The sequence below is a fragment of the Sphaerisporangium cinnabarinum genome, assembly GCF_055567015.1.
The window spans coordinates 170946-228138 of sequence record NZ_JBVHRG010000008.1 but is presented as its reverse complement, the minus strand read 5'-3'; the positions used below and the strand labels follow the sequence as shown (position 1 = coordinate 228138).

The 57193-nt window shown below is 76.0% G+C and carries 48 protein-coding genes and 1 pseudogene (2 of these 49 only partly in view); 28 read left to right on the top strand and 21 right to left on the bottom strand.

Annotated elements, in window-relative coordinates; genetic code table 11:
• On the bottom strand, positions 1-855 hold the 5' portion of the coding sequence (locus ACZ4MO_RS13435) for a beta-ketoacyl-ACP synthase II (protein ID WP_175009762.1). The gene continues 351 nt to the left of window position 1, outside the view; 855 of the gene's 1206 nt are visible here — the first part of the coding sequence; the start codon lies at positions 853-855; its stop codon lies off the left edge, out of view.
• A 238-nt stretch (positions 856-1093) separates the two neighbouring features.
• Between ACZ4MO_RS13435 and ACZ4MO_RS13430 the strand changes: the two genes are divergently transcribed.
• Positions 1094-1942 (top strand): endo alpha-1,4 polygalactosaminidase, encoded by an 849-nt coding sequence (locus ACZ4MO_RS13430; protein WP_499279065.1) that lies wholly within the window; start codon positions 1094-1096, stop codon positions 1940-1942.
• Between the two features lie 334 nt (positions 1943-2276).
• Here the strand turns inward: ACZ4MO_RS13430 and hrpA are convergent, their stop codons facing one another.
• Positions 2277-7010 (bottom strand): ATP-dependent RNA helicase HrpA, encoded by a 4734-nt coding sequence (hrpA, locus tag ACZ4MO_RS13425; RefSeq protein WP_499279064.1) that lies wholly within the window; start codon positions 7008-7010, stop codon positions 2277-2279.
• A 108-nt stretch (positions 7011-7118) separates the two neighbouring features.
• On the opposite strand from hrpA, the gene ACZ4MO_RS13420 reads away from it, so the two are divergent.
• Together ACZ4MO_RS13420 and ACZ4MO_RS13415 are read left to right on the top strand one after the other, a co-directional pair.
• Positions 7119-7406, top strand: coding sequence for a FitA-like ribbon-helix-helix domain-containing protein (locus ACZ4MO_RS13420; protein WP_175009760.1), 288 nt, complete (start codon positions 7119-7121; stop codon positions 7404-7406).
• Positions 7403-7831, top strand: coding sequence for a type II toxin-antitoxin system VapC family toxin (locus ACZ4MO_RS13415; RefSeq protein ID WP_043659461.1), 429 nt, complete (start codon positions 7403-7405; stop codon positions 7829-7831). The genes ACZ4MO_RS13420 and ACZ4MO_RS13415 overlap by 4 nt, the downstream gene beginning before the upstream one ends.
• Positions 7832-7934: 103 nt before the next feature.
• Here ACZ4MO_RS13415 and ACZ4MO_RS13410 read toward each other — a convergent pair whose 3' ends face one another.
• The gene (locus ACZ4MO_RS13410; protein ID WP_175009759.1) at positions 7935-8885 is read right to left on the bottom strand and encodes an HTH domain-containing protein; all 951 of its coding nucleotides are present in this window, start codon (positions 8883-8885) and stop codon (positions 7935-7937) included.
• 138 nt (positions 8886-9023) lie between these two features.
• Here ACZ4MO_RS13410 and ACZ4MO_RS13405 point away from each other — a divergent pair, with 138 nt between their 5' ends.
• From ACZ4MO_RS13405 to ACZ4MO_RS13395, 3 genes are all read left to right on the top strand, one after another.
• Complete coding sequence (locus ACZ4MO_RS13405) at positions 9024-10163, top strand: alpha/beta fold hydrolase (RefSeq protein WP_175009758.1); 1140 nt, start codon at positions 9024-9026, stop codon at positions 10161-10163.
• 105 nt (positions 10164-10268) lie between these two features.
• The gene (locus tag ACZ4MO_RS13400; RefSeq protein ID WP_186810486.1) at positions 10269-11156 is read left to right on the top strand and encodes an SIP domain-containing protein; all 888 of its coding nucleotides are present in this window, start codon (positions 10269-10271) and stop codon (positions 11154-11156) included.
• A gap of 149 nt (positions 11157-11305) precedes the next feature.
• Positions 11306-12361: an NAD-dependent epimerase/dehydratase family protein gene (locus ACZ4MO_RS13395; protein WP_175009756.1), complete on the top strand. Its 1056-nt coding sequence runs from the start codon at positions 11306-11308 to the stop codon at positions 12359-12361.
• Between the two features lie 143 nt (positions 12362-12504).
• On the opposite strand, the gene ACZ4MO_RS13390 is transcribed toward ACZ4MO_RS13395, so the two are convergent.
• The 8 genes from ACZ4MO_RS13390 to ACZ4MO_RS13355 form a co-directional block, all read right to left on the bottom strand.
• A complete protein-coding gene (locus ACZ4MO_RS13390) occupies positions 12505-13596 on the bottom strand; it encodes an LLM class flavin-dependent oxidoreductase (protein WP_354052190.1) in 1092 nt (363 codons plus the stop codon).
• Between the two features lie 195 nt (positions 13597-13791).
• Positions 13792-14091 (bottom strand): DUF4190 domain-containing protein, encoded by a 300-nt coding sequence (locus ACZ4MO_RS13385; protein ID WP_175009754.1) that lies wholly within the window; start codon positions 14089-14091, stop codon positions 13792-13794.
• A gap of 170 nt (positions 14092-14261) precedes the next feature.
• Complete coding sequence (locus ACZ4MO_RS13380; protein WP_175009753.1) at positions 14262-15920, bottom strand: phosphatase PAP2 family protein; 1659 nt, start codon at positions 15918-15920, stop codon at positions 14262-14264.
• A gap of 136 nt (positions 15921-16056) precedes the next feature.
• Positions 16057-16557 (bottom strand): hypothetical protein, encoded by a 501-nt coding sequence (locus tag ACZ4MO_RS13375; protein ID WP_175009752.1) that lies wholly within the window; start codon positions 16555-16557, stop codon positions 16057-16059.
• A 134-nt stretch (positions 16558-16691) separates the two neighbouring features.
• Positions 16692-17564: a metal ABC transporter permease gene (locus tag ACZ4MO_RS13370; RefSeq protein WP_061267940.1), complete on the bottom strand. Its 873-nt coding sequence runs from the start codon at positions 17562-17564 to the stop codon at positions 16692-16694.
• A complete protein-coding gene (locus ACZ4MO_RS13365; RefSeq protein WP_175009751.1) occupies positions 17561-18325 on the bottom strand; it encodes an ATP-binding cassette domain-containing protein in 765 nt (254 codons plus the stop codon). Before ACZ4MO_RS13365 ends, ACZ4MO_RS13370 begins: the two co-directional genes overlap by 4 nt.
• Complete coding sequence (locus ACZ4MO_RS13360; RefSeq protein ID WP_175009750.1) at positions 18322-19290, bottom strand: metal ABC transporter substrate-binding protein; 969 nt, start codon at positions 19288-19290, stop codon at positions 18322-18324. The genes ACZ4MO_RS13365 and ACZ4MO_RS13360 overlap by 4 nt, the downstream gene beginning before the upstream one ends.
• Before the next feature lie 161 nt (positions 19291-19451).
• A complete protein-coding gene (locus ACZ4MO_RS13355; RefSeq protein WP_175009749.1) occupies positions 19452-20261 on the bottom strand; it encodes an IclR family transcriptional regulator domain-containing protein in 810 nt (269 codons plus the stop codon).
• Between ACZ4MO_RS13355 and ACZ4MO_RS13350 the strand changes: the two are divergent.
• From ACZ4MO_RS13350 to hutI, 6 genes and pseudogenes are all read left to right on the top strand, one after another.
• Positions 20260-20679, top strand: a pseudogene (locus ACZ4MO_RS13350) (helix-turn-helix transcriptional regulator); the annotation flags it as partial. The gene ACZ4MO_RS13355 and the pseudogene ACZ4MO_RS13350 overlap by 2 nt on opposite strands.
• A gap of 211 nt (positions 20680-20890) precedes the next feature.
• Positions 20891-21301 (top strand): VOC family protein, encoded by a 411-nt coding sequence (locus tag ACZ4MO_RS13345; protein WP_175009747.1) that lies wholly within the window; start codon positions 20891-20893, stop codon positions 21299-21301.
• Between the two features lie 238 nt (positions 21302-21539).
• Positions 21540-23924 (top strand): ATP-binding cassette domain-containing protein, encoded by a 2385-nt coding sequence (locus ACZ4MO_RS13340; protein WP_175009746.1) that lies wholly within the window; start codon positions 21540-21542, stop codon positions 23922-23924.
• Between the two features lie 240 nt (positions 23925-24164).
• The gene (gene hutH, locus ACZ4MO_RS13335) at positions 24165-25778 is read left to right on the top strand and encodes a histidine ammonia-lyase (RefSeq protein ID WP_175009745.1); all 1614 of its coding nucleotides are present in this window, start codon (positions 24165-24167) and stop codon (positions 25776-25778) included.
• A gap of 31 nt (positions 25779-25809) precedes the next feature.
• Positions 25810-27489, top strand: a complete 1680-nt coding sequence (gene hutU / locus ACZ4MO_RS13330; protein WP_175009744.1) for a urocanate hydratase — start codon at positions 25810-25812, stop codon at positions 27487-27489.
• The gene (gene hutI, locus ACZ4MO_RS13325) at positions 27486-28775 is read left to right on the top strand and encodes an imidazolonepropionase (protein ID WP_175009743.1); all 1290 of its coding nucleotides are present in this window, start codon (positions 27486-27488) and stop codon (positions 28773-28775) included. The genes hutU and hutI overlap by 4 nt, the downstream gene beginning before the upstream one ends.
• Before the next feature lie 33 nt (positions 28776-28808).
• Here hutI and ACZ4MO_RS13320 read toward each other — a convergent pair whose 3' ends face one another.
• Positions 28809-29825: an arginase family protein gene (locus ACZ4MO_RS13320; protein ID WP_175009742.1), complete on the bottom strand. Its 1017-nt coding sequence runs from the start codon at positions 29823-29825 to the stop codon at positions 28809-28811.
• A 47-nt stretch (positions 29826-29872) separates the two neighbouring features.
• Positions 29873-30772 carry a universal stress protein gene (locus ACZ4MO_RS13315; protein WP_186810484.1) on the bottom strand — a complete coding sequence of 300 codons (900 nt, stop codon included), beginning with the start codon at positions 30770-30772 and terminating at the stop codon, positions 29873-29875.
• 212 nt (positions 30773-30984) lie between these two features.
• On the opposite strand from ACZ4MO_RS13315, the gene ACZ4MO_RS13310 reads away from it, so the two are divergent.
• Entirely contained in the window at positions 30985-31713 is a 729-nt protein-coding gene (locus ACZ4MO_RS13310) for a response regulator (RefSeq protein WP_083384667.1), read from the top strand.
• Between the two features lie 142 nt (positions 31714-31855).
• Positions 31856-32329, top strand: a complete 474-nt coding sequence (locus ACZ4MO_RS13305) for a pyridoxamine 5'-phosphate oxidase family protein (RefSeq protein ID WP_083384665.1) — start codon at positions 31856-31858, stop codon at positions 32327-32329.
• 3 nt (positions 32330-32332) lie between these two features.
• Here ACZ4MO_RS13305 and ACZ4MO_RS13300 read toward each other — a convergent pair whose 3' ends face one another.
• Complete coding sequence (locus ACZ4MO_RS13300; protein ID WP_255437349.1) at positions 32333-33508, bottom strand: GAF domain-containing sensor histidine kinase; 1176 nt, start codon at positions 33506-33508, stop codon at positions 32333-32335.
• Between the two features lie 199 nt (positions 33509-33707).
• Here ACZ4MO_RS13300 and ACZ4MO_RS13295 point away from each other — a divergent pair, with 199 nt between their 5' ends.
• Complete coding sequence (locus tag ACZ4MO_RS13295; protein ID WP_175009740.1) at positions 33708-34511, top strand: tetratricopeptide repeat protein; 804 nt, start codon at positions 33708-33710, stop codon at positions 34509-34511.
• A gap of 215 nt (positions 34512-34726) precedes the next feature.
• On the opposite strand, the gene ACZ4MO_RS13290 is transcribed toward ACZ4MO_RS13295, so the two are convergent.
• Positions 34727-35299, bottom strand: coding sequence for a hypothetical protein (locus ACZ4MO_RS13290; RefSeq protein ID WP_085387096.1), 573 nt, complete (start codon positions 35297-35299; stop codon positions 34727-34729).
• Positions 35300-35474: 175 nt separating this feature from the next.
• Complete coding sequence (locus tag ACZ4MO_RS13285) at positions 35475-35993, bottom strand: hypothetical protein (RefSeq protein ID WP_175009739.1); 519 nt, start codon at positions 35991-35993, stop codon at positions 35475-35477.
• A gap of 197 nt (positions 35994-36190) precedes the next feature.
• Between ACZ4MO_RS13285 and ACZ4MO_RS13280 the strand changes: the two genes are divergently transcribed.
• From ACZ4MO_RS13280 to ACZ4MO_RS13250, 7 genes are all read left to right on the top strand, one after another.
• Positions 36191-38287 carry a D-alanyl-D-alanine carboxypeptidase family protein gene (locus ACZ4MO_RS13280; protein ID WP_175009738.1) on the top strand — a complete coding sequence of 699 codons (2097 nt, stop codon included), beginning with the start codon at positions 36191-36193 and terminating at the stop codon, positions 38285-38287.
• A gap of 241 nt (positions 38288-38528) precedes the next feature.
• On the top strand, positions 38529-40262 hold the full coding sequence (locus ACZ4MO_RS13275; RefSeq protein WP_175009737.1) for an ATP-binding cassette domain-containing protein: 1734 nt from the start codon (positions 38529-38531) through the stop codon (positions 40260-40262).
• 108 nt (positions 40263-40370) lie between these two features.
• Positions 40371-40904 (top strand): DUF2087 domain-containing protein, encoded by a 534-nt coding sequence (locus tag ACZ4MO_RS13270; protein ID WP_255437348.1) that lies wholly within the window; start codon positions 40371-40373, stop codon positions 40902-40904.
• A gap of 72 nt (positions 40905-40976) precedes the next feature.
• Positions 40977-41510 carry a YbaK/EbsC family protein gene (locus tag ACZ4MO_RS13265; protein WP_175009736.1) on the top strand — a complete coding sequence of 178 codons (534 nt, stop codon included), beginning with the start codon at positions 40977-40979 and terminating at the stop codon, positions 41508-41510.
• A gap of 359 nt (positions 41511-41869) precedes the next feature.
• Positions 41870-42244 (top strand): STAS domain-containing protein, encoded by a 375-nt coding sequence (locus ACZ4MO_RS13260; RefSeq protein ID WP_255437347.1) that lies wholly within the window; start codon positions 41870-41872, stop codon positions 42242-42244.
• Positions 42245-42310: 66 nt separating this feature from the next.
• Complete coding sequence (locus ACZ4MO_RS13255) at positions 42311-43585, top strand: exonuclease SbcCD subunit D C-terminal domain-containing protein (protein WP_175009735.1); 1275 nt, start codon at positions 42311-42313, stop codon at positions 43583-43585.
• On the top strand, positions 43585-46830 hold the full coding sequence (locus ACZ4MO_RS13250) for an AAA family ATPase (RefSeq protein WP_175009734.1): 3246 nt from the start codon (positions 43585-43587) through the stop codon (positions 46828-46830). Before ACZ4MO_RS13255 ends, ACZ4MO_RS13250 begins: the two co-directional genes overlap by 1 nt.
• A gap of 17 nt (positions 46831-46847) precedes the next feature.
• Here ACZ4MO_RS13250 and ACZ4MO_RS13245 read toward each other — a convergent pair whose 3' ends face one another.
• Positions 46848-47537, bottom strand: coding sequence for a TetR/AcrR family transcriptional regulator (locus tag ACZ4MO_RS13245; protein ID WP_499279059.1), 690 nt, complete (start codon positions 47535-47537; stop codon positions 46848-46850).
• An 84-nt stretch (positions 47538-47621) separates the two neighbouring features.
• On the opposite strand from ACZ4MO_RS13245, the gene ACZ4MO_RS13240 reads away from it, so the two are divergent.
• The gene (locus ACZ4MO_RS13240) at positions 47622-48050 is read left to right on the top strand and encodes a VOC family protein (RefSeq protein ID WP_175009732.1); all 429 of its coding nucleotides are present in this window, start codon (positions 47622-47624) and stop codon (positions 48048-48050) included.
• Between the two features lie 230 nt (positions 48051-48280).
• Complete coding sequence (locus ACZ4MO_RS13235; protein WP_157446563.1) at positions 48281-48445, top strand: hypothetical protein; 165 nt, start codon at positions 48281-48283, stop codon at positions 48443-48445.
• Positions 48446-48513: 68 nt separating this feature from the next.
• On the opposite strand, the gene ACZ4MO_RS13230 is transcribed toward ACZ4MO_RS13235, so the two are convergent.
• The 3 genes from ACZ4MO_RS13230 to ACZ4MO_RS13220 form a co-directional block, all read right to left on the bottom strand.
• Positions 48514-49329 (bottom strand): uracil-DNA glycosylase family protein, encoded by an 816-nt coding sequence (locus ACZ4MO_RS13230; RefSeq protein WP_175009731.1) that lies wholly within the window; start codon positions 49327-49329, stop codon positions 48514-48516.
• Between the two features lie 127 nt (positions 49330-49456).
• Positions 49457-50902, bottom strand: a complete 1446-nt coding sequence (locus ACZ4MO_RS13225) for a Bcr/CflA family efflux MFS transporter (RefSeq protein ID WP_175009730.1) — start codon at positions 50900-50902, stop codon at positions 49457-49459.
• A 78-nt stretch (positions 50903-50980) separates the two neighbouring features.
• Positions 50981-53656 carry a tetratricopeptide repeat protein gene (locus ACZ4MO_RS13220; RefSeq protein ID WP_499279058.1) on the bottom strand — a complete coding sequence of 892 codons (2676 nt, stop codon included), beginning with the start codon at positions 53654-53656 and terminating at the stop codon, positions 50981-50983.
• 232 nt (positions 53657-53888) lie between these two features.
• Here ACZ4MO_RS13220 and ACZ4MO_RS13215 point away from each other — a divergent pair, with 232 nt between their 5' ends.
• Both ACZ4MO_RS13215 and ACZ4MO_RS13210 read left to right on the top strand, forming a co-directional pair.
• The gene (locus tag ACZ4MO_RS13215) at positions 53889-54662 is read left to right on the top strand and encodes a DUF1266 domain-containing protein (RefSeq protein ID WP_175009728.1); all 774 of its coding nucleotides are present in this window, start codon (positions 53889-53891) and stop codon (positions 54660-54662) included.
• Positions 54663-54695: 33 nt separating this feature from the next.
• Positions 54696-54836, top strand: a complete 141-nt coding sequence (locus ACZ4MO_RS13210; protein ID WP_186810483.1) for a hypothetical protein — start codon at positions 54696-54698, stop codon at positions 54834-54836.
• A gap of 124 nt (positions 54837-54960) precedes the next feature.
• On the opposite strand, the gene ACZ4MO_RS13205 is transcribed toward ACZ4MO_RS13210, so the two are convergent.
• A complete protein-coding gene (locus ACZ4MO_RS13205) occupies positions 54961-55746 on the bottom strand; it encodes an LLM class F420-dependent oxidoreductase (RefSeq protein ID WP_175009727.1) in 786 nt (261 codons plus the stop codon).
• A 117-nt stretch (positions 55747-55863) separates the two neighbouring features.
• Between ACZ4MO_RS13205 and ACZ4MO_RS13200 the strand changes: the two genes are divergently transcribed.
• Positions 55864-56553 carry an LmeA family phospholipid-binding protein gene (locus ACZ4MO_RS13200; protein ID WP_209829012.1) on the top strand — a complete coding sequence of 230 codons (690 nt, stop codon included), beginning with the start codon at positions 55864-55866 and terminating at the stop codon, positions 56551-56553.
• 42 nt (positions 56554-56595) lie between these two features.
• A protein-coding gene (locus ACZ4MO_RS13195; RefSeq protein WP_175009725.1) for a DNA glycosylase AlkZ-like family protein crosses the window boundary here: on the top strand, positions 56596-57193 show its 5' portion. The gene runs 590 nt beyond the window's last position; only the first 598 of its 1188 coding nucleotides appear in the window; it begins with the start codon at positions 56596-56598; its stop codon lies beyond the right edge, outside the window.

Genomic DNA, 57193 nt, shown 5'->3' with positions numbered 1-57193 from the left:
GCCCGCCGACCGCAGCGCCATCGTGATGGTGCGGGCCTGGTTCTCGGGGTCGCCGCCGACGATGTCGTACGCGTCCGACGTCAGCGCCGCACCCGAGACGACGCCGTGCACGACCGCCCCGCGGGCCCGGGCGTGGTCCTCGCGCTCGAGCACGAGGAGCGTCGAGCCCTCACCCATGACGAAGCCGTCCCGATCCACGTCGAACGGCCGGGACGCGCGCTCCGGCTCGTCGTTGCGCGTCGACATGGCGCGGGCCGCGGCGAAGGCCGCGAGCGAGAACGGCTGGACGCCCGCCTCGACGCCCCCGCACACGACGACGTCCGCCGAGCCGGCGAGGATCATCTCGCGACCCATCGTGATCGCCTCCGAGCCCGCCGCGCACGCGCTGATCGGGGCGCGCGCACCGGCCTTGGCGCCGAGGTCGATCGACAGCCACGCGGCCGGCCCGTTGGCCATGAGCATCGTGACGGTGTGCGGGGAGACGCGCCGGTGGCCCTGCTCGTGCAGGACGCGCGACTGGTCGAGCGTCGTCGCGATCCCGCCGTTCGCGGAGCCGACGACGACGGCGAGGCGCGTCGGGTCGACGTCGGGCGACCCGGCGGACGCCCACGCCTCCCGGCCCGCGACGAGCGTGAGCTGCTCCGCCCGGTCGGTACGACGTCGCTCCCGGACGGAGAGCCCCTCGGCGAAGGCGTCGTCGACGCGCGCGGCGATGCGCACGGGCAGGTCGGCCGCCCACTCGTCGTCGATCGCCCGCACGCCCGGCTCCCCGCGCAGCAGCGCGTCCCACGTCTCGGGGGCGGAGCGCCCGACCGGGGTCACCGCCCCGTACCCGCTGACGACGACTCGTGTCATGGTGTGCCCCTTGCAGCCGAGTCGCCGAGAACGGCGACGGGTGTGGTCGATGGGTCTTATTCCAAGTCATCGCAGCGGCCTTTGTCGCCCTCGCAGCTGTGACGGTGCGCACGCCGGTCGCGTACGGTCGGCACAGCGGCCACCGTCGGGGAGGCCGGGTGACGAGGGCGGGGGAGCGGCGGTGCGGCGAGCGAGAGCGCGAGGGCCTGCTGCCCGACGGCGCGCGCACCGGGCCGTGGTGGCGGTCGCCGTGGGCGTCGTCGCGCTCGGGACCGGGTCGTGCACCGCCCCCGCGACCCCGGCGCCCGCGGCCTCTGGGCAGGCGGAGACGCCCGCCCTGCCGCCCACCGACGGCGTGCTCGACTACCAGCTCGGCGTCGCGTACGACGAGGTCGACGCGGGGGACGGGCCCGTGCGGCCGGACGTCGTCGTGCGGGACGCGACCGCCGAGCCCCTGCCCGGCGCGTACTCGGTCTGCTACGTCAACGGGTTCCAGACCCAGCCGGGAGAGACCGACCGGTGGCTCGACGACCACGAGGAGCTGCTGCTGCACGACGCGGACGGGACGCTCGTCGTCGACCCCGACTGGCCCGACGAGCACGTCCTCGACCCGTCCACCCCCGAGCAGCGCGAGGGCATCCTCGCGATCCTCGGGCCCGTCGTCACGGGCTGCGCCGACGCCGGCTTCGACGCCGTCGAGCTCGACAACCTCGACACCTGGACGCGGTTCGACGCCATCGACGCGGACGGCGCCCACGCCCTCGCCCGCGCGTACGTCGACCTCGCGCACGACGCCGGGCTCGCCGTCGCGCAGAAGAACGCGGCGGAGATCGCGTCCGTCGCGCACGACGACCTCGGCTTCGACCTCGCCGTCACCGAGGAGTGCGCCGTCTTCGACGAGTGCGCCGCGTACACCGACGTCTACGGCGACCACGTGCTCCAGGTCGAGTACCCCGACGCGCTCGCCGACGCGGGCCTGACCTTCGACGACGTCTGCGCCCGTGACGACCGCGCCCCGCTCACCGTGCTGCGCGACCGCGACCTCGTCGGCCCGGACGACCCGGGCTACGTCTACGCGTCGTGCTGACCGCGGTGTCGAGGAGTGGCGGCCGGCAGCGCCGGCTGCAGGCGGCCGCGTGCCGTAGCGGGGGCCCCGGCACTCCGGTGCACTGTCCGTCGTGAGCGCACAGACTCCTGCCGGGGCGGCTCTCCGGGCACTCGTCCCGGAGCTGATGGCCGGGTACGACGACGTCGTGTGGCAGCTCGACGACGACGTGTCCGACGCCCTCAGCGTCGTGGTGAGCCTGGTCGATCCTCTGACGTGTGCGACGGCGCCGACCTCGGCGAGAGCTACGCGACTTCCCCAGGCTCTAGCCTGCCCCTCCGTCTGCTCGCCGAGGCCCGTACCGGCGATCGAGCCGTCACCAGCCGTCGGGCGCGAGGAGCTTGCGGATGCGCTTCTCGCTCACCGGGCCGTCGGTGCCGAGCTGCTGCGCGAACAGCGACACGCGCAGCTCCTCGATGAGCCACCGGACCTCGGCCAGGTCGGCGGCGCGGACCGGGTCGGCCGGGCCCTGCGCGGAGGCGGCGCGGGCGCGCTGGTACGCGTCCTCGACGTCGTGCACGCGCCACGCGAGCTCGGCGTCGCGGTTCGGGTTCGACTGCGCCTTCTCCAGCCGGTACGACGCCGCCCGCAGGTAGCGCGTGAGGTGCGGCAGGCGCCGCGGCGGGGTCTGCGAGACGAAGCCGTCGTGGATCAGGCCCGCCGCCTGGTCGCGCAGGTCCGTGAGCGTGTTGAGCAGCGCGAGGCTGTTCGACGCGCGGATCTCCGCGTCGAGGTTCCGTGACGCGGTGAGGGCGGCGACCACGTGCCCGACCACCTGGTGCACGTGCTCCTCCAGGTGCGCGCGGACGAACGTGCGCGCGGCCGCGTAGGCCTGGGCGTCGCGGATCGTCGCGGCGTCCGGCTGCGCGCCGTAGGGCCCGCTGCCTCCGCTCGTCAGCGCGATCACCGCGGCGAGCTGCAGGTCCGCGACGAGCGCGTCCGTGTTCCGGTACGGGCCGGCGGCCAACGTGAGGGACTGCGTCCCGTTCCACCGGCTCGTGATGCGCCCCGTCTGGAGCGCCGTCTCGGCCAGCAGCAGCCGCCGCACGCCCCGCGCGTGCTCGCGTGCCTGAGCGGTCGCGTCGGCCAGCACGCGCAGCGCGACGACCGGCTTCCCCTTCGCGTCCTGCTCCTCGACGACCGCCGGGTACCCGCGCACCACGACCCCACCCCCGAGGTCGGTCGACACCGTCGCGGGCAGCTCGCCGTTCGGCAGCCCGTCGGGCCACGTGGTGAGCCCGCTCTGCTCGGTGACGAGCACGCTCGTGGTCGGGCTCGCAGCGCGCTCTCCATGTCGCTCCGGCGAGCCGGTGGCCGGGGCCGACCACCCGCCGTCGGGCGCCGTGGTCCGTCCCTCGGCCCCGGGTGAGCCGGACGCGGAGGTGGCGTCGGATGCGGAGGGTAGCCCGGGCATCGACACCCCCTCCGCCGCCGAACCCGACCCCGCGAGCTCCGATCCGGACGCTGCGGCAGCCTCGCGCAGCGCCGCACCCACCGCGCCCTTGACCGCCGCGCGGACCGCGGCCTGGTTCTGGGCGGCGAGACGGCGCTGGAGCGCGAGGAGGTCCTTGGACTCGTCGAGCACGACGGAGCCGCCGCGGCCTCGGGTGTCCTCGACCCGGAACGTCATGCGCAGGTGCGCGGGCAGGCGTGCCTCCTGCTCGGGGCCCCACGCGTCGTCGGGGATGACGACGTCGCGCAGCGCCCGCACGGCGCGCGTGAACGCGACGTGGAACGGCTCGGCCATGTCGCCCGCGCGGGCCATGTCCTCCCAGGCGGGCGTGTGCTCGCGGAGCCAGGCGACGACGTCGCGCGCGACGTCCGGCGCCGGCACGAGCTGGACGCGGACCGGCTTGGGCAGGGAGCGGATCGTCGCGGTGGCGAGCTCGTCGAGGAGTCCGGGCACCATCCAGTCGAACCCGTCGGGGACGACGCGGTTGAGCACGGAGATCGGGACGTGCACGGTCACGCCGTCGGCCTCGGTCCCGGGCTGGAACTGGTAGGTGAGCGGGAGCGTGAGCTCGCCCTGGGGCCAGGTCTCCGGGAACTGCGACGTGTCGACCTGCTCGGCGTCGGGCACGAGCTGTTCGAGCGTGAAGGTGAGCAGGTCGGGGTCGCGGCGCTGCGCCGTCTTCCACCAGCGGTCGAAGTGCGCGGCGGAGACGACGTCGTCGGGCACGCGGTCGTCGTAGAAGTCGAACAGCACGTCGTCGTCGACGACGAGCCCGCGCTGGCGCGAGCGCGCCTCCAGCTCCTCCGCCTCGGCGAGCAGCTTCCGGTTGTCGTGGAAGAACCGGTGGTGCGTCGTCCACTCGCCCTGCACGAGCGCGTGCCGCACGAACATCTCGCGCGCGGCCTCGGGGTCGACCTTCGCGTACAGGACCTTGCGGTCCGCGACGATCGGCACGCCGTACAGCAGCACCTTCTCGGTGGCGATCGCCGCGCCGCGCTTGGTCGACCAGTGCGGCTCGGAGTACGTGCGCCGCGCGAGGTCGCCGGCGAGGTCCTCGGCCCACTCGGGCTGGATCCGGGCGACGTCGCGCGCCCACAGCCGCGACGTCTCGACGAGCTCGCCCGCCATGATCCACGCCGGCGGCTTCTTGCTGAGCGGCGAGCCGGGGAAGATCGCGAACCGCGCGCCGCGCGCGCCGGTGTACTCGTTGCGGGCCTGCTTCTGCGCGCGCCGCAGCGCCTTGGCGCGGGCCTCGCCCTTGAGGTGCGCGACCGACGACGCCTTCACCTCGCCCGTGTCCTGCATCCCGATCTGGGACAGCAGGCCGGACAGCAGCGCCTTGTGGATCGTGTCGCCGTCCCAGGCGCGCTTGTAGGCCTGGGCGTCGGGGGTTGCGTCCGCGGTGGGGACGGCGTCGGTGCTCGGAGCTGCCGCGCCGTCGCCATGGTCGTCCGGCCGGGAGTTCACGAGCGCGGCTTGACGCTCTCTCGCATCCGACGCCGCCCCCACCGCTCGGCCTGCACGTCGCCGCGCGTCGTCACCGGCCGCGCCGCGTGCGCGCGGCTTGTACGACATGTCGATGCCGAGGGGCTTGGACATCTCGCGGAGCTGGGCGACGACGTCCTGCCACTCGCGGATGCGCAGGAAGTTGAGGTACTCGGCCTTGCACAGGCGGCGGAAGGCCGACGACGAGAGCTCGTGCTGCTGCTCGCGGACGTACTCCCAGACGTTGAGGTAGGTGAGGAAGTCGGAGTGCGGGTCGGTGAAGCGCGCGTGCGCCTGGTCGGCCTGGGCGCGGACCTCGGCGGGGCGCTCGCGCGGGTCCTGGATCGACATGACGGCGGCGATGATCGCGACCTCGCGCGCGACGCCGAGCCTCGAGCCCTCCCAGATCATGCGGGCGAGGCGCGGGTCCATGGGGAGCTGCGCGAGCACGCGCCCGACCTCGGTGAGGCGGGTGACGCCGTCGGACGTGGCGAGGGCACCGAGCTCGGTGAGGAGCTGGACGCCGTCGCGCACGGCGCGGGTGTCCGGGGGCTCGACGAACGGGAAGCGCGCGACCTCGTCGGGGGTCTCGACGACGCCGACGGAGATCATCTGGAGCAGCACCGACGCGAGGGAGGTGCGCAGGATCTCCGGCTCGGTGAACTCGGGCCGGGAGAGGAAGTCGTCCTCGGAGTAGAGGCGCACCGCGATGCCGTCGGCGACACGGCCGGAGCGGCCGGAGCGCTGGTTCGCGCTCGCCTGCGAGACGGGCTCGATGGGCAGGCGCTGGACCTTCGTCGCCTTGGAGTAGCGCGAGATGCGGGCCGTGCCGGGGTCGACGACGTAGTGGATGCCCGGCACCGTGAGCGACGTCTCGGCGACGTTCGTCGCGAGCACGATGCGCCGCGAGGAGTGCGCCTGGAACACGCGGTGCTGCTCGGCGGACGACAGCCGCGCGTACAGCGGCAGGATCTCGACGCGCTGCGGGTGCTTCGGGTCGGTGACGCGGTCCTTGAGGTGCCCGGTGAGCGCGTCGGCGGCGTCGTGGATCTCGCGCTCGCCGGAGAGGAACACGAGGATGTCGCCCGGCCCCTCGCGCATGAGCTCGTCGCACGCGTCGACGATGCCGGTCACGAGGTCCTTCTCCTCGGCGCCGGCGCGAGCCTTCGCCTTCCCGGAGCCGGAGCCGGGGTCGACGTCGGGGGACAGCGGCCGGTACCGGATCTCGACCGGGTAGGTGCGGCCGGACACCTCGACGACGGGCGCGGCGTCGGGCAGCGCGTCGACCACGTACTCCGGCGCGCCGCCGAGCTGGGCGAGGTGCGCGGGGGAGAAGTGCTGCGCGAAGCGCGCGGAGTCGATCGTCGCCGACGTGATGATCAGCGTGAGGTCGGGGCGGCGCGGCAGGAGCCGCGCGAGGTAGCCGAGCAGGAAGTCGATGTTGAGCGACCGCTCGTGCGCCTCGTCGACGATGATCGTGTCGTAGGCGAGGAGCTCCGGGTCGCGCTGGATCTGCGCGAGCAGGATGCCGTCCGTCATGACCTTGACGAGCGTGTCCTCGCTGGAGGTGTCGGTGAAGCGCACCTGGTATCCGACGACGCCCCCCAGCTCCGTGCCGAGCTCCTCCGCGATGCGCTCGGCGACCGTGCGCGCGGCGATGCGGCGGGGCTGCGTGTGCCCGACCTGACCCGTGCGGCCACGGCCGAGCTCGAGCGCGATCTTGGGGAGCTGCGTCGTCTTCCCGGAGCCCGTCTCGCCCGCGACGATGACGACCTGGTGGTCCCGGATCGCGGCGGCGATGTCCGCGCGTCGGGCGCTGACCGGGAGCTGCTCGGGGTACGTGATGGGCGGGACCGTCACGCTCTCGCGCGCCTGCGCGGCCCGCTCGAGCTGCGCCCGGCTCACCTGCCGCGGGCCCGACGTCGTCCGCTCGCCGCGCCCGCGCCGCGTCGGCGACGTGGTCGTCGAGGTGCCCGACGCCGCGCGCTCGCCCCGGCCGCGACCGCGGCGGTTCCCGCGGCGTCGGCGGCCCTCGCGCGGGGTGCCCTCGGCGGCGCCGTCCCGCTGGGGAGGGCGCGCGTCAGGCTGGTTCGCTGCGGGCTCGGTACTCACGACGGTCCATTCTCTCAACCTCTCGCAACTCCATTGCTCTCGAGGAGGAGCCGACCCTGGCGGACCGTGCTGTCACTTTGCTAGCGTCGTGCGTGGGAGGTGGTCCAGGTGGCGACGCTGACGATCCGAGGGCTCGACGACGACGTGCGCGAACGACTGCGGGTGCGGGCGGCGGAGCACGGGCGGTCCATGGAGGCGGAGGTGCGCGAGATCCTCACGTCCGCGGTGACGGCGCCGAGCGGGCTGGAACGGGGGCTGGGCACCTTCATCCACAGGTCGTTCGCGGACGCCGGGCTGGCGGTCGGGCTCGACCTTCCCGCGCGCTCGGAGCACGGCCGGGTCGTCGACCTCTCCGACGAACCGGGCACGCCGGACCGGGAGACCGCGGACACGTGATCGTCCTCGACACGAACGTGCTGTCCGAGGTGATCCGCCCGGTGCCCGAGGCTCGCGTGCTCCGCTGGCTCGACGCGCAGGCTCCGGAGGTGCTGTCGATCACCGCGGTCACCGTCGGCGAGATCGTCCACGGGGTGGCGCGGCTGCCCGAAGGGCAGCGCCGCGACCGCCTCGCCGCGCTCGTCGAGGAGCACGTCACCACGACCTTCTCGGGCCGGGTGCTCCCGTACGACGCCGACGCCGCGCGCGTCGGGGGCACGCTCCTCGCGCTCCGCGAGCGAGCGGGCCGGCCGATGAGCCTGGCCGACGCGCAGATCGCCGCGATCAGCCGTGTGCACGACGCGACGCTCGCGACGCGCAACGTCCGCGACTTCGCCGGTACCGGCGTGGCCGTCGTCGACCCCTGGGACCCGGCTCTGTCCTGACCGTCGCCCTCGACCGGCGCCGAGCACGGGATCAGCGACGGTATTCGTCGAGAAGAGGTCGCCAGCCCCGTGCTCGACGGCGACCGGGTGGGGGCGGGGTGGGTCACGGCGGGGTTGCGCGGGCGTAGCGGGTCGCCAGGGTGCGCACGTGGTCGACGAGAGCCTGCGGTTCTGTCACGTGGAAGTCGAGGCCCAGCATCCCGACCCACACCGCGACGACCTCGACGCTGTCGCCGCCGGTGACGAGGACGCAGCGGTCGTCGGCGAGCGGCTCGACCGTGCCGACCGTCGGGTTGATGCGCCGCAGCACCTCGTCGGCGGGCGCGTCCACGACGATCCGGGCGTGCACGGCCCAACCCGCGCGCGCGACCTCCCGGACGACGAGCTCGGTCAGGTCTCCGGGGAAGTCCACCGGCGCGAACCGCCGCCCGCCCGGCACGCGCAGCACGAGCCAGTCGACACGGTACGGAGCCCACGCGCCCGTCGTCGGGTCGCGGGCCACGAGGAACCAGCGGCGCTGCCACGCGACGAGGCGGTACGGCTCCAGCTCGAGCGGCTCGTCGCGGTAGAAGCAGCGCAGGCCCTGGTGGTCGCGCACGGCGTCCGCCAGGGCGGTCAGGGTGTCCGGGTCGACGACCGGGTCCTCGACGTTCGAGTCCGTGTTCGCGGGGCCGGCGGCGCTCGCGGACCGCAGCGCGGCGAGCCGACGGCGCAGGCGGTCCGGCATGACCTGCTCCAGCTTCGCGAGCGCGGAGGCCCCGGACTCCTCGAAGCCGGCGGTGCCGGTCGCGGCCCGCAGCCCGACGGCGACCGCGACGGCCTCGGGGTCGTCGAGCAGGAGCGGGGGGAGCCGGGCCCCGGCGCCGAGCCGGTAGCGGCCGCCCGGGCCGCGCACGGCGTCGACGGGGTAGCCGAGCTCGCGCAGCCGGGCGACGTCGTTGCGGACCGTGCGGTCGCTGACGTCCAGGCGTTCGGCGAGCTCGGCGCCCGACCAGTCGGGGCGCGACTGAAGAAGGCCGAGCATCGCGAGCATACGGGCCGAGGTGGAGGCCACGGGTCCCTCCTGGGGTCGCCGGACGACGGGAGAACTCCTCCGAGCACGGTCAGAATAACGGAAGGAAGTGTTCCTGAACCCTCCCTAGAGTCGACACCAGAGCAGGGCACGAGGCCCCGCCCGACCGAGGAGACCACCATGACCGCGTCGCACCTCTCCCCGTCCCTCGAGCACCGCCCGTTCTCCGTCGCCGTCCCGCAGGCCGACCTCGACGACCTCCGGTCCCGGCTCGAGCGGACCCGGTTCGCGCCCGCCGCTCCCGGCGACTCCTGGGACTACGGGACGCCCGAGTCCTACCTGCGCGACATGGTCGGGCGCTGGACCGCGTTCGACTGGAGGGCCGTCGAGGACCGGGTCAACGCGTACCCGGGCTTCCGCACCCAGATCGACGGCCAGCCGATCCACTACCTCCACGTGCGCTCGCGGCACGACGACGCGACGCCGCTGCTGCTCGCGCACACCTACCCGGGCTCGTTCCTCGACTTCCTCGACATGATCGACCCGCTCGTCGACCCCGTCGCGCACGGCGGCCGACCCGAGGACGCGTTCCACCTCGTGATCCCGTCCATGCCGGGCTTCGGCTTCTCCACCCCGGTCGTCGGGGACACGGACTGGACGATGGCGCGCGTCGCCCGCGCCTACGACGTGCTCATGCGCGACCTCGGCTACGCCTCCTACGGGATCCACGGGAGCGACGGCGGCGCGATGGTCGGCCGCGAGCTCGCGGTCCTCGACCCCGAGGGCTTCCTCGGCGCCCACGTGCTCCAGCTCTTCTCCTTCCCGTCCGGCGCTCCCGGCGAGATGGACGGCTTCGGAGAGAAGGAGCTCGCCGCGCTCGGGCACCTCCAGTGGTTCCAGTCCGTGGGCGCGTACAACACGATGAACGCGTCGCGGCCGCAGACGATGGCCGCGGGCCTCGCCGACTCGCCCGTCGCCGTCCTCGCCTACCACGAGCTGTTCGAGAGCTTCGGCAACGGGACGAGCCTCGTGAGCGCCGACCAGGTGCTCGCCCAGGCGACGCTCTACTGGCTGACCAACTCCTACCCGACCGCCGTGCGCTACCACTACGCGGAGCAGCGCTCCGGTGCGGAGCCGGTCGTGAGCCAGGGCCGGATCGGCGTCGCCGTCTTCGCCGACGACTTCCAGACGATCCGCGCGTTCGCCGAGCGCGACAACGCCCGGATCGAGCACTGGTCCGAGCACCCGCGCGGTGGTCACTACGCGGCGCTCGAGGTGCCGCTCGACGTCGTCGCCGACCTCCGGGTCTTCTTCGCCTGACGCCCGCGACCGTCGAGAACGGGGTACCGAGCGCTCGACCACGACGTCGCCGTCGTCATCGGCCGGATGACGACGGCGACGTCGTGCTCGGCGCAGAATGGGGCGGTGTTCTCCCGACCCGTGACCCGCCTCGACCTCGTCCCGCGTCGCGTCCGCGTCCACGCCGTCCGGGAGGCGTCCGGCGCGCTGCGCCGCATCACGTTCCGCGACGCCGTCCCGGCCACGCCCGACGACGGACGGCCGAGCGAGGCCTCGCTCGCGACGTTGCGCGTCCCGGGCCCCGACGACCACGTCAAGGTGTTCCTCCCGGACCCGGCCACCGGCGTCCTGCACGCCCCGACGCTCACGGACGACGGCGCCCTCCAGCGCCCGACGGGCGTCGTCTCGATCTCCCGCGAGCTGACCGTCCGGGCGACGCGGACCGTCGACGGGGCCGCCGAGGTCGACGTCGACTGGGTGCTCCACGGCGGTACCGACCCGGGCGCGCCGCCCACCGGCGAGGGCGGGCCGGCGTCGGCCTGGGCGGCACGGGCGACGGTGGGCGGCGAGGTCGTGCTCGCCGGCCCGACGACGAGCCGCGCCGTGCCGGACGGCGTCGGGCGGCTCCTGCTCGTCGGGGACGAGACGGGCCTGCCGGCGCTCGCGCGCTGGGTGGAGGCGGTCGGGGCCGACGTGCCGGTGACCGCGATCGTGGAGATCGGCGACGACGTCGACGAGGCGTTCGTCGAGGACGAGCTCGGGCGCGCGACGACCGAGCTCCTCTACCGCACCGACGGGCCGGGGCAGCTCGCCGAGGCCGTCCGCGCGCTCGGCCCGCTCGACGCCGACGAGTACGTGTTCGCCGCGGGCGAGGCGACCGACCTCGTCGCGGTCCGCCGCGCGCTGCGCGGCTCCGGGGCGCGGCCCGACCAGCTCGCCGTCCACGGCTACTGGCGCCGCGGCGTCGTCAACCTCGACCCCGAGGCACCCCTGGACCCGACCGACCCCGACTGACCCCAAGCCCCTCGGGTCGGGTCGTGCGGGTCAGGATGTCTGGCCAGCACGTGCAGCGGAAGGCTCTCGGGTGTCCCGAGATCTTCGGCGGACGTCTGCGGGCGGCGTAACGGGCTGCAAGCGGGCCGACGGCGCGCCACAGTGGGCGCATGACCCGACTCCTCGTGCTCGGCGGCTCCGACTTCGTGGGGCGCGCCGTCGTCGACGACGCCCTCGCCCGCGGCTGGGACGTCACCGTCCTCAACCGCGGCACCACGCCCGTGCCCGACGGCGTCCGGCAGCTCGTGGGCGACCGCACCCGGCCCGACGGCCTGGACGCGTTGCTCGCGGACGACGTCCCGCAGAAGTGGGACGTCGTCGTCGACACGTGGTCCTGGGCGCCGACGGCGGCGCGCGACGCGGCCCGGCTCCTCGCCGGCCGGGTGCCCGGTGACGACCGGTACGTCTACGTGTCGTCGCGCTCGGTGTACCCGTTCCCGCGGCCGCGCGGAGCCGACGAGACGTCGGAGCTCGTCGACGGCGACCCGGACGACACGACGTCCGACGACTACGCGCGCGCCAAGCGCGGCGCCGAGATCGCCGTGACCGACGCGCTCGGCGACCGGGCGATCCTGCTGCGCGCGGGCCTGATCCTCGGGCCGCGCGAGAACGTGGGCCGCCTGCCGTGGTGGCTGCGGCGCGTCGCCCGTGGCGGCCCGGTGCTCGCCCCTGGGCCCGCCGACCTGCCGCTGCAGTACGTCGACGCGCGCGACCTCGCCGCGTTCGCGCTCGACGCGGCGCTCGCGGGCGCCTCCGGGCCGGTCGACGTCGTCAGCGCGCCCGGGCACACGACCATGGGCGAGCTGCTCGCGGCGTGCGTCGACGCGACCGCCGCCGACGCGGCGGCGGCAGGCGACCCGCCCGCCGAGCTCGTGTGGGTCGACCCGGAGGTCGTCCTCGAGGCCGGGATCGAGCCGTGGACCCAGCTCCCGATCTGGCTGCCGCCGGGCGAGCTGCACGACGCGCTGCACGGTTCCGACACGTCGCGCGCGGCGGCGCTCGGCCTGCGCCCGCGCGACGTGCGCGAGACGGTGCGCGACACCTGGGCGTGGCTCCGCGCCCTCGACGCCGCGGGAGAGGCGACGCCGCAGCGCACGGACCGCCCCGCCGTCGGGCTCCCGCCGGACCTCGAGGCCGCCGCGCTGCGCGCCGCCGGCCGCGGCTGAGGCGCCGACGCGCCGACCCGCCGACGTCGAGCACGAGCCTCCCCTCAGCCGAACACGACGTTGCTGTCGTTCTCGCCCCGATGGCGACAGCAACATCGTGTTCGGCGAGGGGCTGGGCCGCGCAGCGGTCGGGCCGGTGGGGGTCAGCTCTCCGCGAGGAGCTCGCGGACGCGCGGGATCACCTGGGTGCCGTAGAGCTCGATGCTGCGCAGCATCGTCGAGTGGGGGAGCGTGCCGGTCGAGTACTTGAGGTCGAACCGGCCCGCGCCGAGGAGGCGGACGGTGCGGGCGATCTTGCGGGCCACGGTCTCGGGCGAGCCGACGTAGAGCGAGCCGTCGCGCACGTCGTGGGCGAACCGTCCGCGGTGGTAGGCGGGCCAGCCGCGCTCGCGCCCGATGCGGTTGTTCATCGCCGCGAAGTGCTCGTAGACCTCCTCCTGGGCCTGCTCGTCGGTCGCGGCGACGTGGCCCGGCGAGTGCACGCCGATCGGCAGCACGGGCGTGCCGAGCTCGTCCACCGCGCGGTGGTAGAGGTCCACGTAGGGACGGAACCGCTCGGGCTCGCCGCCGATGATCGCGAGCATGAGGCCCAGCCCGTGCCGCGCGGTCCGCACGACCGACTCGGGCGAGCCGCCGACCCCGACCCACGTGCGCAGGCGCCCGCTCTCGGTCTTGGGCCAGACCTCCTGGTCGGCGAGCCCGGCGCGCGTCGTGCCCGACCAGGTGACCGGGCCCTCGTCGAGCAGGTGGACGAACAGGTCGAGCTTCTCCTCGAACAGCACCCCGTAGTCGGCGAGGTCGTAGCCGAACAGCGGGAACGACTCGATGAACGACCCGCGCCCGAGGATGACCTCCGCACGCCCGCCGGACAGCGCGTCGAGCGTCGAGAACCGCTCGAAGACGCGCACCGGGTCGTCGGAGCTGAGCACGGTCACCGCGGAGCCGAGGCGGATCCGCGACGTCCGCGTCGCGATCCCGGCGAGCACCACCTCGGGAGCGCTGATGGCGAAGTCCGCGCGGTGGTGCTCCCCGACGCCGAAGAAGTCGACGCCGACCTGGTCCGCGAGCTCCGCCTCCTCGACGACGTCGCGGATCGTGCGCGCCCCGCTGAGCAGCACGCCGTCCGGCCCGGCGGTCACGTCGCCGAAGGTGTCGAGCCCGAGCTCGACCGTCGCGGGGTCCGGTGCGGCTGTCGCGCGCTCGGCGGGGATCGGGGAGGTCGTCTCGTCGGTCATGATCTGCTCCTGCGGTCGGGCGACCGTCGGGGGACCGGTGCTCTCACCGGCGGCGCGGTCGTGCGCCGTCTCAACCGTGCCCGGCCCGCGGATCTTCCGCGACCCGTGCGCGAGCGGCCCCGGCGGGGACGACGACGGCCGCCGCCCCGGGTGGGACGACGGCCGTCGGTGCCGCGCCGGCGGACCGGCGGGACGTCAGTACGTCGCGACGTCGCCGCTCGCGACGAGCGCCGCGATGGCAGCGACGTAGATGATGACGCCGATCACCCAGAGCACGGTGAAGACGATGCTGAGGATGAGGCCCCACTTGGCGAGCTGGTTGTCGAAGCCCGCCTCCTTGCTCTTCTTGCGCGCGATCGCGCTGACGACGATGCCCGCGACCGCGAAGACGAACGCGAGGACGAAGCCGACGATGCCGAGGGTCTTGCCCGGGTCCTCGATCGGGGCCGAGTAGCCGGCGGGGGCCTGCGGAGCGGCGGGGTACTGCTGGGCCATGGTTCTTCTGCTTTCTGGTGGGGCCGACGTGGTCGAGTCCGGACGGGGCGCGGACGGGGTGCCGTCCGCGCGACTGCGGGGCTCATTGTGGGGCATCGCGCATGTGCCTGAACAGGGGGAGTTCTCCCCGGCTGCCGTGAAAGAGAGGCATACCGGACACAGCGGACGGATCAACCCGCCGTCGGGTCGCTCGGGGCGTAGAGGCGCAGCGCACCGCGTCGCATGGTGAGACGCACCGTGACCGGCCCGTCGGGTGCGACGTCGTCGAGGGAGAGCGTCTCGCCGTCGTGCGCGAGCACCACGGGCGGCGACCCGGGGTGCCCGTGCTCGGTGTCGGGATCGCGGCGCGTCGTGACGGCCTCACCGTCGGGGCCCACGACCGCGCCGCGCGCGGGGAAGCGGAGCTCGAGCGCCGGGACCGACGTCGCGTCCACCACGAGGTGCCCGCGCACCCCGGGCACGCGCCGCGCGACGCGCGTCCCCGCGTCGCCCGCGGCGACCTCGAGGAACGTGCGCAGCCGGCTCGCGCGCCGCTCGGCCCGGGCCGTGCGGACGTCGAGCACGCCGTCGTCGAGGCGGTGCCGCTCGACCGGCGCGAGGCTCTGCGGGTAGTAGCGGTTCACGCCGGCGAACAGCGACCAGTACTCGCCCTCGTGCCCGTCGACGGTCATGCGCACGCGGTGCGCGCGCCGCAGCACGCGTGCCGCTGCGAGGACGGCGGCCGGCCACTTGCCCAGCCGGTGCTCGTGCTTCTCGCGCTCGGTGACGAGCTCCGGGTAGACGCCGGCCGAGAACGTGTTGAGCACCGTGCGGGGCGGCCTCTCGACCCCGTCGACCTCGAGGTCCGCGACGTCGATCGTCACGCCCGAACCGGTGCGGACCGCCTCGATCGTCGCGCGCATCGACGTGAGGTCGGCCGCGCGCGCGAAGTGGTTGAGGGTGCCGCCGGGGAGCACGGCGAGCGGGAGGTCGTGCGCGCGCGCCGCCGCGGCCGCGGTCGACACCGTGCCGTCGCCGCCGCTGATGCCGAACGCGCGGGCGCCCTGCGCGGCGGCGTCGTCGTACAGGCGACGGAGGTCGTCGCCCTCGGTGAGGACGTGGACGTCGGCGCGCGAGAGCCCGTCGCGGACCGCCGCGAGCGGGTCCTCCTTGATCAGCCGGCCGGAGCCCGCCGCCGGGTTGACGACGACGAAGAGGCCGGCGCCGTCGTCGAGCGCGGGGACGTCCGCGCGGGGGCCGGCCGGGACGTCGGGGCGCTGCTCGGCGCGCCCGGGGACGAGCACGCGCCCGGCGAGCGCCACTCCGACGCCCAGCGCCGCGCCCGCGGCGACGTCCGAGAACCAGTGCGAGCCCGTGTGCAGGCGCGAGTACAGGACGAGCCCGGCGAGCGGCGTGAGCGCCAGCCCGACCGTCGGCCACTCGATCGCGACGCCCGTGACGAACGCGGCGGCCGACGCCGAGTGACCCGAGGGGAACGAGGGCGACGTCGGCGGGTCCGCCACGCGACGCCACAGCGGGAGGCCGTCGAGCGACGGGCGGACGCCCCCGAACACGGTCTTGCCGACGACGTTCGCGAGGACGCTCGACACGAGCAGCGAGCCGTAGCCGCGCAGGGCGGCGTCGCGCCCGCGCCGCCCGGTGGCGGCGATCCCGACGGCGGCCCCGGCCCACAGCACGCTGTGGTCGGCCCACGTCGAGAGCCGCGAGAGCGCGGTGTCGGCGGCGGGCCCCAGCGCGCGGCGGTTCGTCCAGCGGTTCACCGCGCGGTCGAGGCGGGCGACGCCGGGGAGCGCCTCGTGCGGCTTGACGATCCCGGTGACACGAGGCATCTCGCCATCGTAGGAAGGGCGGTCGGGGACCGCGCGGCGACGGCGCCCCGCGACCCCCTGAGATCGGCCCGTGAGCCGCGACGGCGGCCCTCCGAGGGTCGATCCCGACCGCGCGGGTCGACCTCGTGATCGGGACTCAGGCCCCCGCGCGGCTCGTCTCGCCGCGCAGCGCGTCGATGTGCGCCTGCAGGCGCTCCAGCGCGACGGCCACGCCCTCGCCCGCGTCGTGCGCGAGGTCCGTCACGTGGCGGAGCTGGGCGGACGCCGCGTCGAGCGCGACCTGGGCGTCGGCGAGCGCGACGGCCGCGCGACCGTCGGCCGCCTCGTCGTCGTCGGTCGCGCGCTCGAGCGCGGAGCGGGCCTCGTCCGTCGCCGCCTGGACCGACTCCACGGCGTCGAGCACGTCGTTGCGGAGCACGGGGTGCAGGGCGGGGAGCTGGGCGTGCACGCGGTCGAGGTCGTTCCCGATGGTCTCCGTCTGGACCTGCGCGTCGGCGATGAGCTGCTGGACCTCGGCGGCGCTCGCCGTCGAGCACATCGGCAGCATCATGGACAGCGCGAGCAGGCTCGCCGCGGCGAACCGGGCAGACGTACGCGTGCGCTGCGGCGTCGTGGGCTCGCTCGTCCTCGCTGACATGGCCACAAGTCTCCCGGGCGAACCTGAGAAGCACCAGGGAATCGAGGGCGAATTCATGGAGATTTCGCACACAGCGCACGCAGGAGACGTGGTCCGGCGGTCCGGGCCGGGTCCGGGCCGCCGGACGCGGCCTCTCAGACGCGCGCGAGCCGACGGCGTCGGGCCGCCGCGACCCGCGTCCCGACGAGCCCGTGCCGCGGGCTGAACAGGTAGGCGAGCGCGAACGCCACGCCCAGCGCGACGACGACCGTCCCGCCCGACGCCGTGTCGAGGTAGTAGCTGACGTAGATGCCCACGACCCCGCACACCGCCGCGACGAGCGGCGAGATCCACAGCATCCGCGAGAAGCGGTCGGTGAGGAGGTACGCCGTCGCGCCGGGCGTGATGAGCAGCGCGACCACGAGGACCACGCCGACGGCCTGGAGCGCGACGACGACCGTCAGCGCGAGCAGGCCGAGCAGCAGAGCGCCGAGCCGTCGGGGCGAGAGGCCGATCGCGTGCGCGTGCGTGGGGTCGAACGCGTAGAGCGTGAGGTCGCGCCGCTTGAGCACGACGACCGCGAGCGTCACCGCACCCAGCGCCAGCACCTGGAGCAGGTCCGCGCGCGACACCCCGAGCAGGTTGCCGAAGAGGATGTGGTTGAGGTCCGTCTGGCTCGGCGTCACGGAGATGAGGACGAGCCCGAGCGCGAACAGCGTCGTGAACACGACCCCGATCGCGGCGTCCTCCTTGACGCGCGACGTGTCGCGCACCGCGCCGATGAGCAGCACGGCGAGCAGCCCGAAGACGAGCGCGCCGAGCGCGAACGGCGCCCCCACCACGTACGCGAGCACGACGCCCGGCAGCACGGCGTGCGAGACGGCGTCGCCCATGAGGGACCAGCCCACGAGCACGAGCCAGCACGACAGCACGCCGCACACGATCCCGGCGGTCACCGTGACGGCGAGCGCGGTGCGCAGGAACTCGAACGACAGGGGCTCCAGGAGGGTGGCGAGGAGGTCGGTCACGGGGCCACCTCCACGCCGAACGCGAGCGCGAGGTTCTCGGGCCGCAGGACCTCCGCGGGCGTCGAGTGCAGGAGGACGCGGCGGTGGAGCAGCACCGCCTCGTCGGCGAGCTCGGGCAGCGCGTGCAGGTCGTGCGTCGAGACGAGGACGGTCGCCCCGCCGGCCGCGAGCTCGCGCAGCAGCGCGGTGATCGTCGCCTCCGTGCGCTTGTCCACGCCGGCGAACGGCTCGTCGAGCAGGAGGATCGTCGCACCCTGCGCGAGCCCCCGGGCGACGAACGCGCGCTTGCGCTGCCCGCCCGAGAGCGCGCCGATCTGCCGGTCGGCCAGGTCGGTGAGCTCGACCCGCTCCAGCGCGTGCGCGACGGCGTCGCGGTCGGCGGGCCGCGTGCGCCGCGTGAAGCCCTGGTAGCCGTAGCGGCCCGTCATGACGACGTCGCGCACGCTCAGCGGGAACGCCCAGTCGACGTCCTCGCTCTGCGGCACGTACCCCACCGCCTGGGCGCGCCGGGCGCGCGCGGGGGGTGCGCCGTCGACCAGGACGGTGCCGCGGTCCGGCCGGACCATGCCCATCACCGCCTTGAACAGCGTCGACTTGCCCGAGCCGTTCATGCCGACGAGCCCGCACACCGTCCCCGGCCCGTGCGAGGACCCCAGGGCGAGGGTCGCGCCGTCGAGCGCGAGGACGTCGCCGTAGTGGACGGTGAGGGCGCGCACGTCGATCGCGGGCGTGCCCGACGGCGTCCGGCCGCCCGCGCTCACGCGTCACCGTCCGCGCTGGTGCCGGTCAGGCCCGCGACGATCGTCTCGGTGTCGTGCCGCAGGAGGTCGAGGTAGGTCGGCACCGGGCCGTCGGGCGCGGAGAGGGAGTCGACGTAGAGCGTCCCGCCGAACGCGGCACCGGACTCGCGCGCGACCTGCCGCATCGCGTCGTCGGAGACGGTGGACTCGCAGAACACGGCCGGGACGTCGTGCTGCTCGACGAACTCGATGGCGCCGACGACCGACTGCGGCGTCGCCTGCTGCTCGGCGTTGACCGCCCACAGGTACTTCTCGGACATCCCGGCGTCGCGCGCGAGGTACGGGAACGCGCCCTCGCACGTGACGAGCGCGCGGTGGCCCTCGGGCAGCGCGTCGAGCGCCGTCGTGAGCTCGTCGTGCACGGCGGCGAGCTCGGCCGAGTAGGCCGCGGCGTTCGCCGCGTAGTCGTCGGCGTGGGCCGGGTCGAGCTCCGCGAACGCGTCGGCCATGTTCTGCACGTAGACCTGCGCGTTCACGGGCGACATCCAGGCGTGCGGGTTCTCCTTGCCCCGGTACTCCTCGGCGGTGTCGTCGCCGAGCGCGATGGGCTCGATGCCCTCGCTGACGACGACGTGCGGCACGTCCAGCCCGTCGACGAACCGCCCGAACCACGCCTCGAGCCCCATGCCGTTGTCGAGGATCAGGTCGGCGTCCGCGGCCCTGCGGACGTCGCCGGGCGTCGGCTCGTAGCCGTGGATCTCCGCCCCGACCTTGGTGATCGACTCGACGCGCAGGTGGTCGCCCGCCACGTTCTCCGCCATGTCGGCGAGCACGGTGAACGTCGTGAGCACGACGGGCCGGCCGTCGTCTGGCGCGGTCGCCCCCGCGTCCGTGGCGCTCGAGCAGCCGCTCAGCGTCGCAGCGGCGAGCACCGCGACGGCTGCGGCAGCACGGGATACGGACATCCGCGTCAAAAAGTTCGGCATACCGAAAAATCTAGTCGGCACGCCGGCCGCACGCAACGCCGCTTCCCCCCGGTCCGCCGAGGTAGAGCCCAGGTGCCGCGAGGTAGAGCCCAGGTCCCGCGAGGTAGAGCCCTGGTTCAGCGAGGGAAGTGACCAGGGCTCTACCTCGGCAGACCAGAGCTCTACCTCGGCGCGGTCGGGGCGGTCGGGGAGGTCGGGCGGGTCGGCGTGGCCCGGGCGCCCAGGCGGCGGCTGACCTCGGCGGCGGCGTGCCCGACGGCGGCGGCGAGCTCCGCGCGGCGGGCGGGCGGGGCGTCGTCGGACCAGAAGGTGAGGGCGATGCCGGCGACGGGGAGGCCGGTGTGGTCGACGGCCGCGTGCGCGACGGACGCGAGGCCCGGGGTGACCTCGCCGTCCTCCTCGGCCCAGCCGCGCCGTCGGACGCCGCGCAGCACCTCGCGCAGGGCGCCGAGGGACTGCGGCCCGACGCCGGTGCGGTCGGCGAACGCCGCGGCGCCGGGGAAGAGGGCGCGGACCTGCGCCGCGGGGAGCCCGGCGAGGACGGCACGCCCGCTCGCGGTGAGGTGCGCGGGGAGGCGGACGTCGACGTCGGTCACGAGCGTGGGGCGGCGCGGCGCGCGCTGCTCGACGAGGTAGAGGACCTCGCGCCCGTTCAGCACGGCGAGGTGCGCGCTCTCGCCCGTCGACTCGACGAGGCGCGCGACGACGGGCCGGGCGAGCCGCGCGAGCGGCGCCTGCCGCGCGTAGGCCGACCCGAGGGCGAGCGAGGCCGTCCCGAGCCCGTACCGGTGCTCCTCGGGCAGGTGCGTCACGAAGCCCTCGTCGACGAGGACGGACAGCAGGTGGTAGACGGTCGAGCGCGGCAGCCCGAGTCCCTGCGCGACGGCGGCCGCGGGCGACGGGCCCGCCTGCGCGGCGAGGAACGTGAGCACGCGCACGGCCTGGCGCGCGGCGGGGACGTCGCTCGGCATGGAGGCCACGGTAGGCCCGTGGCACGATCGAGGCGTGACGACGACGCCCGACGACCAGCGCCTGCGCGACCTCGCGCGCCTGCGGCGCGTGCGCGACCGGATCGACCGCGAGTACGCGCAGCCGCTCGACGTCACGGCGCTCGCGTCCGGCGTGCACGTGTCCGCCGGGCACCTGAGCCGCGAGTTCAAGGCCGCCTACGGGGAGTCGGTGTACGCGTACCTCATGACGCGGCGCATCGAGCGCGCCAAGGCGCTGCTGCGCCGCGGGGACCTGAGCGTCACGGACGTGTGCTTCGCGGTGGGGTGCTCGTCCCTGGGGACGTTCAGCACGCGCTTCACCGAGCTCGTCGGCGTGCCGCCGAGCGTGTACCGACGGCGTGCGGCCGAGTCCGACGCCGGGTCCCCGGCTGCCGCGGAGTCGCGGGCGGCCGCGGTGGCGGGCACCGCGCGCGGCGCTGCGCCGGGCACATCGCCGGGCGCTTCGCCGGAGACCACGACGGGCACCGACGCGGGCGCCGTCCCCGGCACGGAGCGGCTGGACGGGATGCCGGCGTGCGTCGCGCGGCGGGTCACGCGACCGGTCAGGAATCGAGAAGCGCAGGCCGGACGACGGTCCTAGCGTCGTTCTCATGAACCTCACCATCAACTCCAGCTTCCTGCCCCAGACCGACCCCGACGCGTCGCTCGCGTTCTACCGCGACGTGCTCGGCTTCGAGGTCCGCAACGACGTCGGCTACGAGGGGATGCGGTGGATCACCGTGGGCCCGGCCGACCAGCCGGACACCGCGATCGTGCTGCACCCGCCGGCCGCGACGCCGGGCCTCAACGACGACGACAAGCGCGCCCTCCTGGACATCGTGGCCAAGGGCGCGTACTTCGGCGTCAACCTCGCGACGCCCGACGTCGACGAGACGTTCGCCCGGATCGAGGCCGCGGGGGCGGAGGTCGTGCAGGAGCCGATCGACCAGCCCTACGGCGTGCGCGACTGCGCGTTCCGCGACCCGGCGGGCAACGAGATCCGCATCCAGCAGCGCTCCTGACCTCCGCACGCCGCGGGCCCGCCCTGACCGCCCGGTGTCGCGCCGCCGTCGTGCACGACGCGATGAGTCCCGACCGCGCGGCCGGTCCTCACCCCCGGGACGTCCACGCACCGCACCCATCCACGCGCCGACCGTCCGGCTCTCCGGCAGACTCTCCCCGGGCTGCCGGGAGCGGGCGGTCGGCGCCGTCGACCGGTCGCCCGACCGCGCGACGAGGCTCGACGACGAGGAGACACGCATGAGCACGGCCACGACGACGGGAACGTCGACCTCGGAGCGCCAGGACCCCGACGCGCACGACGTCATCCGGGTCCAGGGGGCGCGGGCGAACAACCTCCAGGACGTGAGCGTCGAGATCCCCAAGCGGCGCCTCACGGTGTTCACGGGCGTCTCCGGGTCGGGCAAGAGCTCGCTCGTGTTCGACACCGTCGCGGCCGAGTCGCAGCGCCTCATCAACGAGACGTACCCGGCGTTCCTCCAGGGCTTCATGCCCACGCTGGACCGCCCCGACGTCGACGTCCTCGAGGGGCTCACGACGGCGATCGTCGTGGACCAGGAGCGCCTGGGCGCCAACCCGCGGTCCACGGTGGGCACGGTGACCGACGCGAACGCCATCCTGCGGGTGCTGTTCAGCCGGTTCGGCGAGCCGCAGGTGGGGCCGCCCACGGCGTTCTCCTTCAACATCCCCGCGCGCAAGGCGAGCGGCATCATGACGTCGGCCACCGGGGAGAAGACGATCGTCCGCAACGCGATCTACCACGGCGGCATGTGCCCGCGGTGCGAGGGACGCGGCGCGGTCTCGGACCTCGACCTCACCGAGATCTTCGACGACTCGAAGTCCCTGCTCGACGGCGCGATCAAGGTCCCGGGGTACACGGCCGACGGGTGGATGGTGCGCGGGTTCGCCGAGTCGGGGTTCTTCCCGGCCGATCGGCCGATCCGGGAGTTCACGGAGCAGCAGCTCGAGGACTTCCTCTACAAGGAGCCCACCAAGATCAAGGCGATGGGGATCAACGTCACCTACGAGGGGCTCATCCCCAAGATCCAGAAGTCGATGTTCTCCAAGGACGTCGACTCGCTCCAGCCGCACGTCCGTGCGTTCGTCGAGCGTGCGGCGACGTTCGCACCGTGCCCCGAGTGCGGCGGCACGCGCCTGTCGGAGTCGGCGCGCTCCTCGAAGATCCGCGGCGTCAACATCGCCGACCTGTGCGCGATGCAGATCACCGACCTCGCCGCGTGGATCCGCGACCTCGACGACCCGCACATGGCGCCCGTCGTCAACGCCCTCGGCGAGAACCTCGCGTCGTTCGTCGAGCTCGGGCTGGGCTACCTCAGCCTCGACCGGCCGTCGGGCACGCTGTCGGGCGGCGAGTCGCAGCGGATCAAGATGCTGCGCCACCTCGGGTCGTCGCTCACCGACGTCACGTACGTGTTCGACGAGCCGACCATCGGCCTGCACCCGCACGACATCGACCGCATGAACGGCCTCCTGCTCCAGCTGCGCGACAAGGGCAACACCGTCCTCGTCGTCGAGCACAAGCCGGAGACGATCGTCGTCGCGGACCACGTCGTCGACCTCGGCCCGGGTGCGGGCACGGCCGGCGGCCGGGTGACGTTCGAGGGCACGGTCGACGGGCTGCGCGCGAGCGACACCGTCACCGGCCGCCACCTCGACGACCGCGCGACGCTCAAGGAGGAGGTGCGCTCGCCGTCGGGCGCGCTGGAGATCCGCGGCGCGGACGCGCACAACCTGCAGGACGTGGACGTCGACATCCCGCTCGGGGTGCTCGTCGTGCTGACCGGGGTGGCCGGGTCGGGGAAGAGCTCGCTCGTCGAGGGGTCGGTGTCGCGGCGCGAGGGCGTCGTGACGATCGACCAGAGCGCGGTGCGGGGGTCGCGCCGCAGCAACCCCGCGACGTACACGGGCCTGCTGGAGCCGATCCGCAAGGCGTTCGCCAAGGCCAACGGCGTCAAGCCCGCACTGTTCAGCGCGAACTCCGAGGGCGCGTGCCCCGAGTGCAAGGGCGCGGGCGTCATCTACACCGAGCTCGGCTTCATGGAGACCGTCTCGACCCCGTGCGAGGACTGCGGCGGCCGCCGGTTCCAGGCCGCGGTGCTCGACTACACGCTCGGCGGGCTGAACATCGCCGACGTGCTCGACCTCCCGGTCGCGAAGGCGCGCGCGTTCTTCTCGTCCGGCGAGGGCAAGGTGCCGGCCGCCGCGGCGATCCTCGAGCGCCTCGACGACGTCGGCCTCGGGTACGTGAGCCTCGGCCAGCCGCTCACGACGCTGTCCGGCGGCGAGCGCCAGCGCCTCAAGCTCGCGACCCACCTGGGCGACAAGGGCGGCGTCATCGTGCTCGACGAGCCGACGACCGGCCTCCACCTCGCCGACGTGCAGAACCTCCTCGGGCTCCTCGACCGGATCGTCGACGCGGGCAAGTCCGTCATCGTCATCGAGCACCACCAGGCGGTCATGGCGCACGCGGACTGGATCATCGACCTCGGCCCCGGCGCCGGGCACGACGGCGGTCGCGTCGTCTTCGAGGGCACCCCGGCCGACCTCGTGGCGGCCCGCTCCACGCTCACGGGCGAGCACCTCGCGGCCTACGTGAACGCCTGACCACTGCCACCGCCCGTCCCTCCCACCCCCCTCCCACCCCGCCCGGTGCCGAACAGGCGATCGTGGCGCGTCCCGGGCAGCTGACGCGCCACGATCGCCTGCTCGGCTCGCCGGGGTGGCCTGGTGGTGGGGGGCGGTATCTCGCGGTCCGGGACGGAGCAGGGCGTTGTGTCTGGGATGCCAGACTGAACCTGTCGCGGCGGGCTCCCGGCGCGTCGGGGCGCGGTGTGTCCTGGGGGCATGGCAGCGACGACGCACTCCCCGGCCGTCTCCGACCCCGCCCGCGCCGCGCGCGTCGTCGTCGTGGGCGACGGCCCGCTGACGATCGACGACGTGGTCGACGTCGCGCGGCACGGCGCGCGGGTCCGGCTCGCCGACGCGGCGGTCGAGGCGATGGCGGCGAGCCGCGCCGTCGTGGAAGGGCTCGCGGGCGACGACCGTCCGCACTACGGCGTCTCGACCGGGTTCGGCGCGCTCGCGCGGCGGCACATCCCGGTCGAGCGGCGCGCGCAGCTCCAGCTCAGCCTCGTGCGGTCGCACGCGGCGGGGTCGGGGCCGGAGGTCGAGCGCGAGGTCGTGCGGGCGCTGCAGCTCCTGCGGCTCGCGACCCTGGCGACCGGGCGGACCGGGGCGCGCCCCGTCGTCGCGCACACGTACGCCGCGATGCTCGACGCCGGCCTCACGCCCGTGGTGCGCGAGTTCGGCTCGCTCGGCTGCTCGGGCGACCTGGCGCCCCTCGCGCACGTGGCGCTCGCCGCGCTCGGCGAGGGCGAGGTCCGGGACGCGACGGGAGCCCTCGTGCCCGCCGCCGACGCGCTCGCCGCGGCCGGGATCGTGCCGCTCGCGCTGCGCGAGAAGGAGGGCCTCGCGCTCATCAACGGCACGGACGGCATGCTCGGCATGCTCGCGCTCGCGCTGCACGACCTGCGGTCCCTGCTCACGACGGCCGACGTCGCGGCGGCGGCGAGCGTCGAGGCGCTGCTCGGCTCGGACGCGCCGTTCGCGGCGGACCTCGTGGCGATGCGCCCGCACCCCGGCCAGGCGGCGTCGGCCGCGAACCTGCGCGCGCTGCTCGACGGCTCGCCCGTCGTCGCGAGCCACCGCACGCTCGACGCCGACGGCCGGCCCGCGTGCACGCGCGTCCAGGACGCGTACTCGCTGCGGTGCGCGCCCCAGGTGCACGGCGCCGCGCGCGACACGCTCGACCACGCGGCCGCCGTCGCGCGCCGGGAGCTCGCGGCGGCGATCGACAACCCGGTCGTCACGGTGGACGGGCGCGTGGAGTCGAACGGCAACTTCCACGGGGCCCCGGTCGCGTACGTGCTCGACTTCCTCGCGATCGCCGCGGCCGACGTCGCGAGCATGAGCGAGCGCCGCACGGACCGGTTCCTCGACAAGGCCCGGAACGAGGGCCTGCCGCCGTTCCTCGCCGACGACCCGGGCGTCGACTCCGGCCTGATGATCGCGCAGTACACGGCGGCGGGGATCGTCTCGGAGCTCAAGCGGCTCGCGGTGCCGTCGAGCGTCGACTCGATCCCGTCGTCGGCCATGCAGGAGGACCACGTGTCCATGGGGTGGGCCGGGGCGCGCACGCTCCGCCGCGCCGTCGACGGGCTGGGCCGCGTCCTCGCGATCGAGCTGCTCACCGCGACGCGCGCGCTCGACCTGCGCTGCGACGCCGCGTCCCTGCACCCGGCGCGGGGGACGGGTGCCGTGCGCGACCTCGTGCGCACGGTCGCCGCGGGACCCGGACCGGACCGCTACCTCGCGCCCGAGATCGAGGCCGTGACCCACCTCGTCGCGACGGGCGCTGTGACCGCGGCGGCGAGCGCCGCCGTCGGGCACCTGGCCTGAGACCCACCCGACCCGAAGGAGCGAGACGACCATGGCCCACGAGCCGACCCACCGCCTCGGCACGCCCGTCCCCGTCCGCGCCCCGCGGGGCACGACCCTCACCGCGCGGTCGTGGCAGACCGAGGCGCCGCTGCGGATGCTCATGAACAACCTCGACCCGGAGGTCGCGGAGCGGCCCGACGACCTCGTCGTCTACGGCGGCACCGGCCGGGCGGCGCGCGACTGGCCGAGCTACCACGCGATCGTCCGCACCCTCACGACGCTCGCGGACGACGAGACGCTCCTCGTGCAGTCGGGCAAGCCGGTCGGGGTGCTGCGGACGCACGAGTGGGCGCCGCGCGTGCTGCTCGCGAGCTCGAACCTCGTGGGGGACTGGGCGACGTGGCCCGAGTTCCGGCGGCTCGAGGCGATGGGCCTGACGATGTACGGGCAGATGACGGCGGGGTCGTGGATCTACATCGGCGCGCAGGGCATCCTCCAGGGCACGTACGAGACGCTCGCCGCGGTCGCCGCGAAGCGGTTCGGCGGGACGCTCGCCGGGACGCTGACCCTCACCGGCGGGTGCGGCGGCATGGGCGGCGCGCAGCCGCTCGCGGTGACGCTCAACGGCGGGGCGTGCCTCGTGGTCGACGTCGACCGGTCGCGCCTCGACCGGCGCGTCCGGGAGCGGTACCTCGACCTGGTCGCGGACGACCTCGACGCCGCGGTCCGGCTCGTCGAGGACGCGCGGCGCGAGCACCGGGCGCTCTCGGTGGGGGTCGAGGGGAACAGTGCGACGGTCGTGCCGGAGCTGTTGCGGCGCGGGGTCGAGGTCGACGTCGTCACGGACCAGACGTCGGCTCACGACCCGCTGTCGTACCTGCCGGTCGGGGTCGACCTCGCGGACTGGGCCGACTACGCCGCCGCGAAGCCCGACGAGCTCACCGACCGTGCGCGCGAGTCCATGGCCCGGCACGTCGAGGGGATGGTCGGGTTCCTCGACGCCGGTGCGGAGGTGTTCGACTACGGCAACTCGATCCGCGACGAGGCGCGCCGCGGCGGCTACGACCGGGCGTTCGACGTCCCCGGGTTCGTGCCCGCGTACATCCGGCCGCTGTTCGCGCAGGGCAAGGGCCCGTTCCGGTGGGCCGCGCTCTCGGGCGACCCGCGCGACATCGCCGCGACCGACGCCGCCGTCCTCGACCTGTTCGACGACGAACACCTCCACCGCTGGATCCGCGCCGCGCAGGAGCGGGTCGCGTTCCAGGGCCTGCCCGCACGCATCTGCTGGCTCGGGCACGGCGAGCGCGACCGCGCGGGCCTCGCGTTCAACGACCTCGTGGCGTCGGGCGCGGTGCGCGCGCCGGTCGTCATCGGCCGCGACCACCTCGACGCCGGGTCGGTCGCGTCCCCGTACCGCGAGACCGAGGCCATGGCCGACGGCTCCGACGCGATCGCCGACTGGCCGCTGCTCAACGCGCTCACGGCCGCGTCGTCGGGCGCGACGTGGGTCTCGATCCACCACGGCGGCGGCGTGGGCATGGGCCGCTCGATCCACGCGGGCCAGGTGTCCGTCGCGGACGGCACGCCGCTCGCCGCGGCGAAGCTCGCGCGCGTGCTGTCGAACGACCCGGGCCTCGGGGTGCTGCGCCACGTCGACGCCGGCTACGACGACGCGGTCGCCGCGGCCGAGCGCGGCGGGCTGCGCGTCCCGACGCGGGAGACGACGTGACGGGGCGCCGCGCGACAGGCGGCCCCTCGGCGCCCGGGTCGACGCTCCTCACCGGCATCGGCGAGCTGACGACCAACGTCCCGGGCGGCCCCGGCACGCGCGACGGCGACCAGACCGGCCTGGTGACGGACGCCGTCGTGCTGCTCGACGGCGGCCGGGTCGCCTGGGCGGGTCCGGCCCGGGAGGCGCGGGACGCCGTCGGGCACGCGCTGGACGGACGGGAGCCGGACGTGACGGTCGACGCGGGCGGGCGCGCGGTGCTCCCGGGGTTCGTCGACTCGCACACCCACCTCGTGTTCGCGGGCGACCGCGCCGCCGAGTTCGAGGCGCGCATGGCCGGGCGCCCGTACGAGGCGGGCGGCATCCGGTCGACCGTCGCCGCGACGCGCGCCGCGTCCGACGACGTCCTCCGCTCCGGGCTCGCCCGGCACCTCGACGAGGCGGCCCGGCAGGGCACGACCACGGTCGAGGTGAAGAGCGGCTACGGCCTCACCGTCGCGGACGAGGAGCGGTCCGTGCGGCTCGCGCGCGAGGCGACGCCCGAGGTGACGTTCCTCGGCGCGCACGTCGTGCCGGTGGAGTACGCGGGCCGGGCCGACGCGTACCTCGACCTCGTGTGCGGGGAGATGCTCGCCGCGTGCGCGCCGCACGCCCGGTGGGTCGACGTGTTCTGCGAGACCGGCGCGTTCACGCCCGAGCAGTCGCGCCGCGTCCTCGAGGCAGGGGCCGCCGCCGGGCTCGGCGTGCGCGTGCACGCGAACCAGCTCGGGCCGGGGGAGGGGGTGCGCCTCGCCGTCGGGCTGGGCGCCGCCGCGGTGGACCACTGCACGCACCTCACCGACGACGACGTCGCGGCGCTCGCGGGCTCGTGGACCGGCGGCGGGGCCCGGTCGAGCGGCGCCCCCGGCACCGTCGCGACCCTGCTCCCGGGCGTCGAGTTCTCCACGCGCCAGCCCTACCCCGACGCGCGACGGCTGCTCGACGCGGGCGCCGTCGTCGCGCTCGCGAGCGACTGCAACCCCGGGTCGAGCTACACGTCGTCGATGCCGCTGTGCGTCGCGCTCGCCGTCCGCGAGATGCGGATGACCGTCGCCGAGGCCGTGTGGTCCGCGACCGCGGGCGGTGCGCTCGCGCTGCGGCGGGACGACGTCGGGCACCTCGCCCCCGGCGCCCGGGCCGACGTCGTCCTGCTCGACGCCCCGAGCCGCACCCACCTCGCCTACCGCCCCGGCGTCCCGCTCGTCTCGGCGGTCTGGAAGGACGCCGTCCGCCTCCCGCCGAGATAGAGCCTCCGGTCACGCGATAGGGCTCGGAGCGTTCTACGTCGCGACCGGACGCTCTACCTCGCGGAGGGCGACGCCGGCGGCGAGCTCGAGGACGCAGAGCGCGGCGAGGCGGACGGTGCGGCCGTCGGGGGCGTCGGCGGTCGCGTCGACCTCGACGACGTCGGCGGAGCGGAGCCGGTCGTCGAGCGCCGCGGCCCGCACGAGGGCGCGCAGCTCCCACGCCGCGATCCCGCCGGGGACGCTCGCGGGGCAGCCCGGGGCGACGGAGCGGTCGCACACGTCGACGTCGACGTCGAGGTGCACCGGGCCGCCCGCGGCGCCCGCTACCTCCATGGCCGCACGCATGACGTCCTCCGGGCCGCGCCGGCGCAGCTCGTCGACATGCACGACCGTGATCCCCAGCTCGACGGCGCAGCGTGCGTACTCGGCGGAGTTCGCGAAGTCCGCGATGCCGACCTGCACGACCCGCCGCGGGTCGAGCCCCGCCTCGACCAGCCGCCGCACCGGGGACCCGTTGGACACGCCGTCGCGCAGGTCGTGGTGGGCGTCGAGCGTCACGAGACCGGCGGTGGCGAGGTCGTCCCCCCACGCGCCGAGCGCGGTCGCGACGGTCACGGAGTTGTCGCCGCCCAGCGCGACGAGCAGCCGTGCGTGCTCCAGCGCGGCGCGGACGGCCGCGCGCGTCCGGGCCTCGCCCTCCGCGCCGTCGGGCTCGTCGACGTCGCCGAGGTCGGCGAACGTGAGCCCCGCCAGGTCGACGGGACCGGCCCGCCCGCCGAGGCCTCGAGCGTCGACGGCGGCGACGGGTCGCACGCGGGCGGCGGGGCCGCCGTCGGGCAGGGGGCGGTCGGGGACGAGCGCGGGGCTGAACCGGCGCAGCGCGGCGCGCACCGCGGCCGGCGTCGCGTGCGCGCCGGTCGGCGAGAGCGACGTGCGCCAGGCGGGGACGCCGAGCAGCGCGACGTCGACGGCGTCGCCCGTCGGCCCGGGCCAGTCGCCCGCCCGGGGCCACGACGGGTCGTGCGGGAGGGGCTGTGCGTCGTCGCTCACGGTCCCGACGCTAGCGGCCCGACGGCCGCCCCGCCCCGCGCGCGGCCCTAGTCCCGCGCCGCGTGGACGACGGCGACGGGGTGCGTCGCGTGGTGCAGCACCTCCTGGCTCACGGAGCCGAGGAGCATGCCGCGCAGGTCGCCGCGGCCGCGCGACCCGACGACGGTCAGCGCGGCCCCCGCCGCGGCCTCCCGGAGGGCGACGGACGGCTCGCGGTCGACGACGAACGTCTCGACGAGGACGTCGTCGTGCTCCGCGGTGCGCACGCGCCCGAGGGCGGCCTCGACGGTGCGCGACGCCTCGGCGCGCGCGTCGCGCTCGGCGGCGGTGTAGAACGCGGGGTTCTCCTCCCACAGCGGTCCGGTGGGCATCCGCCAGGCGCACACCGCGACGACGCGGGAGCGGGTGCGCGCGGCCTCGTCGAGGGCGAACCGGAGCGCGGCGTCGCCGTGCACGGACCCGTCGACGCCGACCACGACGTCGGTGGTGCGCTCGACGTGCTCGACGGACGGCGGCACGACCACGACCGGCACGGGCGCACGGGCGGCGAGCCGGGTCCCGACGGACCCGAAGAACATCGACCCGACGGACCCGAGCCCGCGCGACCCCACGACGACGAGGTCGGCGTCCTTGGCCTCGTCGAGCAGGGCCTCCGAGGGCGGGCCGGAGCGCAGCAGCGTCCGCACGGGCACCGACGCGTCCACGCGCGCGGCGCGCTCCGCGGCGGCCGAGAGGATGGGGCCGGCGATCTCGCCGAGCTCCTCGACGCTCGGGTAGTACGCGCCGCCGACGAACGGCGTCGCGACGACCGGCACGTACGCGACGTGCAGCACGCGCAGCTCGGCGCCCCGACAGGCCGCCTCGTGCACCGCCCAGTCCAGGGCCTTGCCGCTCGTCGTGCTGCCGTCCACACCGACCAGCACGACCTGCTGCGTCGATCCGCTCACCATGACCACCTCGGTCCTCGATCCCCTTCGTGGCGGTCGTCCCGCCACCTGCCACACCTCCTGGATACCTCCTACGGGCGGTCGGCCGCACCCGGCGACCGCCCCGGACGCGCGGGTCGCACGGCACGACGCACCGGGACGAAGGTCCCGCACCTGCGGCACGACGGGCTCGCGCGCGCGAGAATCGCCTTCCGACCGGCTACGTTGAGGGCATGGGCTCTCCCCACCCGATCCGCGTGTTCCTGCTCGACGACCACGAGGTGGTCCGCCGCGGCGTCGCCGCTCTCCTCGAGGCCGCCGGTGACATCACCGTCGTCGGCGAGGCCGGCACCGCCGCCTCCGCGCTCGCCCGCATCAAGGCGACGCGCCCCGACGTCGCGATCCTCGACGTGCGCCTGCCCGACGGCTCGGGCGTCGAGGTGTGCCGCGAGGTGCGCTCCGAGCTGCCCGAGGTCGGCTGCCTCATGCTCACCTCCTTCGCCGACGACGAGGCGCTGTTCCAGGCCGTCCTCGCCGGAGCGTCGGGGTACGTGCTCAAGCAGATCCACGGGTCCGACCTCGTCGGCGCGGTCCGCACGGTCGCGGCGGGCGGGTCGCTCCTCGACCCGGCCAGCACCGCGCGCGTCCTGGAGCGCCTGCGCCACGCCGCGGACGAGACGCCGGACCGCCTCGAGGGCCTGTCGCAGCAGGAGCGCCAGATCGTCGCGCTCATCGGCGAGGGTCTGACGAACCGCGAGATCGGCAAGCGCCTCTACCTCGCGGAGAAGACGGTCAAGAACTACGTCTCGCACGTCCTCGCGACGCTCGGCCTGCAGCGCCGCACGCAGGTCGCGGTCCTCGCGACCGAGATGCGCCAGGAGGAGTCGTCCCGCCAGGGCGCCCCGGGAGCGGGCGGCGCGGCCGGGGACCGGCAGCACGGTGGCCCGGCGCAGCGTCCCTGACGGGCCCGGCCCGCAGGACGGGGCGGGGCCCGAGGGCTCGCCCGCGCACGGACCGGGGACCGAAGCCCGCGGACCGGGCGACCGCGCGGCGTCGGGACCTTCGGCACTCCCGGATCTGACACCGCGGCGCGACGATGTGGAGATGGACACAGTCGAGCGGACCGGGACAGGGGCACCGGTGGGGAGCGGGGGGCTCGCGACGGCCGAGCGCCCGCGCGCCTCGGCAGGGCTCGCGGAGCTCACGCCGGAGGAGAGCTACGCGCTCCTCGCGACCGTCCCCGTGGGCAGGATCGTCTACACCGACCACGCGCTGCCGGCGATCCAGCCGGTGAACTTCGTGCTCGACGGCCCGGACGTCGTGTTCCGGACCGCGGAGGGCTCGAAGCTCGCGGTGGCCGCCAGCCGCGCCGTCGTCGCGTTCGAGGTCGACTCGTTCGACGCCGACGCCCGCTCCGGGTGGTCCGTCGTGCTCGTCGGCCGCACGTTCGAGGTGACGGAGCCGGTGGAGCGCGCGCGGCTGCTCGCGCTCCCGCTCGTGACGTTCGTGCCCGGCACGCGCGACCGCGTCATCAAGGTCGTGCCGCGCATCGTCACGGGGCGGCGGATACTGCGCTGACGCTCAACCGAGCGGCACCCACCACTCGAGGCGGGTGCCGCCGTCGGGCAGGGCGGTCGCGGTGCTCGACCCGCCGAGCGCTGCGGCGCGCGCCTGCATGTTCCGCAGGCCGGAGCGCCGGCCGCCGGGCTGGATGCCCACGCCGTCGTCGGTGACCGTGAGGCGCGCCTCGTGCGCGGTCACGGCCAGGTGCACGACGACGCGGCTCGCCCGCGCGTGCCGGGCGACGTTGGTCAGGGCCTCGCCGAGCACGACGACGAGCTGGTCGGCGACCTCGGCCGGCAGGCTCGGGCCGCCGTCGGTCACGCCCGCGCCGGACCCCTCGGACGCCACCTCGACGTCGACCTCGGGCGCGAACCCGAGGACGGTCGTCGCCGCCTCGGCCTGCGCCCGGAACCGGTCCTCGATCGAGGGCGCGTCCGGGTCCGTGGCCGTGTGCAGCGCGAAGATGGTGGAGCGGATCTGCCGGATCGTCTCGTCGAGGTCGGAGACGGTCTCCTCGATGCGCGTGCGCGCGTCCGGGTCGCTGACGAGCGGCTGCACGCTCATGAGCGTCATCGCCGACGCGAAGAGGCGCTGGATGACGACGTCGTGCAGGTCGCGCGCGATGCGGTCGCGGTCCTCCAGGACGCCCACCTGCTTCGCGCGGCCGTAGAGCCGCGCGTTCTCGATCGCGACGCCCGCGGCGGCGGCGAGCGCGATCACGGCCGCCTCGTCCTCCGGGGAGAACTCCTCGCACCCGCCCCCGGGGACCTGCTTGTCGGTGAGGTAGAGGTTGCCGAACACCGTGTCGCGCACCCGGACCGGGACGCCGAGGAACGTGTGCATGGGCGGGTGGCCCTCGGGGAACCCCGCCGAGCGGACGTCCTCGGCGATCTCCGGGACGCGGATGGGCGCCGGGTGGTCGATGAGCTCGCCCAGCAGCCCCTCGCCGTGCGGCCAGTGGTCGATCGCGGCGACCTCGTCGTCCGAGAGGCCGAGGGGGATGAACTGCGCGAGACGCTCGCGCCCCGACGCGTCGAGCACCCCGAGCGCGCCGTACCGCGCTCCCGTGAGCTCCATCGCCGCGTCGACGATCCGCCGCAGCACCTGCGGCAGGTCGAGGTCGCTCGTCACCGCCACGACGGCGTCCAGCACACGTTGCCCGGCGCTGCCCGGCAGGTCGGTCGTTCCGCTCACCCGATGCAGTCTCCCAGACGCCGGCGGTCAGGAGGCACCCGGTCCACCCCGGGGGTGTGACGTGGGCGACACCGCCGCGCTACGGTGCGTCCACATCTCGGGACGTCCGACGCCGTCCTGCCGCCGGCCGCACGTCGCCGTCGCGCAGGTCCGGACCACCGAGCCGTCGACGCAGGGGGCCGAAGGGACGCGGTGCCGCATGCCGACCACCGACCAGGGCGCGGACGTCGCCCCGCGCTCCGGAGCGCCCGCCGAGGCCGCGGCGCTCGCCGACCTGCGGTCCGCCGTCGGGCACCTGCACCCCGACGACCCGGCCGAGCTCGTCGCGATCGCGGACGACCTGCGCGCGCTCGGCAGCCCGGCTGCCGCGGTCCCGTTCTACGAGGCGGCCGTCGAGCAGGGCGTGCCCGGGGCGGTGTACCGGCTGGGCGTCGCGCACCACGAGGCGGGCGACGCCGCGGAGGCGTTCCGCTGCTTCGAGCTCGCCGGTCTCGCGGGCGACGCGCTGGGGGCGTTCATGGCGGCGCAGGTCGCGTCGGAGCGCGGGGACCTGCATGCGGCCCGCCGCTGGTACGAGCTGGCGCAGGGCGTCGAGGGCGCGGCCGTGCGGCTCGCCCAGGTGCTCGCCGAGCTGGGGGAGCGCGACGCCGCCGACGGCATCCTCGCGGCGACGTCGGGCGAGAGCTGGGAGGCGGCGGTCGAGCTCGTGCGCAGCGGCGCCCTGAGCCCGGACGACGCCGTCGCGCTGCTCGAGGGGTGGGCCGGGACGGGCGAGGCGCGCGTCGCCGCGACGCTCGCGGACCTCTACGTGCGCGCGGGGCGCGGGCCCGACGCCGAGGACCTGCTCGAGCAGGCGGCGCTCGCCGGCGAGCCGACCGCGCGCACGAGCCTCGGGGTGCTCCGCCTCCGCGCGGGCCGTGTGGCCGAGGCGATGGCCCTGTGGCGCGAGGCCGCCGCCCAGGGAGACGCCCAGGCGGCGGAGCTGCTGGCCCGCTTCGGCTGACGCCGGGCCGCACGCAGAAAGGCGCCCGGCGGGCGACCGGCTCCGTCGAGCTGTCGGTCGCCCTGCCGGGCGCAGAGGGCGGGACGTGCGGGTGGTCTCCCCACCGCCCGCACGCCCCTCTTCCCCCGGGAGCGACTCCCTGCAGCGACGGCCTCAGATCGTCGCGCGGTATCGGTCGCCCCGTGGCCCGCCGCACACGGCGGGCGGTCGAACCGTCAGACCAGCCAGGCGTTGCGCTGGACGAACGGGATCTTCTTCCACGTCTTGCCGAGCCCGAGCACGCTGCCCGCCCCGAGGAGGGTGAGAGCGATGATCGTGAGCGACATGGTGATGTGGTCGTCGATGATCGGGTTGGTCACGAGCGGGAGCTCGGCCAGGTACATGAGCAGGAGCAGGAGCGTGCCGCTCACCGCGGCGATCCGCATCCCGATGCCCAGGATCAGGGCGAGCCCGATGCCGAGCAGGCCGACCATGAAGAGCACGTCGATGAACGCGTTCCCTGCGAGGCCGCTGAAGAAGCCCGAGAACGTGCCCTCGAGGTTCGACAGGAAGCCGGTGGTCGGGCTGTTCCCGTTGAGCCACGACCGCTCGGCGGGGGTGGCGAACCCGAGCCCGAACGTCTTGTCGAGGAAGGCCCAGAGGAAGTAGAACCCGATCGTGATCCGCAGGACGCCGAGGACCACCTGGGTGGGCCGCGTGGCGCGCTCCGCGAGGCTGAGGGTCTCCGGCTCGGTGCCTTCGACCGTAGGGAGCGGCGCGTTGGCGTTCCGCTCGATCGTCCCCTTCATCACTGTCCCCTCTCATCGACCCGTCCGGTGCGGTCGGGCTCCTGAGACCAAGCAAACCCCTGTGAAGGAAGGGTGGACGTCAGGCAAAGGTCGCCGGGCCCGGGGACCTAGGTCCCCGGTGCGGACGAGGGCCCGGGGATACCGGGCGCGGTCAGCCCGCGCGTGGCCCGCCCGGTCAGGAGCCCGAGGCGTCCTCGAGGTCGGTGCGGAGCTCGTCGACCCGGGTGCGCAGGCTCTCGATCCCGTCGCGCACCGCGGCGTCGGCGCCGGAGAGCGAGTCGGCGACGTCGCCCAGCTCGGTGGACGCGTCGTCGAGCGCGGCCTCGGCGTCGGCCAGGCGCTGCTCGGCCTGGGCGCGCGTCTCGTCCGTGGCGGACGCCGCCGCGTCCGCCGCGGCGCGGGCCTCGTCGGCGGCCTCCTGCGCGGACGCGACGGCCTCCTCGGCGCGGGCGCGCGTGTCGTCCGGGAGGGTGCCCAGGTCGTCGGTGAGCGACCGGACGTCCTCGCCGATCGTCTCGACCTGGGACCGCGCGTCGTCGAGGAACTGCTGGACCCCGTCGCCCGTCAGGGTGAATTCCGGCACGCTCACCGAGCCGTCCTCGGCGCACCCGCCCAGCGCGACGGTCGCGGCGACGGCCGCCCCGAGCGCGAGCGCGCGAGACGTTGACCTGCGGTGACGTGTCGGTGAGCTCATGGGGCGATTGTCCACCGCGAACATGAGACGGGGGTGAGAGCCTCGTGGAGGCGGTGTACGGTAGGCGAACGAGGGCACTGTGGCGTGCAGCACACCGATCGTGGGCGCGCGCAGCCGTGACGTCGGGCGCGACGACGCGCACATCCGGCGTGCGGGACCGCAGGTCCGTGGCAGGGCACGAAGCACGGGAGTGAGCGGTGAGCACCACGGCGGAGCACGAGGGCGCGGACGACGCGCCCGTGACGCCCGAGCCCGCGCCCGCCGCCGGCGCGGTGGGCCCGGAGTCGTTCGGACGGCGCGCACGCGCCGTCTCGCACGTCCTCATCTCCTCGGCGCTCGCCATCACGCTCGCCGCGGCCCTCTCCGGCAGCGTCCAGCCGCGCCCGGGCGCGTCGTTCTTCGCGCAGGAGGCGGCCACGGCGACCCAGGTCGCGGCGCTCTCGAGCACCCTCGGGGCGGGCCTCGACGAGGACCAGCAGCTCGACGGCGCGATCGAGGTCCTCGCGACGGCCAACGCGCTCGACGACGGCCACGTCTCCCCGCCCGTCGAGCAGGCCCGCGCCGAGCTCGGCATGCTCCTCGCCACCTATCTCGCGCAGCAGGACGCGGCCCGCCGCGTCCCGGCTCCGCTCGTGCCCGACGGCGACCTCGACCTGGACGAGTCGCTCGACGACGCGCAGGTCCCCGAGCTCCCGGAGCCGCTCGGCCCGGGCGCCGGTACAGGCCCGGGCGCCGGCACGGGCACGGGCACAGGCGCCGACGACACCACGACGCGCCCGGACGGCGAGGCCCAGGACCCCCCGACCGACGGCCCGGCGCAGCAGCCCGCGACGGTCGACGCCTCCGGGGACGTCACGGCGGACGCCGTGCGCACCGCGGCGGAGCGGACCGCGCCCTCGCCGAGCCCGACGAGCAGCCCGTCCCCGAGCGCGTCCACCAGCCCTTCGCCGGACGAGACCCCGAGCCCCGGCGGCACGCCGAGCCCGGCACCCGGCGCGGGCACGCCCGTGGACCCGTCCGCCCCCGGCGGCGCAGGGTCCCCGGGCGACGCGGGAGCACCCGGCGACCGGACGCTGCCGGAGGACGAGGTGCCCGCGCCCGACGGGGTCGCCCCCGGCGATCTGGACGGGTCTCAGGACCCGGCCGACGGCTCGGCTGACAGCGGTGACGGCGACCACGCCGAGGACGACGACCACGCGCACGGTGACGTGACGCTCGAGGACGTCCTCGCCTCCGCGACGACGCTCGCCGAGCTGCTCGGCACCGACCTCGTGCCGGTCGGCGTCGTCCCGGCCGCCGGGGCGACGGCGCTCGCGGGCACGACCCTCGCGGAGCGGCTCGCCGAGGTCGTCGAACGGTACGCCGGCTCGACGGCGCAGTACCAGAACGGCCGCATCCCGCCGGAGGCGCTGTGCGCGCTCGACTTCGCGCCGGGCAAGACCCTGCGCTGCGACGCCGCGGAGCAGCTCGAGGCCCTCGCCGCGGAGTTCGAGAAGGAGTTCGGGTACGCGCTGAAGATCACCGACGCGTACCGCCCGTACGACGAGCAGGTGCGCCTCAAGGCGGTGAAGCCGTACCTCGCGGCCGTGCCCGGCACGTCGCAGCACGGGTGGGGCCTCGCGATCGACGTCGGCGGGAACGTGCCGTCGGGGACGTCGCTCGAGTACGTCTGGCTCCGCACGCACGGCCCGGACTACGGCTGGGACAACCCCGCGTGGGCGCGGCCCAACGGGTCCAAGCCGGAGCCGTGGCACTTCGAGTTCTTCGCGGCGGGCAAGATGCCGACGCGGTACACGCCTGCCGAGGGCAGCGCGCCGTCCACGCCGCAGAAGCCGACGGGACCGAGCGCGCCCGCACCGAAGCCGACGACCCCGCCCGCGCCGCAGCCACCGGCACCGGCGCCCACGCCCACGCCCACGGAACCCCCGCCGACGAAGCCCACGGACCCGCCGCCGCCCACGACCGTCGCCGTCCCGGCGAACCTCGTCGGCAAGCAGCAGGCCGCGGTCGAGGCAGCGCTCAAGGGTGCCGGGCTCAAGGTCAGCGTCACGACGAAGACCGACCCCGCCGCAGCCGGGACGGTGCTCTCCGTCGCGCCGGGCTCCGGCACCCAGGTCGCTCCGGGGAGCACGGTCGCGATCGTCGTCTCGTCCGGCCCGGCGCCGGACCCGGAGCCGGAGCCGGAGCCGACCGAGCCCGAGCCGTCGCCCGAGCCGACGGACCCGGCGCCCGAGCCCACGACCGCGCCGACCCAGGCCCCGGCGGCCCCCGGTACGGAGCCGACCGCTCCCTGAGGCGAGGGACGCCGTCGGGCCTGGGGCGGAGCCGCGGTGGTGCTCGGCTCGGCGCCGCCACGGGACCGGTCCCGTGACGGCGCCGAAAAAGCCGTGCGTCTCCAGTCCCGGCGGCGTAGCGTCGGGCGCGATGTGATCCTCACCTGCCCCGGCCGCTCCGTCCCGTCGAGCCCGTCGCCGTGGCCCCCGCCGCCGTCCGCGGCGAGCGCGCGCCACCCGGGCACCTGGTAGGTGATCACCCATGGCACGTCCCACCCCTGTCCTGCGCGCGTCCGACGTCCGCGTGTCCTTCGCGGGCCGCGCCGTCCTGCGCGGCGTCGACCTCGCCGTCGACCCCGGCCACCGCACGGGCCTCGTCGGCGAGAACGGCGTCGGCAAGTCCACGCTCCTGCGGGTGCTCGCGGGCGCGCTCGCGCCCGACAACGGCACGGTCAGCCGGCCCGCGGACCTCGGGTTCCTGCACCAGGAGTTCCCGTACCCGCCGACGACGACGGTCCGCGCGGTCGTCGACGACGCGCTCGTGCGCGTGCGCGGGATCGAGCGCGAGCTCGAGGAGGCGGCGCTCGCCCTCGCCGGCGACCCGGGAGGCGAACCCGTCCCCGGTGCCGAGGAGGCGTACGCGCGCGCCCTCGCGCGGGCCGAGCTCGCCGACGTCTGGGACGCCGACGCGCGGGCCGCGCGCACGCTCGCGGGTCTCGGGCTCGACGTCGACGGGGTCGCCGGCCGCGAGGTCGGGTCCCTGTCCGGCGGCCAGCGCACCCGGCTCGGCCTCGCCGCCCTCCTCGTGCGCCAGCCCGGCGCGATGCTGCTCGACGAGCCGACGAACCACCTCGACGACGCCGCGGCGGAGTTCCTCGCCGCGGCGCTGCGGGCCCTCCCGGGCGCCGTCGTGCTCGCGAGCCACGACCGCGTGTTCCTCGACGAGGTGTGCACCGAGATCCTGGACCTCGACCCGGTCGCGGAGCCGCTCCGAGGCGCGGGCGACGCGGCGCGCACCGCGGGAGCGGGGACCCTCTACGGCGGCACGTACGGCGACTACCTCGAGGCCAAGCGCGTCGAGCGCGAGCGCTGGGAGCAGCGCTTCGAGGCGGAGCAGGCCGAGCTCGCGGAGCTGCGGCGCGGCGTCGCGGTGACGGCGCGGGACGTCGCGAAGAACCGTGAGCGGGGCAACCAGGCGAAGATCCTCTACGACTTCAAGGGCGAGCGGGTGCAGGGCCAGGTCGCGCGACGCGTGCGCAACGCGCAGCAGCGGCTCGACGCGCTCGAGCGCGACCAGGTGCGCAAGCCGCCCCCGCCCCTGCGCTTCGCGCCGCCGAGCGGGGGGACCGGCGTCGCCCCGGGCGGCGGCGACGTGGTCGCCTGGGCGCGGGGCGTCGTCGTGCACCGGCCCGGGCGCGGCGAGCCCGGGGCCGCCCCGGGCGAGCGGCCGGACCGGCTCGACATGGCGGCGTCGGGCGTCCCGTCGGTCGAGGTCGCCCGGGGCAGCCGGCTCCTCGTCACCGGGGCCAACGGCGCCGGGAAGTCCACGCTGCTGCACGTGCTCGCGGGCGACCTCGTGCCCGACGCCGGCACCGTGGGCCGGGCGCGCGGGGTCCGGGTGGGGCTGCTCGAGCAGGACGTGCACCTGCACGACGACGACCGCACCCCGCGCGAGCTGCTCGCCCTCGCGCAGGGCGTGGACCCGGCGGACGCGCGCGACGCGGCCGTGGACGCGCACGGCCTCCTCGCGCCGTGCGACCTGGGGCGGCGGCTCGCGGAGCTCTCCGTGGGGCAGCGCCGGCGCGTGGTGCTCGCGATGCTCGTCACGCAGGCGCCCGACGTGCTGCTCCTCGACGAGCCGACGAACCACGTCTCGCTCACGCTCGCGGGCGAGCTCATGGAGGCCGTGGCGGAGTGGCCGGGCGCCGTGGTCGTGGCGTCGCACGACCGGTGGCTGCGGCGTCGCTGGCAGGGCGACGCCGTGCACCTCGACTGACGTCCCCGCCACGCCCGCGGGGTCCCGGCGCGAGGCGGGGCGCCGGGGACGCGAGGGGTCCCGGGAACGCGGTGGCCGCGCGCGGCGCGGCGTGCGTAGGGTCGGGCGGTGGACGAAGACCGGACGGGTGCCCCGGTGCCCGACAACGCGTGGAAGCAGGTGGTCGCGTCGCTCGCCGACGCGGGGCGCCTCGAGGTGCTCGCGCGCGTCGTGCGCGAGGGCCCCGCGGAGGCCGTGCTGTCGGCCGACGAGCGCCGTCGGCTCGCGCCGCTCCTGGCCGCGGGCGTCGTCGTGCGGGAGGAGACGGGGTTCCTGCGGGCGGCGCCCGAGCGGTTCGCGGAGCTGCTCACGACCGTCCCCACGCCGCGCCCCACGGGGCCCGACCGCTTCCTCACGGACGGACGCCTGCTGCGCATGCCGAAGCGGCTGCGCGACCGCGAGCTCGTCGTGCGGTACCTCGCGGCGCAGGTGCTCCCGCTGGAGGACCCCGTCACCGAGCTCACCCTGACCAGGCGGCTCGCGGCGCGCGCGGCGGACCCCGTGTCGCTGCGGCGCGCGATGGTCGACGCGGGCCTCGTGCACCGCACGCGCGACGGCGCGGAGTACTGGCGCACCGTCGTGACGGAGTTCGACGACGTCTGAGACGACGTCCGACGGGCGGCGGTCCCGCTACGGCAGCCCGTGCGTCGGGGGCGAGGGCTAGGGTCGGTTCTCATGAGCAGCGAGCGCGCCGTGGCGGCGCTGGAGGCGTCGGGCATCGACTTCACCCTCACCCGGCACGGCCGGGTGGGGTCGCTGGAGGAGGCGGCCGCCGCGCGCGGCGTGGACCCGGCGCGCGTCCTCAAGACGATCGTGGTGCGGCGCGCGGAGGACGACTACCTGTTCGTGCTCGTCCCGGGCGACCGGCAGATCTCGTGGCCCAAGCTGCGCGCGCTGCTCGGGGTGTCGCGCCTGTCCATGCCGGACAAGGAGGTCGCGCGCGACGTCACGGGGTACGAGCGCGGCACGATCACGCCGTTCGGCGCCACGCACGCGTGGCCCGTCGTGGCGGACGTGCGCGTGGTCGCCGTGCGCGGCGAGGACGAGGTGGACGTCGCGGGCGACCTGGCCGCCCCGGAGGCCCCGGGCGGCGGGGACCACCTCGTCTCGATCGGGGCGGGCGAGCACGGCGTGGCCGCGACGGTCGACGGGCAGGCCCTCGTGGCGGCCCTCGGGGCCCAGGTCGCCGACGTCACGGACCCGCTGTAGCCGGTCCCGCGGCGAGCCCCGCGGCGAGCCCTGCGGCGAGCCCCGCGACGGCGTCCGGGGCGCGTGCGCTCGCGGTGCGCGCGGGCACGCGGAGGTGCGCGCGGCCGCCCGCGCCGTCCGGGTTGTGTGGGTTCGGAGGAAGGTCGCGAACGACCGCCGCGCGGGCTGGTGTGCGCCCCGCGCCGGGTGCAGACTCTGGGGTGCTCCGGTCACGGTCGCCGGTCCGAGCAGCCGCCCGACGGCGACGGCGAGCGGCCGGACGGAGCCGATGAGGTGCGCAGGGAACAGGTCACCTCCCCCGGACGTTGTCCGGAGGGGCGGCCGACAGCAGGCAGGACGACTCGAGAGAAGCGGGAACCGTGGACACAGGCAGCGCGATCGACCGGACGAGCGGGATCGTCTACGCCCCGGCGGACGGCGGCGTGGTCGTGACGATGTGGGGAGAGGTCGACGCGGCGCTGCGCGACCGTGCGAGCGAGGCCATGTCGTACGTGCTCGACACCCGCGGACGCGTCGTCGTGGACGTCGCCGACGTCACCTTCATCGACTCCTCGGGCATCGCGTTCATCATCCAGCTCTACATGCTGGGCGAGGAGGACGGCCGCGAGGTCGTGCTGCGGGACCCGTCCCCGAGCATCGTCGAGCTGCTCGACATGATCGGCATGGGCGGGCGCATCCCCGTCGAGCGCAGCGGCGCGTCGACCGGCCCGATCCAGGTCGTCAGCGCCGTCTGACACCCGCGCGCCCGCCCGCCGCCCCGGGTCCCCGGGGGTGTGGGAACCGGCCGGTACGGTGCGGGCATGCGCATCCTGCACACCTCCGACTGGCACCTCGGGCGCACGCTGCACGGGGTCGACCTGCTGGAGCACCAGGCCGCGCACCTCGACCACCTCGTCGAGCTGACCCGCTCCGAGGCGGTCGACGCGGTCGTCGTCGCGGGCGACGTCTACGACCGCGCGATCCCGCCGGTGGACGCCGTCTCCCTCCTCTCGGAGGCGGTGACGCGGCTCGCCGAGCACGCGCACGTCGTCGTCACGCCGGGCAACCACGACTCCGCCGTCCGGCTGGGGTTCGGCGACCGTCTCCTGCGCCCGGGCGTCCACGTGCGGGCGCGCCTGGCCGACGTCGGCGCTCCCGTCGTCCTGGGGCCGCGCCCGGGTGCGGCGGGCGGCGACGGCCCCCCGCTGCTCGTCTACGCGCTCCCGTACCTCGACCCGGACACGGCCCGGCACGTCCTCGCGGACGCCGCGGACACGCCGGACGCTCCGGGCACCGAGGGGGTGGGCGGCGCCCCGACGGGTGGCCCGCGTCCGCTCGCGCGGTCCCACGAGGCCGTCATGGGGGCGGCCCTGCGCCGGGTGGCCGCCGACCTCGCGCGGCGCCGCGCCGCGGACCCGGAGGTGCGGGCGGTCGTCGTCGGGCACGCGTTCGTCGTGGGTGGGCTCGCGTCGGACTCCGAGCGCGACATCCGTGTGGGCGGCGTGGACGCCGTCCCGGCCGCCGCGTTCGCGGGCCGCGGGCTGGACTACGTGGCGCTCGGCCACCTGCACGGGCCGCAGCGCGTCACCGTCCCGGACGTCGGCGGCGTGTCGACCGTCGCCCGCTACTCGGGCTCGCCCCTCGCGTTCTCCTTCTCGGAGCTGCACCAGCGCAAGTCCACCGCGCTCGTCGACGTCGGTCGGCTCCGCACGGACGCGGACGCGGCGGTCGAGCTGGTCCCCGCCCCTGTGCCCCGCCGCCTCGCCGAGGTGACCGGATCGCTCGACGAGCTGCTCGGTGAGGCGGGCGAGCCGCACGTCGACGACTGGCTGCGCGTCGTGGTGACGGACGCGGTCCGGCCCGCCGAGCTCTACGCCCGCGTCCGGTCCCGGTTCCCGCACGCGCTCCAGGTGACGCACCGCCCCCCGCGCGTCGCGGAGCGCGAGGTCGTGGCCGCCGTCGGGCCGGGGCACGACCCGCTGGACGTCGCCCGCGACTTCGTCGAGCACGTCTCCGGGCACGCGCCCAGCGAGGCCGAGGTCGTCGTGCTGCGCGAGGCGTTCGAGCTCGCCCTCGCCGAGGAGCGCAGCGCCTGATGCACCTGCACTCCCTCACCTTCCAGGCGATCGGGCCGTTCGCGGGCCGTCACCACGTCGACCTCGCGGCGCTCGGCGCGTCCGGGATCTACCTCCTCGAGGGGCCGACGGGCGCCGGCAAGTCCACGATCATCGACGCGATCGTGTTCGCGCTCTACGGGAAGGTCGCCTCGGACGCCGCGAGCGACGACCGCCTCCGCTCCGCGTTCGCGGGACCGGACGTCGAGTCGTACGTCGACCTCGTGCTCGAGGTCCCGGCAGGGGTGTTCCGGGTCCGGCGCACGCCCGAGTACCGCCGGCCCAAGAAGCGCGGCACCGGCACCACGACCCAGCAGGCCTCCGTCCGGCTCTGGCGGCTCGCGGAGGTGCCACCCACCGACGCACCGGGCGCGGTCGAGGACGCCGCGGGGGAGCTCCTCTCCGCGCGGCTCGACGAGGCGGGGGACGAGATCCGCCGGCTCGTCGGGCTCGACCGGCGCCAGCTCGTCCAGACGGTCGTGCTGCCGCAGGGCGAGTTCGCGACGTTCCTGCGCGCGAAGCCCGAGGACCGTGCCGTGCTGCTGCAGAAGGTGTTCGGCACGGAGCTCTACCAGCGCGCGGCGGCGCGCCTGGCCGAGCTCGCGCGCGCGGCGCGCTCGCGCACGGACGTCGCGCGGCAGGGCGTCGTGGGGGCGGTGGAGCGGTTCGCGGGAGCCGCCGGGCTCGCGTCCGACGACGCACGACGGCTGCGCGAGGCCGCGGACGACGACGACCGGCTGCGGCGGGCCGACGAGGACGACGTCGCCCGGGCGCTCGCCGGGGCGTCGGTCGCGCTCGAGGTGGACGAGCCGTCGGTCTCGTTCGCGGTCCCGGCCGCGGAGGCGGCGGTCCTGCCGGAGGTGGACGAGCCGCCGGCCCCGACCGGCTCGGAGGCGGTGCCGGGCGTGCACGCGCTCGCCGTCGCGCACGTCGCGCGCCTCGACGCCGAGGCCACGGCGCTGGCGGAGCGCGCGGCGGGTGCCGACGCGACGCTCGCCGCCGCGCGCGAGCAGTTCGAGGGTGAGCGCGCGCGCCACGACGCGCTCGAGCGGCGTGCCCGGCTGCGGCTCGAGGCGGCCCGGCTCGACGAGGCGGAGCCCGCGGTGGCCGAGGACCGCCGTCGGGCGGACGCGGCGGCGCGCGCCGCGGTCGTCGCCCCGGCGGCCCAGGGCCTCGCGCGGGCCGAGCAGACCCTGCGCGCCGCGCTCGACCGGCTCGCGCTCGCGCGCACCGGGGCGCCCGCCGTCCTCGCGGACGCCGACCCGTCGACGCTCGAGGCGCTGCGTGCCGACGTCGCGACGGCGGCCGTGCGCGTCACGCGGCTCGTCCCGGTGGGCGAGTCGCTGCCCGGGCGCGAGCGCGAGCTCGCCGACGGCCGCAAGGAGATCGCGCGGGCGACGGAGGAGCGCGGTCGCGTGCTGGCCGAGCTCGACGGGCGCCCAACGCGCCGGGACGCGGTGCGAGCGCGCCTCGCGTCCCTCGCGGAGGCCGCGGGCGCGCTCGGGGTGCTGCGCGAGCGCGCGGACCGCGCCCGTGCGGTCGAGGAGGCGGCACGCCAGGCGGCGGCGCTCGAGACCGAGGTGGCCGACGCGCACGCCGAGCGGTCACGGGTCGCGGCTCGCGCGCACGAGGCGCTGGAGCGTGAGACCCGGCTCCGGTCCGCGCGCATCGCGGGTCTCGCCGGAGAGCTGGCCGCGGGGCTCGCGGCAGGGGAGCCGTGCCCCGTGTGCGGTGGGGCCGAGCACCCGCACCCGGCGCCGCTCGCCGAGGACCACCCGACGGCCGAGGACGTCGAGCGCGCCGAGCGGGAGTGCGCGGACGCCGAGCGCCTGCTGCGCGACGTCGCGGCCCGTGCCGAGGTGCTCGCCGAGCGCTGCGCGGCCCGCCGTCGGGACGCCGACGGCCTGACCCCGCAGTCGGCCGCCGAGCAGGTCGCGCAGGCGGAGGAGCTCGTGGCCGCCGCGCGCGGCGCGGAGCACGAGCGGGCCGAGGCCGAGCGGGAGCTCGAGGAGCTCGACGCGCAGACGCGCGCGCTGCAGGCCCGGGCGGCGGAGCTCGCCGAGGCGGTCGCGGGCACGACCGCGCGGCTCGAGGAGGTCGAGGCGGCGCTCGCGCGCGACCGCGCCGAGATCCGCACGGAGCTCGACGCGGCCGGTCCGCTCGTGGAGCTCGTGGACCTTCCCGACCCGCTCGCCGACGAGGGCGGCGCGCGCAACCCCGTCGCCGTCCTCGCGGCCGCGCTGGAGGACCGGGTGCGCACGATCGACGCCCTCGCGGACGCCGGCAGCGCGGTTGCCGCGGCACAGCGGTCGGCCGAGGAGCGCGCGGCCGAGGTCGCCGCGCTCGTCGCCCGGTCGGGGTTCGCGGACGCGGCCGAGGCGCTCGCCGCCGTGCTCGACGACGCCGAGCGGCACGCGCTCGCCCGGCGCGTCGCGGAGCACGACGCCGCGCGCACCGCGACGGCGACCGGCCTCGCGGACCCGGCGCTCGCCGACCTGCCCGAGGCCGCGCGGGCCGACGTCGCGGCCGCGCGCGCCGCCGTCGCCGAGGCAGAGGCCGTGGCCGGTGCCGCGGCGCGGCAGCACGAGCTCGTCGCCCGGCGGGCCGAGGCGGCCAGGACGGCGGCCGAGGCCGTCGGGGCGGCGGTCGACGGCTGGACCGTGGCACGGGACGCGGCGGGGCCGGTCGCGCGCATGGCGGCGCTCGCGTCGGGCACGGGGGACAACGCGCACGCGCTCTCGCTCGCGACGTTCGTGCTCGTGCAACGGTTCGAGGACGTGGTCGCGGCGGCGAACGAGCGCCTCGCCGAGATGTCGTCGGGCCGGTACGAGCTGGTGCGCAGCGCGACGCGCGAGGACGTGCGGGCGCACAAGCGAGGCCTCGCGATGAAGGTCCTCGACCACGTGACCGAGCGCGAGCGTGATCCCCGCACGCTCTCCGGCGGGGAGACGTTCTACGTGTCGCTGTGCCTCGCCCTCGGGCTCGCGGACGTCGTCACGGCCGAGGCGGGCGGCATCGAGCTCGGGACGCTGTTCGTCGACGAGGGCTTCGGCAGCCTGGACCCCGAGACGCTGGAGGCCGTCCTCGCGGCGCTCGGCCGGCTCCGGGCGGGCGGGCGCGTCGTGGGCGTCGTCTCCCACGTCGAGGCGCTCAAGCAGTCCGTCGCCGAGCGCGTCGAGGTCCGTCGCCTCCCCGGAGGCGGCAGCACGCTCACCGTGCGCGCCTGACGGGGCCGTGCCGTCCGTCAGGACCGAGGGCGAGGCTCCGGGGACGGTGCGCACACACGGTCGACGAGCTCGGTCACGGCCGCGCGCACGGGCCCGGGCGCCGCGCCCGCGTCGAGCGCGAGGGCGGCGCGGTCGAACGCCGCGGACAGCAGCAGCGTCAGCGCGTCGAGACGCTGCTCGTCCGGGCTGTGGCTCGCGCTGTCCCCGCTGGGGTGGGCGCCGAGCGCCGCGCCGAGCCCTTCGCGCAGCGTGCGGCGCGCGTGTCGGGCGTCGAGCGCGTCGGCCTCCGCGGGGCCGAGCACGGCGGGCGCGTCGACGAGGAGGAGCCGCGTCCGGCCGGGTTCACCCATCGCGTCGAGGTAGGCGCGCGCGCCCTCGACGAGCATCGCGCGGGCGTCCGGGGCGTCCGGGGCGTCCGGGGCGTCCGATCGCTCCGGGGCTGCCTTGCCAGGGTCCGGCGCGGCGGTGCACGCCTCGATCTCCCGTGCGACCGCCTCCGCCTCGGCCTCGGCGACGGCGCGGAAGAGGTCCTGCTTGTCGGCGTAGTGGTGGTACAGCGCGCCGCGGGTGACGTTGGCGGCGGCGGCGATCTGCGGCGTCGAGGTCGCGGCGTAGCCGGCGCGCACGAAGAGGTCGCGCGCGGCGGCGACGAGGGCGGCACGGGTCGCGTGGGTGCGTTCGGCGTTGGTCCGGCGGCGGTCTTGCATACCGACAGACTGTAGGCCATCCTCAATACACACAGCCTGTTTGTTTCTGCGACCGCTGCGGTCGCCGACTGCGAGGAGAAGACCGTGCGCATCACGAGCTGGTACCCGGTGCTCATGACCGGCGACGTCGCCGGGACCGTCGCGTTCTACCGCGACCACCTGGACTTCCGGCCGCTCTTCACGAGCGACTGGTACGTCCACCTCCAGTCCGCGCACGACCCGTCGGTGAACCTCGCCGTGCTCGACGGCGATCACGAGACGATCCCGGAGAGCGGCCGAGGTCGTGCGGGCGGGCTCCTGCTCAACCTCGAGGTCGAGGACGTCGACGCCGTGCACGCCCGTCTCGTCGCCGCCGGCCTGCCGATCCTGCGCTCGCTGCGTGACGAGGCGTTCGGGCAGCGGCACTTCATCACGGCCGACCCGAACGGGGTGATCGTGGACGTCATCACCCCGATCCCGCCGACGGGGGAGTTCGTCGAGCAGTACGAGGAGTCCGCCCGCCCGACGGCGTAGCGGGCGCGCTCCCGCGAGGCTTACCCACGGCCCACGGCCCACGGCCCACGGCCCACGGCTCGCGCCTCGGCGCTCGGGGCTCGGGGTCCGGACCGGCCGAGGCCGGATGTCACGAACTCGCCCCGCATCCTTCTCTCCTCGGGGAGCAGAGCGACGTCCGCGGGCGTCGCGCCGTCCCGGAACAACCGCGACCGGCGGTGTCGTCCGGGAGCCGTCGAAGGAGAGCAGCAATGTCAGCAGCATCGTCCCCGCTCGAGCGCGAGCTGCGGCGCATGGAGGTCATCGCGCGCCGGGAGCAGCTCCGGCTCGTCGGCCGCGTCGCCCCGCGCGTGGCGGAGCGCCGCCGCTGGGCCGACGCACCGCGCCGCCAGTCCCCGGCCACCGCCGCCCGCTAGCGGCGGTCGGGGCGCGCGACCCGTAGCGTCCGGCGGCTCGCCACCGTGCGCGGTGGCGCCCGCGCACGTCAGGCCGGCGCGCCGAGGCCCGCGAGCTCGCGCGCTCGCAGCAGCACGTCGTCGAGCATCTGCGGCGTGAGCCGGCCGGTGAACGTGTTCTGCTGGCTCACGTGGAAGCACCCGAGCAGGGTGAGGGTCTGCTCCGGGTGCGGGGGGCCGCCGTCGGGCACGAGGCCGGGGAGCGACGCCTCTGGGCTGGGGCGAGGGACGGCCCGTCGCAGCGTCACCTCCGCGCCGTGCGCGAACCGGGGCCGCGGACGCGGCACGGCCCAGCCCTGCTCGGCGAGCGTCGAGAGCAGCGCCTGCCACCCGAACCCGCCCAGCACGACGGCGACGCGCACCGAGGAACCCAGCAGCTCGACCTCGCGCGCGAGGTACGGGCCGCAGCGGCGGCGTTCTTCCGGGGTCGGCTTGTTGTCCGGCGGCGCGCACCGCACCGGCGCGGTGACGCGGATCCCGGTGAGGCGGAGGTCGTCGTCGGCGGAGACCGAGGTCGCCTGGTTGGCGAGGCCCGTGCGGTGCATGGCGGCGAAGAGGAAGTCACCGCTGCGGTCGCCCGTGAACATGCGGCCGGTGCGGTTGGCCCCGTGCGCGGCGGGCGCGAGCCCGACGACGACGATCCCCGCGCGCTCGTCGCCGAACCCGGGGACGGGGCGGGCCCAGTAGTCGTCGTCGCGGAACGACGCCCGCTTGACCTCCGCGACGTGCTCGCGCCACGCCACGAGTCGCGGGCACGCCCGGCACTCGACGAGGTGGGCGTCCAGCGCCGCGAGCGTCGGCGCCGTCCGGGCCGCGAGCGGGTAGTCGGGGTCGTCGGGCGTCACCCGCCCATCCTGCCCGCGCCCCCACCTCTCCGCGCCCCCGCCCGCCGAGCACGGGGTCCGCGACCGGAGTCCGAGCGATCCGGTCGCGGACCCCGTGCTCGGCTGGCGGCAGGGGCGTGGTCGGCCGTCAGGCCCGGCGGTTCGTCGGCGCCGTCGCGCCGGCGAGTGCCGTGGCGTCGGGCTCGCCGGCGGCCGGGAGGGTGGCCTCGGCGGGCGCGTCCGGGAGGTCCGTGGCCGGAGAGGGGACGGCGACTGCGGGGTCGGGCGCGCCGAGGGAGCCCGCGGCGTCGGCCGGGAGCGGCGCGCCGAACGTGTGCCGCAGGCCGAGCAGCACCGCGCCCGCGACCACGACGACGCCGAACATCACCGCGGCCATCGTCACCGGCGGAGACCCGCCGAGCAGGCCCGTCACGGGCGCGACGACCGCCCCGACGCCGAACTGGAACGCGCCGATGAGCGCCGCGGCGCTGCCGGCGCGGTGCGCGTTGCGCTCGAGCGCGATGGCCGGCACGGACGGCATGACGAAGCCCGCGGTGCCGAGCGTGAGCACGATGAGCGGGACGAGCCACGCGAGCCCGCCACCGGCGAGCGCGGCGACGAGCAGCCCGCCCGAGAGGACGAACCCGGCCGCGACCGCACCCTGGAGGATGCGCTCGGGCGTGACGCGCCCGACGAGCGCGCCGTTGATCTGGCTGCCCGCCGTCACGGAGACCGCGCCCACGCCGAAGACGATCGCGTACTGCTGCGCGGACATCCCGTAGAAGTCCTGGAACACGAACGTCGACGCGGAGATGTACGTGAACATCGCGGCCATGTAGGAGCCGGCGATGAGCGCGAGGCCGATGAACGACCAGTCCCCGAGGAGCGAGCCGTACGAGCGCAGCGCGGCGACGGTCCCGCCGCTGCGGCGACGTTCGACGGGCAGCGTCTCGCGCAGCCGCAGGAGCACGAGCACGAAGAGCACGGCGCCCACGGCGGCGAGCGCGACGAACATGCCGCGCCACGACCCGAGCCGCAGGAACTGCGCGCCGATGGTCGGCGCGAGGATGGGCGCGACGCCCACGACCAGCATGAGCCGCGCGATGACCTTGCCGATCTGGTAGCCCTCGAACGAGTCGCGCACGATCGCCATGGACAGCACCATCCCGGCGGCTGCGGAGAGGCCCTGCACGAACCGGAGCCCCGTGAGCGCGGCGACCGAACCGGCGAAGACGATCCCGGCCGACGCCGCGACGTACACCGCGAGCGACACCAGGAGGGGAGCGCGGCGCCCGACCGCGTCGGAGACCGACCCGATGAGGAGCTGCCCGAGGGCGAGGCCGGCGAGCGTCGCGGTGAGCGTGAGCTGGACGCGGGACTCGGTCGTGCCGAGCTCGTCGACGATGCGCGGGAACGCGGAGAGGTAGAGGTCGATCGTCAGCGGCCCGATCGCGGTGAGCGCGGAGAGCAGCAGGACGAGCCCCGCGCTGACGCGCCCGGGTCGGGAGGGAGCGGCGAGGCTCGTGGAGCCGGTGCCCGACGGGGCGGCGACGGGCGCGGTCGGCACCGAGGTCGCGGGGGGAGTGGAGGCCATGACAGCGGCAACCCCGCAGGGGGTCCCGCATGTTCCCGGACGCCGTACGCGATCGGATGCTGAGACGACGGAGCGGTCTCAGCCGGTGCCGCGCGCCTCGCCGTCATGCTCGCGGTCGCGGTCGCGGTCGCGGTCACGGTCACGGTCGCCGTCGCCGTCGCCGTCGCCGCCGCCGAGCCCGTGCCTCGCGGCTGCGAGACCGCGCCGCGCACGGGCTTCCTCGGCGACGTCGTCGAGCTCGACGGCGCGCACCTGGGCCGCATGGTGCAGGCTCGCCGCGCGGGCGGCGTCGCCCGCGGCGAGCACGGCCTCCCCGAGCGCGTTCAGCGCCTCCGTCTCGACGAGACGTGCGCGCACGCGGCGCGCCAGGTCGACGGCGGCCTCGCCCACGTACACCGCCTCGGCGACGGAGCCCGCGGCGAGCAGCGCGGTCGCGAGGGCGCTGCGGGCCTCCGCCTCCGCGTCGGGGTCGCCGAGCCCGGCGGCCGCGTCGACCGCGGCACGCAGCTCCAGGACCCCGGCCCCCGCCGCGTCGCAGCGTGCGAGGAGCCGACCCACGTGCACCCGTGCCCGTGTCGCCAGCCCCGCGTCCCCCAGGGAGACCGCGCTCGCGAGCGCGTCGCGGTGGAGCGCGAGCGCGCGGTCGAGCGCGCCCTCCGCCTCCGACAGGATCGCCGCGTTGCTCGACACGATCGCGACGTTCAGGGCGTCACCCACCCGCCGCGACAGCGTGAGCGCCCGGTCGTAGCCGGCGCGCGCGTCGTCGTGCCGGCCGAGGATGCGGTGCACGTCCGCGAGGTTCCCGACGGCGCGGCCCTCGCTCACCGGGTCGCCCGCGGTCCGCGCCCCGGCGGCGGCGTCGCGGTACGCGGTCTCGGCCTCGTCGAACCGCCCGAGGCGCTTGTACACGTTGCCGACGCGGTTGAGCGTCTGGCCGGGGCGGGGGTCGTCGCCGCGCTCGAGCGAGCGGACGAGCTGGGCGAGCGCCTCGTCGTACCGGCCGAGCCTCTCGAGCGCGCGCCCGAGGTCGCGCCCGGCCTGGGACCGCCCGGAGGGCCGCCCGTGCTCGACCGCCGCCGTGTGCACCGCGACCGCGTCGTTCCAGCGCCCCGCCGAGTCGAGGTACGGCGCGAGCAGGGCGGAGAGGTCGGTCACCGGGTCGGCGAGCTCGTGCTCCGCGGCGAGCGCCGACGTCGCGACGAGCAGGGCGCGGTGCGCGTCGAGCCACGCGACGGCGGCGTCCGCCGTGCGGCCGGGATGCGCGTCGCCCGCCCCTCCGCCCGCCGCTGTGCCCGCCGCTGTGCCCGCCGCTGTGCCGGTCTCTGTGCTCGTCCCGACGCCCGGCCCGGCCGCGTCGTGGTGGGGCGACGTCGCGTGCACGGCCGGCCGGGCGTCGTCGAGCAGGCGCGCGGCGAGCCGCCCGACGGCGGACGCCCGCGCCGAGAACGGGTCGTCCGTCCGGGCGAGGTCGGCGGCGAGGGTGCGCACGGCGTCGGGCACGACGACCTCCCCGCGCGGCCCGGCCGCGACGAGGTGCCAGCGGCCCAGGGCGGCGAGCGCGTCGCGGCTCTCGCTCGTCGAGACGCCGAGGAGCACGGGGACCTCGGCGGCGTCGAGCGGTACCGGGACGAGGGCGAGCAGGCGCAGGGCGCGGGCGTGGTCGGCGGGCAGACGGCGGTGCACGGCGGCGAGCGCGGGGTGGAGGGCCGGCCCCGGGAGGTCCTCGACCCGGCGGACGTGGTCGGCGAGCGACCAGCCGGGTCGCGCGCGGACGTCGTCGGCGATCTGCGCCAGCGCCGCAGGGAGCCCTCCGGACGCGCGCACGAGGCGGGCGGTGGCCTCGGGCTCCGCGGCGGTGCGGTCCTGGCCGACGCGCGCCGCGAGCAGCGCGCGGGCGTCGTCCGCGCCGAGGGGCGCGAGGGTCGTGGCGGCCTCCCCGGGCAGCCCGACGACGCGGTGCGCCGCCACCACCACGCGCGCGGTGCCAGGCAGGTGCCCGACGACGTCGGCGGCCTGGGCGGGATCGGTCACGTCGTCGAGGACGATCGTCGCGCGGCGCCCGTCGAGCGCGGTCGCGAGCGCGGCGGCGAGCGCAGGCAGGTCGCGCGCCTGCGCGTCGGGCGGGGGTGCGCCGAGCGCCTGGAGCAGCGCGTCGAGCACGACGGCGGCCGGGCGCGGGCCGTCCGCCTCCCCGTGCAGGTCGACGAGCGCGACGACGTCGGCCGGGACCTCGCGGGCCGCGGCGAGCGCGACGCTCGTCGTGCCCGACCCGGGCAGGCCCGTGACCGTCACGACGCGCGTTCGCTCCCGCGAGGACTCCTGGGGCGGGGCGGTGAGCGCCGCCGCGAGCCGCGAAACCTCGTCGGCCCGACCGACGAGCGGCCCGTCGGGCACGATCGGTCCCAGCCGGACGCTCGGCGGGAGAGCGGGCTCCGGAGCGGCCGCGGGGACGGTCGCCGTCCGGTACGCGGCACGCCACGCCGCGGGCCGGCGGTCGCCGAGGACGTGCGCGACGTCCGCGAGCAGGTCGACGTCGAGCCGGGAGCGGCCCGCCCGGAAGACGTCGTAGACGGTGACGCGCCCCGGGCGCGCCTCCGCGACGGGGACGCCCCGGGCGGTGCGGAGCGCGCCGACGCGCCGCGCGATCTCGGTGTACGAGGGGTCGCCGGCCCACGCCCGCAGCGCGCGCAACCGCGCGGCGAGCTCGTCCACCGACCCTGCGCCCACGGGGGACGGCGGCGGGTCGGGGGGCACGGCGCCAGGCTAGCGACGGCCACCCGCCGCTGCGCGGCGTGCTCGCCCGGCGACGTGACCGTGGCGTGCGGGGCCGCCGGGCGACGAGCCCGGGCGGTCAGACGAGCGTCCGGCCGTTCGGGATCGTTCGGGATGCGTGCCGCGGGCGCGCGGCGTCGCCAGGCTCTCCGCAGGCCGCGACGTCCGCGGTGCGAGGGTCCGCGCGGGGCGCGGCGGGACGAAGGAGCGACCGGTGGGGCTGTTCGACAAGCTCAAGGAGATGTTCTCGACGACGGCGGACCTCTACGCGAAGGAGGACGCCCCGCCGCTCACGCCGGCGCAGCAGCGCGGGCTCGCGCTCGGTGCGGTCTACGCCGTCGAGGGCGTGCTGCCGATCAACGCGCTGACCGTGGAGGCCGACGCGCGCACGGCCGCGAAGCCGCTCGCGGCCGGGTGGGACGTGCGGGGCGCGGACGACGTCGAGCGCACGTACGAGTTCCTCCTCACCCAGGGGCACCGGGGCTACTACGCGATCGCGATGCCGAAGGTCGAGGAGCTGTACTCGGGCCGTCTGAGCCGTCGCGACGCGAAGGGCGCGGCGGACCAGCACGTCGCCCAGGCACGGCAGGAGGCGACGGCGCGGTGCCTCGACCCCGAGCGTGCGGTCGCGTTCTACCAGGGCTGGAGCGCGTCGGCGCAGATGGGCGGGCACGGCGAGCTGGCCGACCCGCTGCCGCCGTCGATCGCGGCGTGGGACGCGGCGCGGGTCGTGCACGTCAGCCGCCTCGCGGTCGACGCCGGGTTCGTCACCCCGGAGCGGGCGTGGGCCGCGATCGAGGAGGCCGTCGCGATGTCGCGCCCCGCGTACGCGTCGTGGGAGCAGTTCGGCGACGGGTTCCTCGCGGGGCGCGCGTTCTGGTCCGCGGGCAACCGCACCCCGGTCGACCAGGACCTGCCCGACTTCAAGCGCGCCGTCCGACGGCTGCTCGACACCGAGTCGTCGCCCTGGCGCACGCTGTCGTACTGACCGCGGGGGACGAGAACGACGGGAGGGCGGACGGTGCACCGGTCGCCGTGGTGGTGGCGCGCAGGGCTCCTGATCGTCGTGGTCGGCGTCGGCGTGGCGGTCGTCGCGGCCGACGACGGCCTGCGCTCGGAGGTCCACGCGGCCCTGTCGAACCTGGCGCGAGCCCTGTTCTGACCGCACCGCCCCGCCGAGCACGGGGTTGCTGTCGTCCTGGGCGTCAGAACGACGGCAACCCCGTGCTCGGCACCGTGGCCGGCGTCGGCGTCGGCGTCGGCGCCTGGGGCAGCGCCCGCCGGGGTCAGTCCTGGGCGTCGCGCCAGGCGACCCACTCGCCCACGAGCGACAGGTCGTAGTCCGGCCCGCTCGTGCCGACGGTGAACAGGGTCGCGCCCGCGGCGACGAGCGCGTCCGCGGACTCCGCCGGCGGCCGGGACACGGCGACCGACCGCTCGACGAGCGCGGCGGTGTCGCGTCCCACGGCCTCGCCGTGCTCGTCGAGGATCCCGCTCTTGCGCGCGAGCGTCTCCGCGTCGCCGAACGAGTGCCAGACGTCCGCGTGCTCCGCGACGACGCGCAGCGTCTTGCGCTCCCCGCCTCCGCCGACGAGCACCGGGATGTCCCGGGTCGGCGCGGGGTTCGACGCCGCCCAGCGGGCCTTGATGCGCGGGAGCGCGTCGGCGAGGTCGGCGATGCGCCCGCCCGCGGTGCCGAACTCGTACCCGAACCGGTCGTAGTCCTTCTCGAACCAGCCCGCGCCGATCCCGAGGATCAGACGACCGCCGCTGATGTGGTCGACCGTCCGCGCCATGTCGGCGAGGAGGTCCGGGTTGCGGTAGCTGTTGCACGTGACGAGGGCGCCGATCTCGACGCGCTCGGTCTGCTCGGCCCACGCCCCGAGCATGGTCCAGCACTCGAAGTGCTTGCCGTCGGGGTCGCCCGTGAGCGGGAAGAAGTGGTCCCAGTTGAAGATGACGTCGACGCCCAGGTCCTCCGCGCGCAGCACGGCGTCGCGGATCTGGGCGTAGTCGGCGTGCTGCGGCTGGAGCTGGACGCCGATGCGGAAGGGGTGCCGAGGAGAGGTCATGCTCGGAATCTACGTCCGGGCCGAGCACGACGACACCCCGCGTCGAGCACGATCTTGCCGGCGCCACGAGCGTCAGTACGACGGCAAGGTCGTGGTCGGCGGACCTAGGGTGGGCGCATGAAGCGACTGGTGGGCCTGCTCGTGACGCTCGTGGTGCTGGTGGCGGTCGCCGTCGTGGCGGACCGGGTGGCGGTGGGGGCCGCCGAGCGCGGTGCGGTCACGGCGTTCGAGCAGCAGGCCGACGACGTGTCCGGCGCCCAGATCGACATCACCGGCTTCCCGTTCCTCACGCAGCTCGTGCGCGGGTCGCTGACGCACGTCACGGGCTCCGCGGACTCCGCGTCGTTCGGCGGCTACGCGATCTCCGACCTCCAGGTCGAGGCCGACGGTGTGAGCACGTCGGAGCCGTACCGGATCGCGTCCGGGACGGCGTCGGGCGTCATCGCGGCGGAGTCGTTGCAGCAGGTCGTCGCCGAGCAGAGCGGTCTCGACGTCGACGTCGCGGCGACCAGCGGCGTGCTGTCCCTGGGCTTCGAGGTCCTGGGCACCACGATCACGGTCGACGTGACGCCGCGCGTGTCCGGCCCGGCCGAGCTCGCGGTCGACGTCGTCGCGGTCCGCACCGGCCTCGGCACGGTCTCGGTCGACGACCTGCCGTCCGGGCTCTCGGGCGCGCTGTCCGACCTGCGCGTCCCGCTCGACCTGCCCGACGGCGTCGCGCTCGACTCGGTGTCCGCGGTCGAGGGGGGCGTGCGCGTGGCCGTGACGGGGACCGACGTCGCCGCCGCGGACCTGGTGGCCTCGTGACCCGGGCCGGGTGACCGGCGTGACCGGAGCGGGGTGGGTGCCATGAGCGCCAAGGCCGTCGACGGACGTCGCGTCCTCGCGGCGCGCCTCGCCGCGCACCGGCTCCGCGCGCCCGACCTGCCCGACGTGCCGACCGCCGTCGGGCATCTCGTCGCGGTGCAGGGCCAGGAGTTCCACCCCGCGCTGTGGGGCCTCACGCGGCGGCTGCGGCCGGACGCGCGGCCGGGCGCGGCAGGGGCGGTCGCCGCGTGCGACCGCGGTGAGGTGCTGCGCACGCACGTGCTGCGGCCCACGTGGCACCTCGTCCGGCCCGACGACGCGCGCTGGCTCCTCGAGCTCAGCGCGCCCCGCGTGCACCAGGCGAACGGGACGCTGTACCGGCAGGTGGGGACCGCGGGGCACGGGCCGGAGACCGACCTCGTCGTCGCGGCCGTGCAGGAGCGCCCCCGCACGCGCCGCGAGCTGGCCGCGCTGCTCGCCGCCCACGGCCGCCCGCTGGAGGGCATCGCGCTCGGCTACGTGCTCATGCGCGCCGAGCTCGACCGGCTGCTGGTCAGCGGACCCCTCGACGGCAAGCAGCAGACGTACGCCGCGTTCGACGACCGCGTCCCGCCCGGCTACGGGCCGCTCGGCGAGCGGT

What these genes read in the sequence shown, in the direction of transcription:
- ACZ4MO_RS13405 (WP_175009758.1), top strand. Translation starts at nt 9,024, where the DNA reads ATGACCGCGTCGCACCTCTCCCCGTCCCTCGAGCACCGCCCGTTCTCC.
- ACZ4MO_RS13395 (WP_175009756.1), top strand. Translation starts at nt 11,306, where the DNA reads ATGACCCGACTCCTCGTGCTCGGCGGCTCCGACTTCGTGGGGCGCGCC.
- ACZ4MO_RS13390 (WP_354052190.1), bottom strand. Translation starts at nt 13,596, where the DNA reads ATGACCGACGAGACGACCTCCCCGATCCCCGCCGAGCGCGCGACAGCC.
- ACZ4MO_RS13385 (WP_175009754.1), bottom strand. Translation starts at nt 14,091, where the DNA reads ATGGCCCAGCAGTACCCCGCCGCTCCGCAGGCCCCCGCCGGCTACTCG.
- ACZ4MO_RS13380 (WP_175009753.1), bottom strand. Translation starts at nt 15,920, where the DNA reads ATGCCTCGTGTCACCGGGATCGTCAAGCCGCACGAGGCGCTCCCCGGC.
- ACZ4MO_RS13375 (WP_175009752.1), bottom strand. Translation starts at nt 16,557, where the DNA reads ATGTCAGCGAGGACGAGCGAGCCCACGACGCCGCAGCGCACGCGTACG.
- ACZ4MO_RS13360 (WP_175009750.1), bottom strand. Translation starts at nt 19,290, where the DNA reads ATGCCGAACTTTTTGACGCGGATGTCCGTATCCCGTGCTGCCGCAGCC.
- ACZ4MO_RS13355 (WP_175009749.1), bottom strand. Translation starts at nt 20,261, where the DNA reads ATGCCGAGCGACGTCCCCGCCGCGCGCCAGGCCGTGCGCGTGCTCACG.
- ACZ4MO_RS13345 (WP_175009747.1), top strand. Translation starts at nt 20,891, where the DNA reads ATGAACCTCACCATCAACTCCAGCTTCCTGCCCCAGACCGACCCCGAC.
- ACZ4MO_RS13340 (WP_175009746.1), top strand. Translation starts at nt 21,540, where the DNA reads ATGAGCACGGCCACGACGACGGGAACGTCGACCTCGGAGCGCCAGGAC.
- hutH (WP_175009745.1), top strand. Translation starts at nt 24,165, where the DNA reads ATGGCAGCGACGACGCACTCCCCGGCCGTCTCCGACCCCGCCCGCGCC.
- hutU (WP_175009744.1), top strand. Translation starts at nt 25,810, where the DNA reads ATGGCCCACGAGCCGACCCACCGCCTCGGCACGCCCGTCCCCGTCCGC.
- ACZ4MO_RS13310 (WP_083384667.1), top strand. Translation starts at nt 30,985, where the DNA reads ATGGGCTCTCCCCACCCGATCCGCGTGTTCCTGCTCGACGACCACGAG.
- ACZ4MO_RS13305 (WP_083384665.1), top strand. Translation starts at nt 31,856, where the DNA reads ATGGACACAGTCGAGCGGACCGGGACAGGGGCACCGGTGGGGAGCGGG.
- ACZ4MO_RS13295 (WP_175009740.1), top strand. Translation starts at nt 33,708, where the DNA reads ATGCCGACCACCGACCAGGGCGCGGACGTCGCCCCGCGCTCCGGAGCG.
- ACZ4MO_RS13290 (WP_085387096.1), bottom strand. Translation starts at nt 35,299, where the DNA reads ATGAAGGGGACGATCGAGCGGAACGCCAACGCGCCGCTCCCTACGGTC.
- ACZ4MO_RS13285 (WP_175009739.1), bottom strand. Translation starts at nt 35,993, where the DNA reads ATGAGCTCACCGACACGTCACCGCAGGTCAACGTCTCGCGCGCTCGCG.
- ACZ4MO_RS13275 (WP_175009737.1), top strand. Translation starts at nt 38,529, where the DNA reads ATGGCACGTCCCACCCCTGTCCTGCGCGCGTCCGACGTCCGCGTGTCC.
- ACZ4MO_RS13265 (WP_175009736.1), top strand. Translation starts at nt 40,977, where the DNA reads ATGAGCAGCGAGCGCGCCGTGGCGGCGCTGGAGGCGTCGGGCATCGAC.
- ACZ4MO_RS13255 (WP_175009735.1), top strand. Translation starts at nt 42,311, where the DNA reads ATGCGCATCCTGCACACCTCCGACTGGCACCTCGGGCGCACGCTGCAC.
- ACZ4MO_RS13250 (WP_175009734.1), top strand. Translation starts at nt 43,585, where the DNA reads ATGCACCTGCACTCCCTCACCTTCCAGGCGATCGGGCCGTTCGCGGGC.
- ACZ4MO_RS13245 (WP_499279059.1), bottom strand. Translation starts at nt 47,537, where the DNA reads ATGCAAGACCGCCGCCGGACCAACGCCGAACGCACCCACGCGACCCGT.
- ACZ4MO_RS13235 (WP_157446563.1), top strand. Translation starts at nt 48,281, where the DNA reads ATGTCAGCAGCATCGTCCCCGCTCGAGCGCGAGCTGCGGCGCATGGAG.
- ACZ4MO_RS13225 (WP_175009730.1), bottom strand. Translation starts at nt 50,902, where the DNA reads ATGGCCTCCACTCCCCCCGCGACCTCGGTGCCGACCGCGCCCGTCGCC.
- ACZ4MO_RS13205 (WP_175009727.1), bottom strand. Translation starts at nt 55,746, where the DNA reads ATGACCTCTCCTCGGCACCCCTTCCGCATCGGCGTCCAGCTCCAGCCG.
- ACZ4MO_RS13200 (WP_209829012.1), top strand. Translation starts at nt 55,864, where the DNA reads ATGAAGCGACTGGTGGGCCTGCTCGTGACGCTCGTGGTGCTGGTGGCG.